A 57032-nucleotide genomic window follows, 5' to 3' on the forward strand; every position below is an offset into this window, starting at 1 on the left:
CCAACCAGATCAACAACGTGCTGGTCTTCCCGGGTGTCTTCCGCGGCCTTCTGGACGCGCAGTCCCGCACCGTCGACACCGGCATGATGCTCGCCGCCGCCAGGGCCCTCGCCGACGTCGTCACCGAGGACGAACTCAACGCGAACTACATCATCCCCAGCGTCTTCAACGAGAAGGTCGCGGGGACGGTCGCGGGCGCGGTGCGCGAGGCCGCGAAAGCCGCCGGCGCGGCTGTGACGGGCACCACGACCGTCTGATGACGGCGCGTCGCGGGCCTTCGGGCCCGCGACCTGCCCCTAAGGTGTCGGGCAGAAATCAGGCCGCAGAAATGCGGCTGTATCCGAGGCTGTGCCGCTTTCCGTGTGACTCTCCAGGGTGCCGGATTGGCTTTCCCGCCACTGGTGGGGGCAGGATGCGTAACCGGGCGCGAGGGTCTGGCAACGGACCCGGGTCCGGGGACTGTCCGAGGGCCCTGGCAGCATCGGCTTCGATCTCACGCCTCATTGGCAAGAAGAACACGGGAGTACAACATGAACCGCAGTGAGCTGGTGGCCGCGCTGGCCGACCGCGCCGAGGTGACCCGCAAGGACGCCGACGCCGTTCTGGCCGCGCTCGCCGAGACCGTCGGCGAGGTCGTCGCCAAGGGCGACGAGAAGGTCACCATCCCCGGCTTCCTGACCTTCGAGCGCACCCACCGTGCCGCTCGGACCGCTCGCAACCCGCAGACGGGTGAGCCGATCCAGATCGCTGCCGGTTACAGCGTGAAGGTCTCCGCGGGCTCCAAGCTCAAGGAAGCCGCCAAGGGCAAGTAAGCGCCTTTAGCGCTGCGCTCAGCGCTGAGAGGGCGGTCACCCCGGTCGGGGTGACCGCCCTTTGGGCTTTCCAGGGGCCCGTACGGGCCTGGAAGGGGCCGTACGGGCCCCAAGGTCACCGGGATGCACGAAAGCGCCTGTACGGGCCTTGAATGGCTCGTACAGGCGCTTACGCCCCGTCAGAAGAAGGGCCCTCAGGCCGCGGTGCGGCCCGCCGTGCGGCGAGGAAGCCTCAGGCCGCGGTGCCGCCGCCCGGGAGTTCCACGTTCGCGCCGAGGTCCTTCAGCTTCTGCATGCTGTGCTTTCCCGGGGGATAACCCCCGGACCCCCAGCCGGGGGCCGCGTCGTGGTGGCGCGGAAGCCTCAGGCCGCGGTGCCGCCGCCGGGCAGCTCCACGTTCGCGCCCAGGTCCTTGAGCTTCTGCATGAAGTTCTCGTAGCCGCGGTTGATCAGGTCGATGCCGTGGACGCGCGAGGTGCCCTCGGCCGCCAGGGCCGCGATCAGGTACGAGAAGCCGCCGCGGAGGTCCGGGACGACCATGTCGGAGCCCTGGAGCTTCGTCGGGCCGGAGACGACCGCCGAGTGCAGGAAGTTCCGCTGACCGAAGCGGCAGGCGGAACCGCCCAGGCACTCGCGGTACAGCTGGATGTGAGCACCCATCTGGTTCAGCGCCGAGGTGAAGCCGAGGCGCGACTCGTACACCGTCTCGTGGACGATGGACAGGCCCGCCGCCTGCGTCAGCGCCACGACCAGCGGCTGCTGCCAGTCGGTCTGGAAACCGGGGGCGACGTCCGTCTCCAGTGCGATGGCGTTGAGCGAGCCGCCCGGGTGCCAGAAGCGGATGCCCTCGTCGTCGATCTCGAAGGCACCGCCGACCTTGCGGTAGGTGTTGAGGAACGCGACCATAGAGCGCTGCTGCGCGCCGCGCACGTAGATGTTGCCCTTGGTGGCCAGCGCCGCGGACGCCCAGGAGGCCGCCTCCAGGCGGTCGGACAGGGCGCGGTGGTTGTAGCCGCCGAGCTTGTCGACACCGGTGATCCGGATGGTCCGGTCGGTGTCCATGGCGATGATCGCGCCCATCTTCTGCAGCACGCAGATGAGGTCTTCGATCTCCGGCTCCACGGCCGCGTTGGACAGCTCCGTGACGCCCTCCGCCAGGACGGCGGTCAGCAGGACCTGCTCGGTCGCGCCGACCGAGGGGTAGGGCAGGCGGATCTTGCAGCCGCGCAGCCGCTGCGGGGCCTCCAGGTACTGGCCGCCCTCGCGCTTCTCGATGGTCGCGCCGAACTGGCGCAGCACCTCGAAGTGGAAGTCGATCGGCCGGCCGCCGATGTCGCAGCCGCCCAGGCCCGGGATGAAGGCGTGGCCCAGCCGGTGCAGCAGCGGGCCGCACAGCAGGATCGGGATGCGCGAGGAGCCGGCGTGCGCGTCGATGTCCGCGACGTTGGCGCTCTCCACGTACGTGGGGTCGAGGACCAGCTCGCCGGGCTCGTCGCCGGGGCGGACGGTCACGCCGTGCAGCTGCAGCAGTCCGCGCACGACGCGGACGTCGCGGATGTCGGGGACGTTGCGCAGCCGGCTGGGGCCGTGCCCGAGCAGGGCGGCGACCATGGCCTTGGGCACGAGGTTCTTCGCGCCGCGGACACGGATCTCGCCCTCGAGCGGGGTACCGCCGTGGACAAGCAGGACATCGTCAGGGCCGGTCATGGATCTCGCGTTCCTGGAGTTGGGCAGGGGGCAAGAAGAAAGGGTAATGCGACGAGGGGGCCCTCCTGCATGCCTGAGGGGGCTCCGGGCACGTTATGGTTTTGCAACAACACGCTCCGTTAATGGAATGGTCGCTACCGGTTAGCGTGGCGCGCCCGGGCCGCCCCTTTCTTGCCGGAGTGGGCGTCCGCCCCCCGCGCGGGCCCGAAATGCGGGATCATGTGCCCATGTCCGAGGTGTCCTCGCTCACAGGACGACTGCTCGTTGCGACACCGGCGCTCGCTGACCCGAACTTCGACCGCGCGGTGGTGCTGCTGCTCGACCACGACGAGGAGGGTTCCCTCGGAGTGATCCTGAACCGCCCGACCCCCGTCGGGGTGGCGGACATCCTGGAGTCCTGGGCCGCGCTGGCCGGGGAGCCGGGCGTGGTCTTCCAGGGCGGCCCCGTCTCGCTGGACTCGGCGCTGGGGGTGGCCGTCGTGCCGGGGGAGGGGGCGGGCTCCGCCGCCCTCGTCGGCGACGGCCCCCTCGGCTGGCGGCGCGTCCACGGCGCGATCGGCCTCGTCGATCTGGAGGCCCCGCCGGAGCTGCTCGCCGCCGCCCTCGGCTCGCTGCGGATCTTCGCCGGCTATGCCGGCTGGGGCCCGGGCCAGCTGGAGGACGAGCTGGTGGAGGGCGCGTGGTACGTGGTGGAGTCCGAGCCGGGTGACGTCTCCTCGCCCGACCCCTCGCAGCTGTGGCGCGCGGTGCTGCGCCGCCAGCGCAACGAGCTGGCGATGGTGGCCACGTATCCGGACGACCCGAGCCTTAACTGACTCGGCGGTGCGCCCCAGTACCCTTGGAGACCATGAGCACTCTTGAGCCCGAGCGCGGGGCAGGGACCGGCACCCTCGTAGAGCCGACGCCGCAGGTGTCGCACGGCGACGGCGACCACGAGCGCTACGCCCATTACGTCCAGAAGGACAAGATCATGGAGAGCGCGCTCTCCGGTTCCCCGGTCGTCGCCCTGTGCGGCAAGGTCTGGGTCCCGGGGCGCGACCCGAAGAAGTACCCGGTCTGTCCGATGTGCAAGGAGATCTTCGAAGGCATGGGCGCCGGAGGGGACAAGGACGGCAAGGGCGGCAAGGGCGGCGACAAGAAGTAGCCCCCGGCCTCCCCGTTTGCAGGCCGCACACCACTTCCCGGCCCCCGGAGCGCGCTACGGCGCGTCCCGGGGGCCGTGTGCGTTGCACGGAGTGCGGTGCGCGGCGGCGTGCGTTGCACGGGGCGCTTTCGCCGATCACAGAGTGGTAGAGACCTCTTGTCGGGGGCATGGCACGCCCCTAGTCTCCTGCCAGTTGTGCTGAGCGAAACGCCCATTGCGTATGTTGCAACGCCACGCGGGAGGGATCCATCCCCATGACGCTGCCCGGTCGCTTATCCCGTCCCCTGTCCGCTGCGGCGGCCCTGGTGGCCGCCGCCCTGGCCGCCACCGCCCTGACCGCCTGCGCCCCCTCCACCTCCTCCGCGGGCGCCGCCGGGGGCGACGAACGGACGGGGCGCCTGCGCGTCTGGCTCTTCCGGGAGGTCGACAACGGGCCCAAGGAGGCCGTGGTCGGCAAGTCCCTCGCCGCCTTCGCCCGGGAGCACCGCGGCGCCCGCGCCGAGGTCACCTACATCCCCGTCGAGACGCGCGCCCAGCGGATCAAGGCCGCCTTCAACGACCCCCGCAGCGCCCCGGACGTCATCGAGTACGGCAACACCGACACTGCCGGCTACGTCCGGGACGGCGGACTGGCCGACGTCACCGCCGACTTCGCCGCCTGGCCCGAGGCACGGGACACCGACCCCGCCGCCCGCCGCTCCGTCACCGTGGACGGGAAGGTCTACGGCGCCCCGCTGTTCGTCGGCGTGCGCGCCCTCTACTACCGCACGGACGTCTTCCGCGAGCTCGGCCTGCGCCCGCCGCGCACCCAGGACGAGCTCGCGCGGACCGCCCGCCGCATCCACCAGGAGCGGCCGGAGCTCTACGGGCTCGTGGTCGGCGGCTCGTACACGTACGGCGCCCTGCCGTTCCTGTGGGCCAACGGCGGCGCGCTGGCGGAGAAGAAGGGCAGGAAGTACACCGCGGCCGTCGACAGCGAGGCGGCGAAGCGCGGCATCACCGCGTACACCGCCCTCTTCGGCGAGCACAACTGCCCGCCCGCCAAGTGCGCGCAGATGGGCGGCAACGCCACCGTGGAGGCGTTCGCCTCGGGCAAGGCGGCCATGGCCATCGGCGGGGACTTCAGCCACCGGGCCGTCGAGAACGGCAAGGCCAAGGGCAGGTACGCGGTCGTGCCGCTGCCCGGCGCCGAGGAGGGCAGCATCGCCCCCGCGTTCGCGGGCGGGAACAACATCGGTGTCCTCAAGAGCAGTTCCCACCGCACGCTCGCCGTCGAGCTGATGCGCACCCTCACCGGCAAGCGCACCCAGTCCGGCCTCTTCGACGCCATGGGCTTCCTGCCCACCTACACGGACGTGCGCCGCGAGGCGGCCCGCAGACAGCCCTACGCCGAACCCTTCGTGAGGACGCTCGCGGCGGGCGCGGCCTTCGTGCCCGTGACACCCGCGTGGGGCGCCATCGACGCGGGGCAGGTGCTGCCGTCCATGTTCCAGGAGATCGTGAGCGGCCGCAGGAGCGTGGACGCGGCGGCCTCCGCCGCGGCGAAGAAGATGAACAGCGCCTTCAGGGCCGCGGGCTGAGGGCGGCGGGCCGACACGATGCGCACCCGCAGCCGGTGGACCCCCTGGCTCTACCTCGCCCCCGCCCTCGTCCTCCTCGGCGGCCTGCTGCTCTACCCCGTCTACGAGCTCGGGCTCATCTCCTTCCTGGAGTACACCCAGGCCCAGGTCAGCGGCGGCCGCCCGACCTCCTTCCAGGGCCTCGGCAACTACGCCGCGCTCTGGCGCGACGGCCAGTTCCGGGAGGTGCTCGCCGCCACCGTCCTCTTCGCGGCCGCGTGCGTGGCCGCCACCCTCGCCACCGGCTGCGCGCTCGCCGTGCTCCTCACCCGCGTCCGCGCCCTGCCCCGCCTCGCCCTGATGACCGCGGCGCTCGGCGCCTGGGCCACGCCCGCCGTCACCGGCTCGACGGTCTGGCTCTTCCTCTTCGACCCCGACTTCGGGCCTGTGGACAAGTTCCTCACCCGGCTCGGTATGAGCGGTTTCGACGGCTACTCGTGGACGTACGACCGCTACAGCGCCTTCGCGCTCGTCCTCCTCGAAGTCGTCTGGTGCTCGTTCCCCTTCGTCATGGTGACCGTCTACGCCGGCATCCGGGCCATCCCCGAGGAGGTCCTGGAGGCCGCCGCCCTGGACGGTGCCTCGCAGTGGCGCACCTGGCGCGCGGTCACGGCGCCGATGCTGCGGCCGATCCTCGTCGTCGTCACCATCCAGTCGGTCATCTGGGACTTCAAGGTCTTCACCCAGATCTACGTGATGACCAACGGCGGAGGGATCGCCGGGCAGAACCTGACCCTGAACGTCTACGCGTACCAGAAGGCGTTCGCGTCCTCGCAGTACAGCCTCGGCTCGGCCATCGGCGTCGTGATGCTGCTGATCCTGCTGGCCGTCACGCTCGCGTACCTGCGGCTGCTGCGCAGACAAGGGGAGGAGATATGAGCTTCACTCGCGTCCGCAGCCTCACTCGCGGTCAGAGCGTTCGGAGCATTCGCAGCGTCCTCCGCGTCCGCCGCCCGTGGCGCCTCGCCGCCGAGGCCGCCGCCCTGCTGACCGCCGCCGTGGTGGCCTTCCCGCTCTACTGGATGGTCCTGTCCGCGGTGAAACCCGCCGGCGAAGTGCAGTCGGACCGGCCCCGCCCCTGGACGTCCGCGCCCTCCCTGGACGCCTTCCGCCGCGTCTTCGGGCAGCAGGACTTCGCGCGCTACTTCCTCAACAGCCTGCTCGTCGCGGCCACCGTGGTCGTCGTTTCCGCGCTCGTGGCCTTCCTCGCCGCGACCGCCGTCACCCGCTTCCGCTTCCGGTTCCGGACGACCCTGCTCGTGATGTTCCTCGTCGCCCAGATGGTGCCGGTCGAGGCCCTCACCATCCCGCTGTTCTTCCTCCTGCGCGACGCGGGCACGTACGTGCCCGGCATCGGCCTCAACACGCTCGGCTCGCTGATCCTGCCGCACATCGCCTTCTCGCTGCCCTTCGCGATCTGGATGCTGCGCGGGTTCGTCCGGGCGGTGCCGGAGTCGCTGGAGGAGGCCGCGTACCTCGACGGCGCGAGCCGCGCCCGGTTCCTGTGGCGGATCCTCTTCCCGCTCGTCTTCCCGGGGCTCGTCGCGACGAGCGTCTTCTCGTTCATCTCGACGTGGAACGACTTCCTCTTCGCGAAGTCCTTCATCGTCAGCGCCACCGAGAACTCAACCCTCCCGATGGCGCTCCTCGTCTTCTTCAAGGACGAGGGCAACGACTGGGGCGGCATCATGGCGGCGTCCACCGTCATGACCGTGCCGGTGCTCGTTTTCTTCGTACTGGTACAGCGGAGGCTCGTGTCGGGCCTCGGCGGAGCGGTGAAGGACTGACTGACACATGACCGGCTTCGAACCGAGCCTGATCCCCCTGCCCCGCCGTATCGAAGGGATCCCGCCCGCGAAGGGCGTCGGCATCCTCGACGAGTGCACCGCCGTGAACGCCGGTCCCGGCACGGAGGGCGTCGCGCGCTGGCTGCGCGCCACGGTCGGCGCGGCCACCGGCCTGCCCCTGCCCGACGGCGACGGCGACGAGCACCACGACACCATCGTCCTCCGCATCTGCCCGGAGGTGGCGCGCGAGCTCGGGCCCGAGGGATACCGGTTCTGTCATGAGGGTGACGGAATCGCCATCGACGGCGGCAGCGCGGCCGGCGTCTTCCGGGGCGCGCAGACCTTCCGTCAGCTGCTCGGGCCGGAGGCCTTCCGGCGGGCGCCGGTCACCGGGGAGCGCGAGTGGGCCGTGCCCATCACCACCATCGAGGACGCGCCGCGGTTCGCCTGGCGCGGCGTCCTCCTCGACGTCGCCCGCCACTTCCTGCCCAAGGACGGCGTGCTGCGGTACCTGGACCTGCTCGCCGCGCACAAGCTCAACGTCCTGCACCTGCACCTGACGGACGACCAGGGCTGGCGGATCGAGATCCTGCGCCACCCCCGCCTCACGGAGGTGGGTGCGTGGCGGGCCCGCACCAAGCTGGGGCACCGGGCCTCGCCGCTGTGGGACGAGCGGCCGCACGGCGGCTACTACACGCAGGACGACATCCGCGAGATCGTCGCGTACGCCGCCGAGCGCCACATCACCGTCGTCCCCGAGATCGACGTCCCCGGGCACTCGCAGGCCGCCATCGCCGCGTACCCCTGGCTGGGCAACACCGACGTCACCGGCACCGCCGCCCCGGAGGTGTGGGACACGTGGGGCGTCAGCCCGAACGTCCTCGCCCCGTCCGACCGGACCCTCGCCTTCTACGAGGACGTGCTGACGGAGGTCCTGGAGCTCTTCCCGTCCCCCTTCGTGCACATCGGGGGCGACGAGTGCCCCAAGGACCAGTGGCGGGCGTCGCCGGCCGCGCAGGCCCGCATCCGCGAGCTGGGCCTGGCCGGCGAGGACGAGCTGCAGAGCTGGTTCGTCCGGCACTTCGACCGCTGGCTCGCCGAGCGCGGCCGCCGCCTCATCGGCTGGGACGAGATCCTGGAAGGCGGCTTGGCCGAAGGCGCCGCGGTGTCGTCGTGGCGGGGCTACGCGGGCGGGATCGCGGCGGCGCGCGCCGGGCACGACGTCGTCATGTGCCCCGAACAGCACGTGTACCTCGACCACCGGCAGGCGGCCGGTACCGACGAGCCCGTACCCATCGGCTACGTCCGCACCCTGGAGGACGTCTACCGCTTCGACCCCGTGCCGCCGGGGCTCGGCGAGGCCGGGGCCGCCCGCGTCCTGGGCGCCCAGGCCAACCTCTGGAGCGAGGTGACGGAGAACCAGCAGCGCCTCGACTACCAGGCCTTCCCGCGCCTCGCCGCCTTCGCCGAGGCCGTCTGGTCGCACCTGCCCGCCCCCGCCGAGCGCGACTACCCGGCGTTCGAACGCCGTATGACCGCCCATTACGCCCGGCTCGACGCCCTCGGCGTGGACTACCGGCCCCCGGGCGGCCCCAGGCCCTGGCAGCGCCGCCCCGGCGTCCTCGGACGCCCGATCGAGGGCGCGCCCCCGATCGTGTGAGCCACGGCCAAGCTGCGCGCCACGGCGGCGGACGGCTGGCACGGTGGTCCTTCACACACTGCCGTAAGTCGTAAAAAGGCCCCCTGACAATGGCAATCCGTACACAACGGGGACACCCCCGAAAATCGGACCATTCGCATTGCCGGGGACGGATCGGCGGTTCGTGGACCCTCGCGACGGCGGAGTCCGAAGATGTGCCAGAGTTGCCACGTCCGGGCCGTGAGGACGTACCGTACGGCGGGATCGTACGGCGGGATCAGGCCGGACAGCCGGGACCACCGGGGAAGGGGCAGCTGGGTTGACCACGCACGCACCGCAGGCAGCGCACACGGTGACGCTGCCGGGCTCGCTCGACGAGGCCGTGGCGGCGCTGGCCGCCATGCCCGCGGCCGTGCCCGTCGCGGGTGGCACCGATCTGATGGCCGCCGTCAACTCCGGGCTGCTGCGGCCCGCCGGGCTCGTCGGCCTCGGCCGCATCAGCGAGATCCGCGGCTGGCAGTACCAGGACGGCCACGCCCTGCTCGGCGCCGGCCTCACCCACGCCCGGATGGGCCGCCCCGACTTCGCGGCCCTCATCCCGGCGCTCGCGGCCGCGGCGCGCGCCGCCGGCCCGCCCCAGATCCGCAACGCCGGCACCCTCGGGGGCAACATCGCCTCCGCCGCGCCGACCGGCGACGCCCTGCCCGTCCTCGCCGCCCTCGAAGCCTCCCTCATCATCGCCGGCCCCGGCGGCGGCCGCCGCGAGATCCCCGTCGGCCACCTCCTCACCGGCTACGAGATGCTCGGCCCCGGCGAGCTCATCGGCTACGTTCGCGTGCCGTTGCTGCACGCCCCGCAGACCTTCCTCAAGGCCACCGGCCGCACCGGCCCCGGCCGCGCCACCGCGTCCGTGGCCGTCGTCCTCGACCCCGCGCGCCGGGGCGTGCGCTGCGCGGTGGGCGCCGTAGCGCCCATGCCGCTGCGCCCGCTCGACGCCGAGCGCTGGGTCGCCTCCCTCATCGACTGGGACGGCGAGCGCACGCTCGCCCCCGAGGCGTGCACCGCCTTCGGCGAGTACGTCGCCGCGGCGTGCATCCCGGACCCCGCGCCCGCTCTCGACGGCGGGGAGCCGGGCACCCTGCCGCCCGCCGCGCTGCACCTGCGTCGTACGGTGGCGACTCTGGCCCGCCGAGCACTGGGGAGGGCACTCGCGTGAGTGACGAACAGCGACAGGCCCACGCCGCCGGCCCGGCCGGCTGGCAGCCGATCCCGCGCGGCGGGGAGTACGACGAGGGCACCACGTTCCTGCAACTTCCGCCGGAGCTCCTCGCCCACCCGGGCGCGGCCATGTCCGGCACGGGCGCCTGGGACCCGCTGGCCGCGGCCGGTTCGGGCGGGTACGTCCCGCCGTCCGCGGACTCCTGGCAGCAGGCTCCGGCGGCCGCGGGGGCGCACGGGCAGTGGGGGGTGCCGCAAGCGTCGGCAGCGCCTCAGCCCGAGGCCCACGGCGCCGATCCGCAGGCCACGGCGGAGTGGCCGATGCCGGGCGACGGCTCGGTGGGCGCGTCCGGTTCGACCGGCCAGTGGTCGGTACCGGCTGCGGGCGACGACCCCGTTGACGAGTCCGGTGAGTACGTGGTGCAGGGGGGCGCGGCGGCGCAGGACCCTGCGGGCGCGGCTCCGGCTCCTGCCCCCGCTCCGTGGTCCGCGCAGCCCGTCGACGATTCCTGGCGCCAGTCCCTGGCCGCGGCCACGCCTGCCGCCGGTACGCCCATTGCGGGCGACACCGGCCAGTGGTCGGTTCCGGTGGTGTCCGAGGGCGCGGTGGACGCATCCGACGCGTCCGGTGAGTACGCGCTGGGCGGCTTTACGAGCCCGGTCGGCCCGGTTGCCTCCGCCGCATCGGACGCCTCCGCGGCCTCGGGCGCCTCCGTCGCCGGGCATTCCGCTTCCGCCGAGCCGCCGGCCGTGGACGTGACGGGCGCGTTCACCGTGCCGCAGTACGTCACGGATGTCACCGGTACGGGCGATAATCCGGGCGGCGTGGAGACGGTCGCCGCCGCGGAGGAGCCGGAGCGGGCGGTGCAGTCTGCACAGCTTGCACAGCCGGAGGGCTCCGCAGGTGAGCCGGAGCAGCAGCCGGAGCCTCAACAGTCCGACCATCAGCAGCCCGAGCATCAGCAGCACGCCCAGCCCGTACCGCCGCAGCAGCCGATGCACGCGGAGTCGTTCGGCCACGCGGAGCAGGCCGAGAGGACCGGGGGGAACGGGCTCGGCGAGCAGCCCGGCCTGCCGACCCTGTCACAGGAGCCGGAGCAGCCGGGGGAGCAGTCGGCGGAGCGGCCCGCCCAGCCGGAGCAGCACGCCCAGCCCACGCAGGCCGAGCCGTTCGTACCGCAGCAGAGCGGGCCGGAGGCGGCCGATGCCGCAGCCGCAGCCGTGGCCGCGGGCGATTCCGTAGCTGATGCCGTGGCCGATTCCGTAGCCGGTTCCGTAGCCCCGGCGGCAGCCGGCGGGCTCGTCCACGAGGACCCGGCGCCGACCGCGTACGCCCCCCTCGGCCACGACCCGCTCGGTGCGGATCCCCTCGGTGCGGACCCCCTCGGGATCGGCGCCCCCCACACCGAGCACCCCTGCGCCTCGTACGTCCTGCGCGTCAACGGCACCGACCGGCCCGTCACCGACGCCTGGATCGGGGAGTCGCTGCTGTACGTGCTGCGCGAGCGTCTCGGCCTGGCCGGGGCCAAGGACGGCTGCTCGCAGGGCGAGTGCGGGGCCTGCTCCGTGCAGGTCGACGGGCGGCTCGTCGCGTCCTGCCTCGTCCCGGCGGCCACGACCGCCGGCTCCGAGGTCCGTACGGTCGAGGGCCTGGCCGTCGGCGGACGGCCGTCCGACGTACAGCGGGCGCTCGCCGAGTGCGGCGCCGTGCAGTGCGGCTTCTGCGTGCCGGGCATGGCGATGACCATGCACGACCTGCTGGAGGGCAACCACGCCCCGACCGAGCTGGAGACCCGCCAGGCCATCTGCGGCAACCTCTGCCGCTGCTCGGGCTACCGGGGCGTGCTCGACGCGGTCCGCCAGGTCGTCGGCGAGCGCGAAGCCGCCGCGGCGCATGAGCAGGAGCTCCAGCAGGGGACGCAGCCGGAGTTCCAGCCGGAGTTCCAGCCAGGGCTCCAGGACGCGCAGCAGCAGTACGAGCAGCAGCAGTACGAGCAGTACGAGGCCGGGCAGCCGGATGCGGACCAGGCCCGTATCCCGCACCAGGCGGGCCCGCACGGCGGGGGCAGCGGAAGGGCGACGGCATGACGGGAAGCGGCGGAATGGACGGCATGACGGGAACGACCGGCATGACCGATGGCGGCGCCACAGCCATCACCGTTCCCACGCTCGCCCCGCCCGGCGGCCACGCCGAACCGACGCACGGCATCGGCGCCTCCCTCCCCCCGGCCGACGCGGAGGCCAAGACCCAGGGCATCTACCCGTACGCGGCCGACCTGTGGGCGGAAGGCCTGCTGTGGGCCGCGCTCCTGCGCTCCCCGCACCCGCATGCCCGCATCCTGTCGATCGACACCTCCGAGGCCGCCCGGATGCCGGGCGTCCGCGCCGTCGTCACGCACGCGGACGTGCCGGGCGACGCCGCCCACGGCCGTAAGGTCGCCGACCGGCCGGTGTTCGCGTCCGAGCTCGTGCGCCACCACGGCGAGCCGATCGCCGCCGTCGCGGCCGACCACCCCGACACGGCCCGGCTGGCCGCGGCGGCCATCGCTGTCGAGTACGAGGTGCTGGAGCCGGTCACCGACCCCGAGCAGGCCTTCTCCGCCGAGCCGCTGCACCCCGACGGCAATCTGATCCGCCACATCCCGCTGCGCTTCGGCGACCCGGAGGCGGTCGGCGAAGTGATCGTCGAGGGCCTGTACCGCATCGGCCGCCAGGACCCCGCGCCCATCGGCGCCGAGGCCGGCCTGGCCGTGCCCCGCCCCGACGGCGGCGTCGAGATCTACACCGCGTCGACGGACCCGCACGCCGACCGCGACCTCGCCGCGGCCTGCTTCGGCCTGGCGCCCGAGCGCGTCAAGATCGTCGTCACCGGCGTGCCCGGCGCGACGGGCGACCGCGAGGACCCCGGCATGCAGCTGCCGCTCGGCCTGCTTGCCCTGCGCACCGGCCGGCCCGTCAAGCTCGTCGCCACCCGCGAGGAGTCCTTCCTCGGCCACCCGCACCGCCACCCCACCCTGCTGCGCTACCGCCACCACGCGGACGCCGACGGCAAGCTGGTGAAGGTCGAGGCGCAGATCCTGCTGGACGCCGGCGCCTACGCCGACTCCTCCTCCGACGCGCTGGCCGCCGCCGTGGCCTTCGCCTGCGGCCCGTACGTCGTCCCGCACGCCTTCGTCGAAGGCTGGGCCGTCCGTACGAACAACCCGCCGTCCGGCCACGTGCGCGGCGAGGGCGCCATGCAGGTGTGCGCCGCGTACGAGGGCCAGATGGACAAGCTCGCGGCGCGCCTGGGCCTCGACCCGGCCGAGCTGCGCCTGCGCAACGTGATGGCCACGGGCGACCTGCTGCCCACCGGCCAGACCGTCACCTGCCCCGCGCCCGTCGCCGAACTCCTGCGCGCCGTCCGCGACTACCCGCTGCCCGCCCTCCCCTCCGACGACCCCGAGGAGGAGTGGGTGCTGCCCGGCGGCCCCGACGGCGCGGGCGAGGCCGGCGCGGTGCGGCGCGGCGTCGGCTACGGCCTGGGCATGGTGCACATGCTCGGCGCGGAGGGCGCGGACGAGGTCTCGACGGCGACGGTCAAGGTGACCGGCCCGACGGCCACGGTCATCTGCGCCGCCGTGGAGACGGGGCAGGGCTTCTCTACCCTGGCCCGCCAGATCGTCCAGGAGGTCCTCGGCCTGGACGAGGTCTACGTCGCCCCCGTCGACACCGACCAGCCCCCCTCCGGCCCCGGCGCGCACAGCCGCCACACGTGGGTCTCGGGCGGCGCGGTCGAGCGGGCGGCGCGGATGGTCCGCACGCAGCTGTTGCAGCCGCTGGCCGCACAGTTCGGCATGTCCGCGGAGCTCCTGACGATCACCGACGGCAAGATCACGTCGTACGACGGCGTCCTCAGCACGACGGTCGCCGAAGCCCTGGACGGCAAGGAACTCTGGGCCACGGCCCAGTGCCGCCCCCACCCCACGGAGCCGCTGGACGAGTCGGGCCAGGGGGACGCGTTCGTGGGCATCGCTTTCTGCGCGGTGCGCGCGGTGGTGGACGTGGACGTAGAACTGGGCTCCGTCCGTGTCGTCGAAATGGCGGTCGCCCAGGACGTGGGCCGAGTCCTCAACCCCGCCCAGGCGAGGGCCCGCATCGAAGCGGGAGTGACCCAGGGCGTGGGCGCGGCCCTGACGGAGAACCTCCGCACGGCGGCGGGCCTCGTCCGCCGCCCGGACTTCACGGGCTACGCCCTGCCCACGTCGATGGACACCCCGGACGTCCACATCGTGAAGCTGGTGGAGGAACGGGACGTCGTGGCCCCGTTCGGCGCCAAGGCGATCAGCGCGGTCCCGGTGGTGACGTCCCCGGCGGCGGTGGCGGCAGCGGTACGCGCGGCAACGGGCCGCCCGGTCAACCGCCTCCCGATCCGCCCGCAGGCGGCGGTTGCCGCTTCCGTCAACTCCTGAGTACCCGTACTTATGTGAGTGTCACTGCACGGCAGTAGTGTGTAGCGTGAAGTTACATGTGACGGCCGGTGGTTGACCGGGGGCCGGCGGGTGGGGAAGGCAGTGAAGAGGCGCACGTGACTGAGGACGCATCGCCCAAGGGGGGCTTCGCAGCCGAACTGGCCTCGCTGAGGAAGTTCAAGGGCCGGGTGGACGAGCTGCTGCGGACGCTGGACGAATCCGACGGGGCACCGAGCAAGGTCGCCGACACGGGCTTGACGCAAGCCCACTTGGGCGAGCACTTCAACGCCGCCGAGGCGCTCTACGGGGTCTACCACTCCGTCCACACGGACCTGGTGACCCTGTCCAAGCTGCTCAACGACCAGATCGGCGCACTCGGCGACGCCATGCTGGAAGCCCACGGAGGCTACGCCGGCACGGACGCGGAGGAGCGGGAGAAGCTCTGGGCGATCCACGAGCGGATGCAGCGCCAGTACGACCCGAAACTCGACCCGGACGCGGAGGCGGCCCAGCCGCACACGTCGAGAACGGGGCCCCGCACGGAACTGCGCGCCGACGGCGGCAACAACGGATCAGGCAGGCCCACCCACTTCTAGACGAGGGAAGGAAGCACAGCACTCATGACCGACCACGCCCTGCCCAGAAGTGACAAGGACCCGCGGCTCCTGCCGATGTGCACGCCTGTCCAGAACTTCTACGCCATCCCGCACGAGAAGCTCCAGGCCATGGTCGAGCACGCGGACCAGCACAAGGTCTTCGCGGTCGCCCTCACCCTCAACGGCGCGGCCCAGGCCATCAAGAAGCTCGGCGACGACCTCAAAAAGCACATGGAGGGCGTCGTCTGGTCGGGCCCGGCCGGCGAAGCCTTTCGCAAGTGGGGAAACTCCATGGCCAATGAGACGCTCCGGCTCAGTGATTACGCCAAGGAGGTCGACAAGTGGATGAACTTCGCGTCCACCGACCTGGGCAGCGCACGGCGTATGCCGAAGTACTCTCCGCAGGACAAGGCCACGGTCGACGCTTGGCTGAAGAACCACCCGCTGGCACTGGGCAAGGTCCCCATGCCCGGCCTGGAGCCTCTCGGCGGCAACAACCTGGTGAGCGGCGGCCCGACGCAGAAAGAGGCGTACGACGCCCAGAAGCGGCTCGACGACAACCATAAGGCAGCAGCTGGGCTGATGAAGGCGCTGTCGGAGTCGTACGACCAGTCGGCGACGCAGATCTTGCGGGCGGGCAGGCCTAATTTCCGGCCTATGCCGGATCAGATGATGCCGTCAGCCCGGGAGCCTGAACGGGACGGCCTTGAGCACGTCGGCTTGGCCGGTGATGTTTCCGGCGCGCAATCGTCTGGTGGAGCTGCTGGAGTCTCGTCAGTCGGCTATTCAGGTCGTGAGGCGCTTGCACGGAGTTCCGAGGGCGTGTCGACACCGTCTCAACCTGTGGAACGGATTAGTAGGCGTCCGGACCTTGACCTCTCCGGCGGTGTTGAGGCACCACATCGCGTGCCGGTACCGCAGCCCGACCGACCTCCGGTCACTCCGCCGGACGCCGGGAAACCTGAGATCCCCGTGCCGCATGTCCCTGTGCCCAGTTGGCCGAGGCCTGAGCGACGCCCTGATGCAGGTCGCCGCCCAGGAGGGCCGATTCCTGATCGGGGCGGACGGCCCACACCTAGGATTCCGACCCCTGGGACCGGCCCCGGTACCAGCCGCCGTCCGGACATCCAGCTGCCGAACGTGCCGCGCGACGGCATCGTCGGCGGTCGCCCCACGCCGCGCGGACCATCTGCGCCGACGCAGAACCCCGGACGGGTTCCGGTATTCGGTACGGAGCCCTCCCCGCGGCAGGGCCAGACCCGACCGCCCATGGTCCCCGGTACGGGCTTTGGTGGAATGCCGGGTCCTGTGACTGGCAGCCCAGGAGCCGGGAGGACCAGGGCGACGGAGCCCGGCGGAGTCGTCGGAGGGCGCCCCGGGGGCGGCGGCGCAGCCTTCACACCAGGTGGCTCGGGTCTGGTGCGTGGCGTGGGCACAGGGGAGAACCGCAACAACGCCTCTGGAAGGCCGGGGGTAACGGGCGGCTTCATGCCTGCGGCAGGTCTGGGTGGTGCCTCTCCGGAGCGGCGGTCTGGCGGTCGCCGCCCTGACTACCTTGTCGAGGACGAGGAGACCTGGAACCAGGATGGTAAGCGTGTTGTGCCGCCAGTGATCGAGTAGAGGAAACCTACATGCGCAGTGCTCGTGCTGTTGCTTCTCTTTTGGTCGGCCTGACTATGGTCGGGGTTGCGGTCTTGCCAGCTCACGCCGACACCATCCGCTCCAGGCAATGGCATCTGGACGCCATGCACGCGGAAGAGATGTGGGAGACGGGTACCGGTGCTGGCGTCACAGTCGCAGTGATCGACACCGGAGTCGATGCGAGTCTGCCCGACCTAGAGGGACAGGTCCTCGAAGGGAAAAACTTCTCGGGCGAGCCGGGTGATGCTCATACGGATCCCAACGGCCACGGCACAGGGATGGCCGCCCTGATCGCTGGAACAGGGAAGCGAGGCAGTGATACGGGAGCCTACGGCCTTGCTCCCGGGGCGAAGATTCTCCCTGTTCGTGTCGGAGGGAAGTACTTCAAGGACGGCTCCGAGAGCATGGTCGCCGCACTCCGGTATGCGGCGGAATCAGACGCCAAGATCATCAATATTTCTCAGGGCGGCCCGGGATGGAGCGAGGAAGAGGGGAAGGCCATCGCCTATGCCTTGAGCAAGGGAAAAATGATCTTTGCATCAGTCGGAAACACCGGCGACAAGGGAAACTCGGTGGAGTATCCATCCTCCGCTCCCGGTGTCATCGGTGTGGCTGCACTCGACCAGGAGGGCGCTCCCGCCAAGTGGTCGCAGCACGGGCCCCAAGTCGACCTCGCTGCCCCGGGGGTGGATATGGTCGCAGCCTGCCCAGGCGGCACCGGTATATGTCGGAGCAGGGGCACAAGTGATGCTTCCGCCCTCGCCTCCGCCTCCGCCGCCCTAATCTGGTCCGTCCACCCCAACTGGACCGCCAACCAGGTCACCCGCGTCCTCATCAACACCGCAGGGGGGCCTGACACCGGGGAGAAGCGCAACGACTACGTCGGCTACGGCGCCGTCCGTCCCCGTATCGCCCTCAAGGACCCGGGCGACCCGGGCCCGGCCGACGTGAACCCTCTCCCGGGGCCAGCAGCTTCGCAGGCGCCGAAGAGCGACGACGGCACGGACAGCGCTGACAGGCTCTCGAAGCCCTCAGGCGCCGAAGCCTCGGCGAACAACGGTGGCGCCGCTACCAAATGGATCGCCCTCGGCGCCGGAGCAGCCGTCCTCGTGGGCGCCGCCATTACCACCCCGATTCTCCTCTCCCGCCGCCGCAAGGCCGGCCAGGGCGCCACGCCCCTCTGAATGTGTCGGAGGAAGGCGGTGCATGGGGATACCCCGAGTATGGAAAGTTCTTCAGAACGGTTCGTTTCACCATCACCACCGAGCGCAAGCTCGATGGTGCCCGGGTAGTAAACGCCACTGATCGGGATCTACCTGTCAAGCTCCTGACCGCTTTCGCCGAGGACGCGGTCAGGAGGCACGGCGAGGGCTGATCAGTGTCGTGGCTGGGCGCCTGGCGGTAGCCGACGTCCCTGCCGTTGTCTGTGTCCTACAGGCTGGTTCGCCTAGCGCACTCTGCGCCAGGTCCACCCCGAACTGAGGACCACTTTCTCCAGGGCCTTCTTCACATCGCGCGTATCCAGCGTCGTGACTCGGCGCCGACGGCCGTCGGGCCCCCTCTCGCGTGTCCATTCCACAGTGAATGTCCCCCCGGGGCGGTACCCGTGTTGCATAGATGGCCCACCCCCGGCGGAAGACCACTGTTCCTGGACAGCCTGCACCTCATGCCCTGACGGGTCCAGATACATCCGGAGCCTAAGTCTCCGCTCCTCCTGCCGATCGGAGTTGTCGAAACTGCTCGTCCGGAACCACCACTCCGCCACCACGTCGGCGTGCTCAGCAGGACCGGCGTTGCGTATGAGAAAAGGAACGCGTAGACCGTTGATTGCGAGCATTGCGTCCCGGACCTCCAAGGCGGAAAGCGGCACGACATCACTGTCGGGGTACTTGGTGCCGAGCAATTTGTCCCATAGGCGGCCCATCGCTAGATCTCCACCCTGGCGCTGGGGCGCACTGTGCGCACGAAGTCCTGGAAGTCCGCAAGGACGGTGTCATGCTGGGCCGTGGTGGTGGTCAGGGTCAGCCGGACTGCTGCCTGTTGGCGAGGGTCCGCGACATCCACTACGGACAGGTAGACCTGGGACTGGACGAGGTCGTGGCGTGCACTGCCGACGGCGGCCGCGAAGGACAGCCGTTGAATCAGGGCGGGAGTGTCCGCGGAGCCGACCTCGCGGCGATCGACCAACACCACCGACTCAGCGAAGTGGCGTAGGCGCTTCACCGATTCTTCGGCGATCTCATCCAGCATTTCCGCGTCCGGCCGGTACTCGCCATCGATGGTGATGTTGGCGGTGAAACCGGCGTCCGACTGAGGATGGACCGCGGCGAAGGCCACACCAGTGGCGCCGCCTGTCTCTGGATCGACGGCGAGCCAGCCGTCGGGCAGGCGGAATTCGAGCGGTACCGGCAGTGCTGCGTCCAACTCGGAGCCTCCTTTCATGGGGGAGCGCATCAGAACCAGCTGCTCACAGTGTTCTTGACGGAGCCGGCGGCATCACCTATCGCATCGGCCGCATGGATGGCGGCCTTGCCGAACTTGTGCGGATCGACGGTGATCTCGGCTCCCAGAGCACCGCCGAGGGGCGCGGCGACACCTGCCTTGGCACCGATCTTCCACTTGCCGGTCTTCTCGTCCTTCTCGTAGCCGAACTTGCCCTCCGCTCCGCCGCCGGCCCACCCCTCGGCCGTTCCGCCGATGCCAATGCCGGCGAACTCGAAGCCGCCGGCTACGCCACCCTTCGCTCCGGCGAATGCCTTCGCGCCCACGCCGACCTCTTTCTTGGTCGCTTTGGCGCTGACTCCGGCCTCTTCGCCGACGAATCCCTCAGCCCGTCCATAGAGAGGGATATGCCCGCTGTCTTCGCGTACTTCGACCATGCCTCGCCCACCCCAGGACGCCTCGGCGCTGGCGCTGGCACCCTTCTGGCTGAAGCCGTAGTTCGCTGTGGTCCTCGCTCCCGCGTAGGCGTCGGCGGTCACCGACACATCCGCTGGCCCGTCGGTCAGCGATCTCTTCGCGGTGACATGCCCCACGTCGCCGTATGCCTTGAGCCTGCCCTCCTTGCCGTACGAGGGGCTGCCAGTTGCGGAGGAGCCGACACCGGGGCCGGTGGTCGTGACTTTCCACCCGTCGGGCTTCGTAGTACCGGCCCCCGGTGTTCCGGCCTTCGCCAAGTCGCTCTCGGCGTGCGCGTTGAATCCGCCAAGGCCCGGCGCGCGTCCCAGCGCGCGCCTGACACTCTGGTCGGCCTCGTCCACGGCTCCCACCGCCTTGGCGATGGCGTCGGTCCACTCCTGCGCCTTCTGCTGGGCATCGGCTACGGCCCGGGGGTAGTCCGGATCGTGCTGGAGAGCCTGCTTCTCCTGTGCGGACAGCTTGTCGAAGCCCACGTACGTGGCCTTGCCGGAGCCGTCGACCTTGAAGTCCTTGGCCTTGGCATCGGCGACCAGGTCTTTCACGGTTTTCTGTAGTCGGGAAAGCTCGGTGTGCGCCTGCTTCAAGAGGCTGGCGACGGCCAGTGCCTCCGCCTTGGCTGCGGCATATTCGGAGGCTGTGACCGTGGCACTGTCCTGATGCGCAGCGCGGGCTTGTCCCTGCCAATTGCCGTTGGACAGCGCACGATGGACGTGTGTCTCGTAATTGTCCTTCAGCTCTCCGAAGCGCTCTCCCATTTTCTGCCACAGCCCGGAAGCGTTCAGTAGCGGCGCCAGATCGGCGGTCGTCACGTCTTTGTAGCTCAGCGGCACGGTCGACCCCCGGTCACCACTCGTTTATTCGGCTGTGGAACGGCCCCTGCGGATTGCTCGTCGCATCGAACTGGGCTCCTGTGACGATGTCCTGGCCGCGAAAGAGGGTGTTCGTTCCGCGCAGAGCGTCCAGTTCTCGGTTCAGACGGCTCATCAGCCCGCGCGCCTGTCCCTGCCAGAGGGCCATTGCTTCTGAGAGCCCTTTCTCCGTGGCCCAAGCGGACAGTCCCTTCAAGCCCGTGTCCGGCTTCAGCAGATTCGACCGCAGGACCCCTGGACCAGCGAGGGGCGGCCTCACCTCTCCGCCGCCTTCGCCCATGCGGCCGGCGGCCTGGGTGTCCGGCAGCAGATGCTGCTCCATGTAGCTCGCGGCCATCTTCTTGTCGCTCGCCGAGCTGGCAAGCGTCCCCTGAGCGCCGCCCGCCCCACCGGCAGCCGGTTGGTTCGGCTGCGGTCGCTGCTGTGCAGAGTCTCCGGAACCCATGGGTGACTCACCCCCCTCTGTGCATGTGCGTCTACCTGTTCGGCGCCGAATGGCGCAACGCAAGTGCCTGGCGTGTACCTTACAGAGCTCAGCGATCCTGCCGTTCGGCCTGTTTCGCAAGTGCGAGCACGGTCACGACCACGGCTCCAGCCAAGCAGAGCCCCGCGTAACCCAGGCGCCGGCTCCGAGCAACCGCGCAGTCCGTGTTGTGTGCTGTGACCCCGGCCTTCTCCCGCGGGAAGATGACCGAGCAGAAGGCTCTTGCTCGCCCCCTGGCATGCCAGCAGCACACTAGCGTCCGCGTAGCTGCCGAACCAGGTAAGGGAACCCGTCCAGCCGTTCCTGAGGGTGGCGGTCCCATTGTCATCAGCGATTGGAGATCCTGGCGTGTGCGGGCGCAAGGAGATGACTCCTGCCACAGGAACTGCTTCGGTCTTCTAGCCCACGCGGCTGCGGAACTCGCTCATCGTTATGGTCTTGTCCTTCGGCGGCATCGTGATGGTGAACTTCTCGCCGAATGAGTCGTACGTTGTGGTGCTTGTGCGGCCGTCTCGCGTGGACTTCTGCTGGAGAAGGCGGTATGTGCCTTCGTTTGCTATTTGATAGACGTCCTGTGTCGGTCCGGCCGCGGCGGCCACCGCGAAGGTTTTGACGCCGTTGACTGTGCTGTCCTGCTCAGGTTCAGGCTTGGCCATTTCAGGGATCTTGTAATAGGCATCGCAGGGTTGACCTTGGCTCGTCACGTAGGCGTCGGACAGCGAGGACGGGACCGTGGGATCCGCCCGGCCCGATTGTCGCAGGGCGTCGGCGAGAAGGGTTGCGCTGGTGTACGTCGTGCCGTCCTTGCAGAACACGTCGCTGGTCTTTCCCGTGCGGTCGGACGTGGTCCTCACGTGGAGCCCCTGCTGAGGGACCCACCACATCTCCGTGCTTCCACCACCGAGGGCGGTCGTGGTGCCGGAGGCGTGGAATGACCGGATGCGCATCTGGAAGTTCACGCTACTGATGATCAGCGTGTCCTTGTCGGCGCCGGCTGAGGCTGAGGCTGTGGGGGCGGTCGTCTCCGTCCCGGAGATCGGGCTCGCCGGCGCGGAACTGTCACTGCATGCGGTGAGGAACGTGCTCAAGGCGGTAATCGCTAAGGTCGTTCGGACTACGGCAAGGCGTGGCATCGAAACGCAACTCCAGGTAACGGGCTGTGGTGGTGGGGGAGGACAGGATGGTGTGCGGCTCCCCAGCCTCGCTTCCGGCCCCCTTGAGACGCGCTGCCGACTTGGTCCGCGGTTTGTCCCATGCCGTAGTGACACCGGGCGAGCGTGTGTTCGACGCTAGCAGGACCAGGAGTCCGCTGGCCCTCTCTTAACGATCTCTTGGTTGCCCAGCCCCCTCCGCACCTGCCAAGCATGCCTGGCGCGACGTCAGGTGCGAATGCCTGTACGGAGTGGGCCTGGGGATCAGAGGGCAGTTGGGAAGTTTCCGGCTCTGAGTCCGGTCACGAATGCTGACCATGCATCAATGGCTAGGACGATGATGGGGCCGTGATGGGTCTTGCTGTCTCGGATAGAGATGATATCGCTGAATCTGTCGGCAACCTCAACGCAGTCATTTTCCAGGCCGCTGTAACTGGACTTTCGCCATGTGACGATGTCCGGGCCGGGTATGCCATTCACTGGTATTCCTCCATGTATCTGCGGATGAGTTCCAACGATTCGTGCTCCGTAGCGCAAGTCCGCGCACCATGTCGAATCGCTGGGATAGTTCCACCACGCGCTTGGCAGACTCCACCAACTCGCCGGATCCGAACGATTCGACATAGGCCAGTGTCGAGCCGATGGGGGCGGTGAGGAGTGTCAGGCTGCCTCCGAGCATCCAATACTCGCCTCGTTCGAAAGGCAGTACCTGAATCGTGGCGTCCGGGTTCTCGGCTGCTTTCAGGATCTGGGCGAGTTGGCCGGCCATCGTCACCTTTCCGCCGACCGGCCGTTTGAGTGCCGCTTCATCCATGACTGCCCAATACGGTGGCGGGTCTTCGCGACTGAATACTTGCTTACGGTTCATGCGAGCGGCAACGGCTTCGTCGAAGTGCTCTCTCGGTGCTTTGGGGCGGGATGTCCGTAGGAGCGCGCGTGCGTAGTCTTCGGTCTGTAGGAGTGCGGGGATGGCGCTGCTGGTGAAGACCTGAATGCGTTCGGCCTGGCTCTCCCTGGCGGCAGCCTTGCGGCCGTACTCCTGCGGCGATCCCTCGCGGGCCATCTCCAGAAACTCGACAAGGGTTCCTCCCATGTCGAAATGCTGGTCCAGAGCGGCTATCAGGGCGTCGGACGGGAGCTGCCCGCCGAGTTCAGCCCTGTGGATGTAGCTGTGGCCGTAGCGCGTCGCCTCCGCCAGCTCGCGCAGTGACAGGCCCTCGCGCTTCCTGAGGTGCTGGAGCATGGATCCGAGCACCTGGCGCGGAGTCAGCCGACTGTCGCCCTCTCGCTCCGTCATCGAACAACCGCCCGTCGCTATATGCGAGTTGTGTACATCCTGCCCCTGGCGAGCGTAGTCCCTGTGCTCAATCGCGGTAACCGCTTGATCGCGGACCGCAAGGAGCCTCGCCTCGGCATGTGGTCCGCCGGTCAGAGGACGGGATCTGCCATGTGCAAGACCCCCGCGACCGTGCGACCGGTCCGGGGGCGTGGCCAACGCTGGATTGGAGCGATGACATGCATGACCTTATCGTCCGCTTTCTCGAACGGGTGAGGGCGCTGTTCAAGTTGAGCGGCTTTGGCAAGGCTGCTCGTGCACAGGGGACCGCCGACGTAGCGCGTGAACTGCCCGAGCCGATCACGGATCCCGGGCAAGTGGAGTTGCCATCCCCGCACCCCGCCGATCCCCCGCAGCACTCCGCCTGTGGCGTCTACCTGTGGGCTACCGCGCATGGCATCGATCTGAGGCCTCAGGCGCCTCTGTTCACCTGCACCTGTTCCGCCAAGGAACCGAAGGCCGCCCCAGCGTCCGTGCGGGACGAGCTGCGTGCGAAGGTAGCCGATGTCAATCACCGGAGCAGGCGGGAGCACGGTCTCTCGTAGTCGTTGGTGATGCAGCGCCCCCCTCGCGTGCTTTCGTGGCGCAGGCGGGGCGCTTCAGGTCCAGTCGAGCGGCAGCAGCCAGTGGGCTTCGTCGCGGTAGTCCGTTGGGGCGCAGGTGAAGTCCAGGGTGGTGGCGGTCGGTGGGGCGTTGGTGTGCATCTTTACCGTCACCTTTTGGTGGGGTGCGAGTTCGTCCGGGAACCAGGGGTGGTGGCGGTCCCACTCCGGGCTCATGGGGCCGGTGGGGGTGATGCCGCCCGGCTTGAGCTTCTCGTCGGTCCTGATTCCGTTCCACGCCAAGTCGACGGATTTCCCCTGGTCGTTGACGTACGTCACCGTGAACTCGTAGGTGAGATCGCCTTTTGTCAGGGCGACGTCACCGGGAAGGTTCGGGACGCGCCGGGCCTTGCTCACCGTCACCTTCACGCCGTCGCGGTAGCGCGCCGTTCCGCCGGGGTTCAGTGGTGTCCCGTACTTGCCGCCCGCCGAGACCAGGTCCTCCGGCCTTTCGTCGAGGTGGGACATTGCGTCGAGGAACCAGATCGTCAGGCCCAGGCAGACAGCCGTCACCATGGCGCCCAGCCCGATGCCGATGAGCGCCGGGACGCGTACATCCGCCTTGTCCCGCTTCACCCGCCTCCGGCCGATCGCGCCGCAGACCGTCGCGGCCAGGCCCAGCAGGATGGCCAGCGGAATGCCCCAGAGCGTGCCGGCGGTCAGCACCGCCATCACGGCCAGCCCCAATGCCACCATGCCGATGTCATTGGGCCGCTTCGGCGTGAGGCCGGGCAGGCCGGGGAGGCCAGGGAGGTCCGGCAGCGGCTTCGTCTTCATGAGGTGATCACACCCCGGGGCGCCCCTTCCCCGGGAGCGCGCGCTCACTCAATCCGCCCTGAGTAGTCCTACTCAGAACCCAGAGGCCGTGACCGGAATCGAACCGGCGTAACTCGCTTTGCAGGCGAGTCCCTCAACCACTCGGGCACACGGCCAAGTCGTGCTCCTGGCATTGACACTATGGGTGCCACCCGGGACGTTCAATGGCCGCGCCCGCCCCGCAACGCGACTGCCATTCTCCGTTCACACCGCCCCGCGCGCCTCCGGGTCGTACCCCCTCTTCAGGAACTGCTCCACCACCGGGCGGAACAAGTCCGGCTCGTCCACCCACGGGTAGTGGCCCACGCCGTGCAGTGTGCGGACCGCCGCCGTACGGAAGGACGCCGCGACCAGCTCCCCCGCGCGCATGCCCGCCAGCGCGTCGCGGTCGCCCGTGATGACCAGGACGGGGCAGCCGACCTCCGGGAGGCGGGAGAGGAGGGCGTGGCGGGCCGGGTCGTCGACGCCCTGCCAGAAGCCGGCGCGGGGGACCGGGCCGAGCTGGCCGGGTTCGGTGGCGGCGTGGGCGCGCTGCGGGCCGTCCCAGCGGCCGTAGCCCATGGGGGCCGCGCGGAGCAGGAGGCTGCGGACCTCGTCCATGTCGCCGGCCGTGGGGAGGGTGTGCACGGCCACGTACGCGTCCGTCCACCAGTCCTCCGTCGCGCGGGACTCGAAGATCTCCTCGGCGTCGTCGGGCAGCTCCCCCTGGAGCCGCGAGCCGGGCGTGACGAGCACGAGCCGCGTGAGGCGGTCGCCGTGCTGCGCCGCGTACGCCTGGGCCGTCGCGCACGCCGCGTCGTGGGCGAGCAGCGCGAAGGTCTCCAGGCCCAGGTGCGTGCGCAGGGACTCCAGGTCCTCGGCGAGCGCCGGGAACGCGTACCCCCACGGCTCGGGCGAGGGCGGCGAGGCCCCCGTGCCGCGGCTGTCCGGGACGATCAGGGTGCGGTGGGCGTCCAGGCCGCCCAGGTCACCCAAATACGCGGCGTCCCTGCCCGGGCCGCCCGCCAGGCACACCAGGGGAGGACCCGCGCCCTCCGACCCCTCCAGCACCTGATAGCTCAGTTCCACTCCGTCGTATGACGTGTAATGCGGCATAAGTTCGCCCTATCCCTTCTGTCCGGTCATCCAGAAGCTACCTCTCACCTCTCTCCCCGCTATCCCAAATTCCGCTTATGATTCCGGCGTGTTCGACTCGCGGCACATCAAGACGTTCCACGCGGTGGTCACGGCCGGTTCGTACTCCGCGGCCGCCCGCGTGCTCGGCTACACCCAGCCCGCGATCACCCAGCAGATGAAGGCGCTGGAGCGCTCCGTCGGCACGCCGCTGTTCACCCGCGTCGGCCGCCGCATGCGGCTCACCGAGGCCGGCGAGGCGCTCGCCCGGCACGCCGAGACCATCCTCGACAGCCTCACCGCCGCCCAGCAGCAGATGAGTTCGCTGACCCGCCTGCGCGCCGGACGCGTCAGGGTCTGCGCCTTCCCCAGCGCGAGCGCCACGCTGATACCCGAGGCGCTCGCCCGCCTCGCCGCCGACCACCCGGGCATCCGCGTCGAGCTCCTGGAGGGCGAACCGCCCGACTCGATCCGCCGCCTCGTCCGCGGCGAGTGCGACATCACCCTCGCCTTCACCTACCCCGGCCTGCACGAACAGGTCCCCGAGGAGCTGGTCGAGATACCGCTCATGGAGGACCAGCTCACCGTCCTGATGCCCATAGGGCACCCCCTCGCCCGCCGCCGCGCCGTCAAGCTCGCCGACCTGGACGGGGAGCGCTGGATCGCCGGCTGCCTGCGCTGCCGCACCAACTTCCTCCACGAGTGCGCCGAGGTCGGCTTCGCGCCCGACATCGCCTTCACCACCGACGACAACCTCGTCGTCCAGTCCCTGGTCGCCGAGGGGCTCGGCATCGCGATGATGCCCGGCCTCGTGCTGTCCTTCATGCGCCACGACCGCATCACCGGACGCGCTCTCGACCCGGCCTCGCGCCGCCAGGTCTCCGCGTACGTGCTGCGCGACCACCTCCGGATCCCGGCGACCGCGCTCGTCCTGGACGAGCTCAAAGCCGTCGCCGCCCGGCGCGTCGGCTGCTGAGCCCCAACCGTCGGCGAACCGGCAACCGGCGACTTACAGCCAACCACTTACGGCCAACTCATAAGCCCTCGTTGGGTTCCGGCCAACAGACTGTCGTTGGACCCGTCCTGCCGCCCGCCTCGACCCTGCACTCATGACCACTCCCACCGCAGCCCCGACGACCGCGCGCCTCGCCCAGCTCGTCGACGACGTCCGGGAAGCCGTAGGCCGTGGCCTGCCGCCCGACACGACGGCCTACCTCGTCGGCGAGCGGCTCGCCGCCCACCTCGGCGCCGGCGACCTGCTCACCGCCGAACAGCAGGAGGGCGACCCCGACCGCTACCGGCAGCACATCCTGCACGCCGAGCACGACGGCAGCTTCTCCATCGTCGCCCTCGTGTGGCTGCCCGGCCAGCGGACCGCCATCCACGACCACGTCTCCTGGTGCGTCACCGGCGTCCACGAGGGCACCGAGAGCGAGCGCCGCTACCGCCTCGTGCCCGACGGCACCACCGCCCGCCTCGTCGCCACCGAGGACGTCGTCAACCACCAGGGCGACGTGTGCGGCTTCGCCCCGCCCGGCGACATCCACCGCGTCCGCAACGCCTGTACGGCCAAGGCGATCTCCCTGCACATCTACGGCGCCGATATCTCCCGCCTCGGCTCCAGCGTCCGCCGCGTCTACGACCTCCCGGCCGACGAGTTCTGATGGCGATCGTCACCCCCCGGACGAGCGCATCACCGCAGCCCGCCCCCGCAACCCCCGCCCCCGCACCCCGCCCCGGCCCGCTCCCCGGCCTCGCCACCGCCGCGGCCGGCGTGGCCGTCGCCTGGGTCGTGCACCTGCTCGTCCCCGCCGTCCCCATGCTCACCGCCGCCGTCGTCCTCGGCATCGCCGCGGCCCACGTCCCCGGCGTACGGGCCCGGGTGCGCGGCTCCGCCCGGCCCGGCCTCACCCTGGCCGGCAAGCGGCTGATGCGGATCGGCGTCGTCCTGCTCGGGCTCAAGCTCGGCCTCGACGACGTCCTCGGCCTCGGCTGGGCCACCGTCGCCATGGTCGTCGCCGTCGTGGCGGCCACCTTCGCCGGCACGCTCTGGCTCGGGCGCCGGCTCGGCCTCCGCGGCGACCAGCCGCTCCTCATCGCCACCGGCTACTCGATCTGCGGCGCCTCGGCCATCGGCGCCGTCAGCGAGGTCTCCGGCAGCGACGAGGAGGACGTGGCGACATCGGTCGCCCTCGTCACCCTCTGCGGCACCCTCGCCATCGCCGTCCTGCCGCTCCTGCACCACCCGCTCGGGCTGGACGACGCGCAGTTCGGCCGCTGGGTCGGCGCGGGCGTGCACGACGTCGGCCAGGTCGTGGCCACGGCGCAGACCGCCGGGCCCGCGGCGCTCACCGACGCCGTCCTCGTCAAGCTGATGCGGGTGGCGCTGCTCGCGCCGCTCGTCGCGGCGGTGGCCGTATCCGTACGCAGGCGGCGGCAGCAGACCACCCCTGCGAAGGCCTCCGTGAAGGCCTCGGAGAAGACCTCCGGGAAAGCCTCCGAGAAGCGTCCCCCGCTCATCCCCCTCTTCGTCCTCGGCTTCCTCGCCATGGTCGGCGTCCGCACCACCGGCTGGGTCCCCGCCGCCGGGCTGGACCTCGCCGCGCACGCCCAGGAGCTCCTCCTCGCCGCCGCCCTCTTCGGCCTCGGCAGCGCCGTCCACTTGCCGTCGCTGGTCCGCACCGGCGGGCGGGTCGCCGCGCTCGGCCTGTGCTCGTGGGTCGTGATCGCGGGGGCTTCGTACGGGGGTGTCCTGCTCACCACGTGACGCCTTCGCGTCACGTGGGTCATCCTGTACGTACGGTGACGGTGGTCGCAGATCCCGCCGGGCCCTCGCCGCGGGGGCTGAGCGCCGCTGCGGCGGGGAGGCCTTCGGGACCTGGTACTCGCCCCTCAGCCCCCTCCAGGGCGGCCCTTCTTCCTAAGACAGAAGTCCCGCCCCATCTCCTCCCCGCGGCACGTGCCCGAACGTGATCCCCTCCGTACGCTCAAGCGGTATGACCGCAGCCGAATCCGTGGCCCCGCAGGCCACTGCCGCGAACGACCCGGCCGACGGCATACTCGGCCGCCGCCACCGGGCCCTGACCCTGGGCATCATCTCGGTCGTCTCCCTCATCGCCTTCGAGGCGAGCGCGGTGACGACCGCGATGCCCGTCGCCGCCCGCGCCCTCGACGGCATCGGCCTCTACGCCTTCGCCTTCTCCGCCTTCTTCACCACGAGCCTCTTCGCGATGACGCTGTCGGGGGAGTGGTGCGACCGCTCGGGCCCGCTCGTCCCCCTGTTCACCGGCATCGCCGCCTTCGGCACCGGCCTGGTGATCGCGGGCTCGGCGCAGCGGATGTGGATGTTCGTCGCGGGGCGCGGGGTGCAGGGCATCGGCGGCGGGCTGGTGATCGTCGCGCTGTACGTGGTGGTCGGCCGGGCGTATCCGGAGCGGCTGCGCGCCTCGGTGATGGCCTCCTTCTCCGCCGCCTGGGTGCTGCCGGTGATCGTCGGCCCGCTGGTGGCGGGCACGGTCACCGAGCAGTTCGGCTGGCGGTGGGTGTTCCTGGCCATCCCGGTGCTGGTCCTGCTGCCGCTGGCGGTGATGCTCCCGGCGCTGCGCGCCCTGCCGCCCGGCCCGCCGGCCGGGTCGCCCGACCGGCGCCGCATCCTGCTGGCGCTGGCCGTCGCGGCGGGCGCCGGGCTGTTGCAGTACGCGGGGCAGGACCTCACGCCCTGGGCCCTGCTGCCGGCCGCCGCCGGGCTCGCCCTGCTGGTGCCGTGCGTGCGGCGCCTGCTGCCGCGCGGCACCTTCCGCGCCCGCCGCGGGCTGCCTTCGGTGGTGCTGCTGCGCGGCATCGCGCAGGGCTCCTTCGTGGCCGCGGAGAGCTTCATCCCGCTGATGCTGGTCACCGAGCGCGGCCTGTCCGCGACGCTCGCGGGCTTCTCCCTCACGGGCGGCGGGCTGACCTGGGCGCTCGGTTCGTACACCCAGAGCCGCCGCCGGGCCGAGCCGTACCGCGAGCGGCTGATGTGCCTGGGCATGGGGCTGGTGGCGCTCGCCGTCGCGCTGATGGCGGCGGTGCTGGTGCACGGCGTGCCGGTGTGGGCGGCCGGGGCGTCGTGGGTGCTCGGGGGCTACGGCATGGGTCTGACGATCTCCAGCGGGGCGGTGCTCCTGCTGAAGCTGTCCCGGCCGGGCGAGGAGGGCACGAACGCGGCCTCCCTCCAGACGTCGGACGCGCTCGGCAGCATCCTCCTGGTCGGGCTGGCCGGAGTGCTCTTCGTCTCCTTCGGCGGAGGATCCGCGGGAGGCTCGGTGACCACGGCCACGGCCGGCGCCGCCGCCCCGCCCCACGCCTTCGCCGCGGTCTTCGCGGCCGCGGCGGCGTTCGCGCTGGTGGGCGCGTACGTGGCCACCCGGCTGGGCCCGCGGGAGGCCGCCGGGCGCGGTGTGACCTCGGTCCCACCCGCGGGTGACCCCGGGGCGTAACCCCGGAGCGTGAACCCGGGCCCCGGTAGGCTGACGCGGTTGCCGACCGCCGAACCAGCCGACGGAGACCGTGACTACCACCACCACAAACCACCACCTCTCCCCAGCTTTCCCCGGCCGGGCCCCTTGGGGTACCGCGAACAAGCTGCGCGCCTGGCAGGAGGGTGCGATGGGGAAGTACGTGCAGGAGCAGCCGCGCGACTTCCTCGCCGTCGCCACGCCCGGCGCCGGCAAGACGACCTTCGCGCTCACCCTCGCCTCCTGGCTGCTGCACCACCACGTCGTCCAGCAGGTGACCGTCGTCGCCCCGACCGAGCACCTGAAGAAGCAGTGGGCGGAGGCCGCGGCCCGGATAGGCATCAAGCTCGACCCGGAGTACAGCGCCGGCCCCCTCGGCCGCGAGTACCACGGCGTCGCCGTCACCTACGCCGGCGTGGGCGTGCGCCCGATGCTGCACCGCAACCGCTGCGAGCAGCGCAAGACCCTCGTCATCCTCGACGAGATCCACCACGCCGGTGACTCGAAGTCCTGGGGCGAGGCGTGCATGGAGGCCTTCGAGCCCGCCACCCGCCGGCTCGCCCTGACCGGCACGCCCTTCCGCTCGGACACCAACCCCATCCCGTTCGTGACGTACGAGGAGGGCAACGACGGCATCCGCCGCTCCTCCGCCGACTACACGTACGGATACGGCAACGCCCTCTCCGACGGCGTCGTCCGCCCGGTCATCTTCCTCTCCTACAGCGGCAACATGCGCTGGCGGACCAAGGCGGGCGACGAGATCGCGGCCCGCCTCGGCGAGCCGATGACCAAGGACGCCGTCTCCCAGGCCTGGCGCACCGCGCTCGACCCGCGCGGCGAGTGGATGCCGAACGTGCTGCGGGCGGCCGACCGCCGCCTCACCGAGGTGCGCAAGTCGATCCCCGACGCGGGCGCCCTCGTCATCGCCTCCGACCAGGAGTCCGCCCGCGCCTACGCCAAGCTGATCCGCGAGATCACCGGCGAGGGCGCCACGCTTGTGCTGTCCGACGACAGCGGCGCCTCCCAGCGCATCGACGACTTCTCGCACGGCACCGACCGCTGGATGGTCGCCGTCCGCATGGTGTCCGAGGGCGTCGACGTGCCCCGGCTCGCGGTCGGCGTCTACGCGACGACGATCTCCACGCCGCTGTTCTTCGCCCAGGCCGTCGGCCGCTTCGTGCGCTCGCGGCGCCGCGGCGAGACGGCGTCCGTCTTCCTGCCGACCGTCCCGGACCTGCTGACCTTCGCCAACGAGATGGAGGTCGAGCGCGACCACGTCCTCGACAAGCCGAAGAAGGGCGACGGCGAGGAGGACCCGTACGCGGAGGAGGACAAGCTCCTCGCCGAGGCGGAGCGCCAGCAGGACGAGGACACCGGCACCGACGACCAACTCTCCTTCGAGGCGCTGGAGTCGGACGCGGTCTTCGACCGGGTGCTCTACAACAACGCCGAGTTCGGCATGCAGGCGCACGCGGGCAGCGCGGAGGAGCAGGACTACCTCGGCATCCCCGGCCTGCTGGAGCCCGAGCAGGTGCAGCTGCTGCTCCAGAAGCGGCAGGCCCGCCAGATCGCGCACAGCCGCAAGCGGCCGGACGAGGAGGCGGACCTCCTCGAACTGCCCGCCGAGCGGCGCCCGGTGGTCACCCACAAGGAGCTCCTGGAGCTGCGCAAGCAGCTGAACACGCTGGTCGGCGCCTACGTCCACCAGAGCGGCAAGCCCCACGGCGTCATCCACACCGAACTGCGCCGCGTCTGCGGCGGCCCCCCGAGCGCGGAAGCCACGGCGGGCCAGCTCAACGAGCGCATCCGCAAGGTGCGCGAGTGGGCCACGCGCATGAAGTAGGCGGCGCGCCCTCACCTTCCGGCGGTACGGGGCCGGCGTCCGCATGGCGGGACGCCGGCCCCGATATCCGAAATTCGGTCCTGCGCTGACCGGATCGCGGGCAGACTCTTCCACTGAGCGGACCGGCGGCGCTACGGTTCCGGTCACGCACACGCCCCGTGGCAGCGCCGCCGCGGAGCGCAGCCGGTAAAGAAGAGCTGCAAGAAGCGACAAGCCGCCGGCGGCCTCTCCTCGCGCGCTGCCGGCACGGGACCGGTGGCGCACCCCACCCGACGAGAGCCGCCCCCACATCGGAGGAGGGGCGTCGTGACAGCGGAGACCTCGCAGACGCTCGACCGGGGACTGCGCGTCCTCAAATTGCTCGCCGACACCGACCACGGCCTGACCGTCACCGAGCTGTCCACCCGGCTCGGCGTCAACCGGACCGTCGTCTACCGCCTGCTCGCCACGCTGGAGCAGCACGCACTGGTCCGCCGGGACATCGGCGGCCGCGCCCGGGTGGGCCTCGGGGTGCTGCGGCTCGGCCGCCAGGTGCACCCGCTGGTGCGCGAGGCGGCCCTGCCCGCCCTGCGCTCCCTGGCCGAGGACATCGGGGCCACCGCCCACCTCACGCTCGTCGACGGCACCGAGGCGCTCGCGGTCGCCGTCGTCGAGCCGACGTGGACGGACTACCACGTGGCCTACCGGGCGGGCTTCCGCCACCCCCTGGACCGGGGCGCGGCCGGCCGCGCGATACTCGCCGCCCGCCGCGGCGAGACCGACAGCCCCGGCTACGCCCTCACCCACGGCGAGCTGGAGGCCGGCGCGAGCGGCGCGGCGGCACCGCTGCTCGGCGTGCTGGGGATCGAGGGCAGCGTGGGCGTGGTGATGCTCACGGACACGATCCCCGAGCGCGTGGGGCCGCGCGTGATGGAGGCGGCGAAGGAGGTTGCGGACGCCCTGCGGTGACCTCTGCGCACCGAGCGGGCCCGGGTCCCTTCCGCTGCCCGCCGCGCCTCGCCCGGCGAGGGCGTGTGTCACGGAAGGGACGCGGGTGAACTAGATTCGCTGCATGCCCGCTCCGACCACGCCCGCTCCGGCCACGCCTTCCCCGGCCAAGCCCGCCCGGTCCCGCCGTGCCCGGACCCTCGCCGTCTGTGCCGTGCCCGTCGTCGCCCTGCTCGCCTCCGTGCCCTTCGTGCCGCTGCCGTTCTCGGTGGCGCAGCCCGGCTCCACGGTGGACGTGCTCGGCTCCCACGACGGCAAGCAGGTGATCGCGATCGAGGGCGCCCCGGCGCGGAAGACCACGGGCCAGCTGCGCATGACCACGATCGTGGTGACGGGCCCGCGCGTCGACGTGGACCTGGGCGACGTGATCAGCGGCTGGTCCCGTACGGACCGGGCCGTCATGCCGCACGACGCCGTCTACCCCGTGGGCGACTCCGACGAGGAGGTCGACGCGCACAACCAGCAGGAGATGAAGAAGTCGCAGGACGCGGCCACCGACGCCGCCCGGCGCTACCTGCACCGCTCGCCGGGCGAGCTGAAGGTCGGCCTCAGCCTCGCCGACGTGGGCGGGCCGAGCGCGGGCCTGCTCTTCACCCTCGGCATCATCGACAAGGTCGACGGCGACGGCCGGGGCGGCGAGCTCACGGGCGGGCGCACCATCGCCGGCACGGGCACGATCGACGCCGACGGGACCGTCGGCGAGGTCGGCGGCGTCCCGCTGAAGACGCAGGCGGCCCGGCGCGACGGCGCGACGGTCTTCCTCGTCCCGAAGGCCGAGTGCTCGGCGGCGAAGGCCAACCTGCCCAAGGGGCTCCAGCTGGTCCCGGTGGAGAAGCTCCAGGACGCGGTCAAGTCGCTGCGGGCCCTCGCGTCGGGCGACGAGGACAACGTCCCCACCTGCTGATCCCCGAGGTCCCCGGCCAGCGGATTCGGTCAGCGGCTGATGAAGCCCTCCTTCACCAGCCACTCCTCCGCGACCTCGCGCGGGTCCTTCCCCGCCACGTCCACCTCGGCGTTGAGCTCCCGGGCCACGTCGTTGCCGAGCCGCGCCGTGATGGGGTCCAGCACGTCCCTGATCGCCGGATACCGGCGCAGGGTCGCGCTGTTGATCTCCGGCGCGGCGTTGTAGTTGGGGAAGAAGTGCTGGTCGTCGCGCATGACGACGAGGTGCATGGCCGCGATGCGGCCGTCGGTGGTGAACACCTCGCCGAAGGTGCAGGAGCGGCCGCCGGAGACCTGGGTGTAGATGATGCCGCCGTCCATCTTCTGCACCCGCGAGGCGGGCACGTTCATGTCGTACGCCTTCGCCATGCCCTGCAAGCCGTCGTCGCGCGCCGCGAACTCGGTCTCCACGCACAGGGTCACGGCGCCCGGGTCGTTCCTCGACAGGGCGGCCACGTCCGAGAGCGTGCGGGTGCCGTACTTGCGGGCGGCGGCGCGGCTCATGGCCAGGGCGTAGGTGTTGTCGAGCGCGGCGGGCGCGAGCCAGGTGAGGCCGTTGCGGGCGTCGGCGTCGCGGACGGCCCGCCACTGCCGCTGCGGGTCGGGGATCGGCCGGTCGTGGCCGAGGTAGGTGATCCAGGCGGTGCCCGTGTACTCGTACATGCCGTCCGCGCCGCCGGAGCGGACCGCCTCGCGCGCCCCGACCGAGCCCTGGATGTTGGTGCGGTCCAGCACGCTCGCGCCGGCGGCCTTGAAGGCGAGGCCCATGATCTGGCCGAGCACGATGTTCTCGCTGAAGCTCTTGGAGGTGACGGTCAGGGAGGCGCCCTTGAGCGGCAGGCCCTGCCCGACCGAGCCGGGCCGCACGCTGTCCGCCAGCGGGGAGCCGCTGGTCAGGCCGCAGCCGGCGGCCGGGGGCAGGAGGAGCGCGAGGACGAGGGCGAGGGCCGCCGCAGGCGCCCTCCGCCCGCCGGGGCGCCCGCGGCGGCTCAGGACGCCCCCAGCCCGCGCGGCCGCAGCAGCAGCTCGGCCAGGGACGCCAGCCAGTCCACGAGCAGGGCGAGCGCCACGGTCAGGACCGACCCCAGCACGAGCACCGGCATCCGCTGGTTGGTGATGCCCGACGCGATGAGGTCGCCGAGCCCGCCGCCCCCGCCGAAGTAGGCGAGCGTCGCCGTGCCCACGTTCAGGACGAGGGCCGTCCGCACGCCCGCGAGGATCAGCGGTACGGCCAGGGGCAGTTCGACCCGGCGCAGCACCCCCACGGCCGACATGCCGATGCCGCGCGCGGCCTCCACCAGCGTCGGGTCGATGGCGCGCAGCCCCGCGATCGTGTTGGCCAGCACGGGCAGCACCGCGTAGACGACCATGCCGACGAGCGCGGCCCGCATGCCGATGCCCAGCCAGATCACCAGCAGCGCCAGCAGGCCGATCGCGGGCGTGGCCTGGCCGACGTTCGCGACGGCGATGACGGCGGGCGCGGCGGGGCGCACCCGGCGGCGGGTGAGCAGGATGCCCAGCGGGATGGCGATGACCAGGACGAAGAAGGTGGAGACGACGGTGAGGACGACGTGCTGGCGCAGGCGCAGCCAGACGTTGCCGTCGGCGATGGAGTTGCGGGCGATGGAGTCGAGGTCGGCGCCGCGGAACCACAGCCAGGTCGCCAGCAGCAGGGCCAGCAGGAAGGCGGGCAGGACGGTGAGCTTCTGCCAGGTGACGCGCCGCCGGGGGCGCGGGGCGGGCACGGGGGCGGCACCGTCTTCGGCCTCCTCGGCTTCCGGCGGGCCCAGTTGCTCCGGGGACGGGGACGGGGGCCTCACGCCAGCTCCTCCGGCGCGTCCGTCGTGCCCTCCTGCTCCTCCAGCACTTGCTGGGCGCGCTGCTCCTCCAGCAGGTGCTGGTGCTCGACGGCGTCCAGCCGGTCCTCCTCCAGCAGTTCGTGCACGGAGTTCATCAGCGTCTCCATGTCGACGACGCCCTCGTAGCGGCCGCGCCGCCCGGTGACCGGCACCCGCCCCGCGTTGTCGATGAGGACGGCCTCCAGGGCGTCGCGCAGCGTCGCGTCGCGGGTGACGGTGTCGTGCACGAGGGTGCCGGCGCGTACGAGGGAGCCCTTGGCCCGCATCAGGTCGCCGCGCCGCAGCCACTTGTACGGGCGGTGGTGGCGGTCCAGCAGCAGCACCTCGTTGGTGGTGCCCGCGCGCAGCCGCTCGAAGATCGTCTGGAGGGGGTCGTCGATGGTGGCGGTGGGGAAGTCGACGACGCCCACGTCCCGCACGCGCGTGAGGTTGAGCCGTTTGAGGGCCGCGCCCGCGCCCACGAAGCCGGAGACGAAGTCGTCGGCGGGGTTGGTGAGGATGGCCTCCGGCGTGTCGAACTGGGCGATGTGCGAGCGCTCGCGGAGCACCGCGATCCGGTCGCCGAGCTTGATCGCCTCGTCGAAGTCGTGGGTGACGAAGACGATCGTCTTGTGCAGCTCGTGCTGGAGGCGGATCAGCTCGTCCTGGAGGTGGTCGCGGGTGATCGGGTCGACCGCGCCGAACGGCTCGTCCATCAGCAGCACCGGCGGGTCGGCGGCCAGGGCGCGGGCCACGCCGACGCGCTGCTGCTGCCCGCCGGAGAGCTGGCGCGGATAGCGGCCCTGGAACTCCCCGGGGTCGAGCCCCACCAGGTCCAGCATCTCCTCCACCCGCTCGGCGATCCGCCGCTTGGACCAGCCGGTCATGCGCGGGACGAGCGCGATGTTCTGCGCGACGGTCATGTGGGGGAAGAGCCCGGAGGCCTGGATCGCGTAGCCGATCTTGCGGCGGAGCCGGACCGGGTCGATGCCGGTGACGTCCTCGCCGTCGATGCGGATCCGGCCCGACGTCGGCTCGATCAGCCGGTTGATCATCTTCATGGTGGTGGTCTTGCCGCAGCCGGACGGGCCGACGAAGACCACCAGCTCCCCGGCCTTGATGTCCATGTTCACGCAGTCCACGGCGGGGGCGGGGTTGCCGGGGTAGCGCTTGGTGAGGTTCTCCAGCTGGATGGTGGCGCCCGAGGTCTGGATGGTGGCGCCCGAGGTCCGAACGGTGGCGCCCGAGGTCTCCGCCCGGCCCTCCGGTGGGCGCGGCGCGGCCTCAGCCACGGATCCCGCTCGGGATCGTCAGCCGCCCGAGCAGCACGTACGCCGCGTCGAAGAGCAGGGCGAGCACGATGATCCCGAGCGTCCCGGCGAGCACCTGGTTGAGGGCGTTGGCGCTGCCCAGCGACGAGACGCCGCGGAAGATCTCGTTGCCGAGGCCCGGCCCGGAGGCGTACGCGGCGACCGCCGCGATGCCCATCAGCATCTGGGTGGACACCCGGATCCCGGTGAGGATCGGCGGCCAGGCCAGCGGCAGCTCGACGCGCAGGAGCCGCGCCGCCCGGGACATCCCGATGCCCTTCGCGGCGTCCACGAGCGAGGGGTCCACGCCCCGCAGCCCCACGACCGCGTTGCGGACGATCGGCAGCAGCCCGTAGAGCACGAGCGCCGTGACCGTCGGCGCCACGCCCAGGCCGGTGAGCGGGATCAGCAGGCCGAGCAGGGCCAGCGAGGGGACGGTCAGCAGGGTCGCCGTCGTGGTCACCGCCAGGTTCCCGGCCCACTCGCGGCGGTACGTGAGCACGCCGATCACCACGCCGATGAGCGTGGCGACGACCATGCACTGGAAGACGGCGCTGGCGTGCTGGTAGCTGTCCGCCAGCAGCTGGGCGCGGCGGCCGGCGACGTACTCCCAGAAGCTCACCCGCTCGCCTCCCTCTCGCGCGACAGGGGGCCCGGGGGCCTGGAGGGGAACTCAAGGCCGGGGGCCCTCAGGGCCGGTACGGGGTCTGCGCCGACGCCTGCTGCACCAGCGGGATGATCCGCAGCGGCACGGCGTTCTCCATGACGATCGCCGTGGAGGCCCGCACGATGCCATCAAAACCCACAACGCGGTCGATCACACGCTGGAGGTCGGCGTTCGAGCGCGCGACCAGACGGCACAGCATGTCGCCGCGGCCGGTCGTCGTGTGCAGCTCCAGCACCTCGGGCACGGTCGCGAGGTGCGCCCGGACGTCGCCGCCCTGCCCCTGCTTGATCTCCAGCGTCGCGAAGGCCGTCACCGGATAGCCCAGCGCCGCCGGGTCCACGTCCGGGCCGAAGCCGCGGATGACGCCCTGCGCCTGGAGCCGGTCCAGCCGCGCCTGCACGGTCCCGCGCGCCACGCCCAGCCGGCGCGAGGCCTCCAGGACGCCGATCCGCGGCTCCTCGGCCAGCAGCTCGATCAGCCGCCCGTCCAAACGATCGATCGCCACGCGGTCCTCCCTATGGTCAGCATGTACAGAACGTCCGGTGCTACCGGCCATCTGCTGTGCAGTCTGCCCAGTGAATACGCAAACTATTGCGCACCTTGTGGATCGGCGGGACGCTGCGGCCATGACTCAGACCACGGATCACACCCCGCACACCGCACGGCAGGCAGACCCCTTCCCGGTCAAGGGGATGGACGCGGTCGTCTTCGCCGTCGGCAACGCCAAGCAGGCCGCCCACTACTACTCGACCGCCTTCGGCATGAAGCTCGTCGCCTACCGCGGCCCGGAGAACGGCAACCGCGAGAGCGCCTCCTACGTCCTGGAGTCCGGCGGCGCCCGCTTCGTGCTCACCACGGTCATCAAGGCCACCACCGACCACGGCCGCTTCCTCGCCGAGCACGTCGCCGAGCACGGCGACGGCGTCGTCGACCTCGCCATCGAGGTGCCGGACGCGCGCGCCGCCTACGCCTACGCCGTCGAGCACGGCGCGACCGGCCTGGAGGCCCCGTACGAGCTGACGGACGAGCACGGCACCGTCGTCCTCGCCGCCATCGCCACGTACGGCAAGACCCGCCACACCCTCGTCGACCGGTCCGCGTACACCGGCCCGTACCTGCCCGGCTACGTCGCCGCCAAGCCGCTCGTCGAGCCCGGTGAGCGCCGCTTCCAGGCCATCGACCACTGCGTGGGCAACGTCGAACTCGGCAAGATGAACGAGTGGGTGGCCTTCTACAACAACGTCATGCACTTCACGAACATGAAGGAGTTCGTGGGCGACGACATCGCCACCGAGTACTCCGCCCTCATGTCGAAGGTCGTCGCCGACGGCACCCGCAAGGTGAAGTTCCCGCTCAACGAGCCGGCCATCGCCAAGAAGAAGTCGCAGATCGACGAGTACCTGGAGTTCTACAACGGCCCCGGCGTCCAGCACATCGCCCTCGCCACCAACGACATCGTCGCGACCGTGCGCGCCATGCGGGCGGCGGGCGTGCAGTTCCTCGACACCCCCGACTCGTACTACGACACGCTGGGCGAGTGGGTCGGCGAGACCCGCGTCCCCGTCGACACCCTGCGCGAGCTGAAGATCCTCGCCGACCGCGACGAGGACGGCTACCTGCTCCAGATCTTCACCAAGCCGGTGCAGGACCGGCCCACCGTCTTCTTTGAAATGATCGAGCGGCACGGGTCGATGGGCTTCGGCAAGGGCAACTTCAAGGCGCTCTTCGAGGCCATCGAGCGGGAGCAGGAGAAGCGCGGCAACCTCTAAAAAATCTAAGCCGTCTGGGGGCACCTCCCAGCGGTAGCTGGGGGAGTTTGAGGACCGGGGTCCGGGGCGGAGCCCCGGTTCGGGAAGGGGCGGGGCGGGGAGAGAGATCGTATGGCCGATCTGATCGAGCACCTGCGCGAAGGACTCCCCGCTGAAGCGATCCTCACCGACTCGGACGTCACCCGGAGCTACGCCAACGACATGGCCGGCTTCTGCGCCGCAGGGCAACCCGCCGTCGTCACGCTGCCGCGCACCGTGGAGCAGGTGCAGCACGTCATGCGCACCGCCACCGCCCTGCGGGTCCCCGTCGTCCCGCAGGGCGCCCGCACCGGCCTGTCCGGCGCGGCCAACGCCGCCGACGGCTGCATCGTGCTCTCCCTCGTCAAGATGGACCGCATCCTGGAGATCGACCCCGCCGACCGCGTCGCCGTCGTCGAACCGGGCGTCGTCAACGCCGTCCTCTCCCGCGCCGTCGCCGAACAGGGCCTCTACTACCCGCCCGATCCCTCCAGCTGGGAACAGTGCACCATCGGCGGCAACATCGGCACCGCCTCCGGCGGCCTGTGCTGCGTGAAGTACGGCGTCACCGCCGAGTACGTCCTCGGCCTCGACGTCGTCCTCGCCGACGGCCGGCTGCTGAAGACGGGCCGCCGCACCGCCAAGGGCGTCGCGGGCTACGACCTCACCCGCCTCTTCGTGGGCTCCGAGGGCAGCCTCGGCGTCGTCGTCCGGGCCGTCCTCGCGCTGCGGCCCGCCCCGCCCCGGCAGCTCGCGCTCGCCGCCGAGTTCCCCTCGGTCGCCGCGGCCGGCGAGGCCGTCGGGCGGATCATGGCCCGCGGCAACGCCCCGTCGCTGCTGGAGCTCATGGACGGCACGACGATCCGCGCCGTCAACGCCATGGCGAAGATGGGCCTCCCCGAAAGCACCGAGGCCCTCCTGCTCGCCGCCTTCGACACCCCCGACCCGGCCGCGGACCTCGCCGCCGTCGCCGAGCTGTGCACGGCCGCCGGCGCCGACCAGGTCGTCCCCGCCGAGGACGCAGCCGAGTCCGAGATGCTCCTCCAGGCCCGCCGGCTCTCCCTGACCGCCCTGGAGACCCTCCGGCCCGCCACCATGATCGACGACGTGTGCGTGCCCCGCTCCCGCCTCGCCGCCATGCTGGAGGGCACCGCGGAGATCGCCCGCAAGTACGCGCTCACCATCGGCGTCTGCGCCCACGCCGGCGACGGCAACACCCACCCCGTCGTCTGCTTCGACCCCGCCGACGCCGACGAGTCGCGCCGCGCCCGCGAGTCCTTCGACGCGATCATGGCCCTCGGCCTGGAGCTGGGCGGCACGATCACCGGCGAACACGGCGTCGGCGTCCTGAAGAAGGAGTGGCTGGCGAGGGAGCTGGGCCCCGTGGGCCTGGAGATCCAGCGAGGCATCAAAAAGACCCTCGACCCCCTGAACCTCCTCAATCCGGGCAAAGTGCTGGACGTGTAAGGCACTTGACGCGCCGGTACGGGGCGCCGGCGCGTCACGCCCCCAGGATCTCCCGCAGCGCCGCGTCCAGCTCCAGCCGCTCCCGCTCCGACCCCGGCGCCACCACCAGCAGCGTCCGCTCCAGCCATGCCGCCACCGCCGGCGCCGGGGCCTCCAGCAGCGCGGCGCCGTCCGGCGACGACAGCGCCATGCACACCACGCTGCGCCCGTCCGTCCGCGTCGGCCACACCCGCACGTCCCCGCTGCCGCACGGCCGGAACACCCCCTCCACCAGCAGCTCCCGCGCGAACGTCCAGTACACCGGGGCCTCCGAGGTGACGTGGAAGGCGATGTGCACCGCGTACGGGTCGGCCGTCCGGTAGCTCAGCCGCGACGGCACGGGGATGCTGCGCTCGGGCGACAGCACCAGGTCGATCTCCAGCTCTCTTTCCACCACGGTGGTGTGCATGAAGTGCGCCCTCTCTCGCTCTGCTTCCCTCGGTCCGTGGCCCCTCGCGAACGGGCCCGCACCGACAGAGAGCGCAATGACCCCCACACCATTACGCGACTTCGCCGAACCGGTGCGCCGGTCGCACGTGTGAGTGGTCCCGCCCGCGGGACGGCCGCAGAGTGGAGAGCCGTCTGGTAGACCTGTGTGCAGCGCGCCCGGTTGCCTTTTGTGCATAGAGGTCATGAGGCAGGGGAGCAGCGCGCCCCACGTCGCTCGAGTGCGGCAGACTGCTTGTCGTCGCCCGCCCCACCGAGCACCGACACCGCAGTACGGCCGAGCAGATACGGGACATCGGAGACCATGAGCGCCCCTTCCTCAGGATCCGCCGACAACAGCCCCGTGGAAGGGTTTTATCCGGACCCTTCCATTCCTGGCTATATCCGTTACTGGAGCGGCACCTCCTGGGTGCCCGGCACGAGCCGGCCGGCGCCCGCCGAGGGCGAGCCGATGCCCGCGCCGCCCGCCGGCCTCGCCAAGCCCGCGGCGCCCGCGCTCGCCTCGCCCGTGCCGCCGACGCCGCGCCGCTCCGGGCCCGACCGGCAGCCGCCCGCGCAGCGCCCCGACGAGACGGGGCCCATGTTCCTCGACGAGGAGCCCGCCCCGCGCGAGGCCCGCTCGGAGCCGGCGCCCGCCTGGCGGGCGGAGCCCGCGCGGCAGGAGGGCTTCGGCGGCGAGCAGGACCGGCGCGTCTCCTGGGGCGAGAGCTCCGGCGCCGCGCTGCCCGGGCCCCGCGACCCGCGCGTCGCCTCTCCCGCGGCCGGCGACCCGGCCCGCTCCGAGCCGCGCCGCTCCGAGCCGCGCCGCCCCGAGCCCCGCCGCTCCGAGCCGCAGCGCGCCGAGGAGCCCGCGCCCGCCGGCCGGGCGGAGGGCGGCGTCCCCGCCGTCCGCCCCGGCGGCACGATGCAGCTGCGCACCTCCGGCAAGCCCGTACCGCCGGCCACCTCCCAAGGCCGGCCGGACGCCCGCCCGGAGGAGGCTCAGGCCATGCCGCCCGAGCGCCGGGCCCTGCCCGCCACGGCCCCGGCGGCCGCGCTGCCCGCCCCCGCGCGGTCCGCGTCCGCCGCCCTGCCCGAGGCCCGCCCGCAGGAGCAGCCCCGCCCCCGCACCGCGGAGCAGCCCCGGCCCGGGGCCGGCGGCTGGGCCCAGCAGGTGCAGCAGCTCGCCCAGCAGCAGCCCGCGCCCTCCTCCGAGGTGGCCGCGCCGTGGAAGCCCCCGAAGGACGACCCCTTCCTGCGGGCCGCGCAGGAGCAGGGCCGCCCCGCGTCGCTGGGCCGCCGGCTCGCCGCCCGCCTCATCGACTCCGTCGTGCTGGGCGCCGTCGTCGGCGCCGTGGCCGTGCCGCTGTGGGCCAAGGCCGTCACCCACATCGACGACAAGGTCGCGCAGGCCAAGCAGTCCGGCGAGACCGTCACGGTCTGGCTGCTCGACGGCACCACCGGCACGTATCTGGCCGTCGTGCTGGGCGTCCTGCTCGTCGCCGGCGTGATCCTGGAGGCGCTGCCCACCGCCAAGTGGGGCCGCACCCTGGGCAAGCGCCTGTGCGGCACGCGCGTCCTGGACATCGAGTCGCACGACAGCCCGGGCTTCGGGGCGGCGCTGCGCCGCTGGCTGGTGTACGGGGGGCTCGGCGCGCTGGGGATCGGCGTGATCGGCGTCCTGTGGTGCGTGTTCGACCGGCCGTGGCGGCAGTGCTGGCACGACAAGGCGGGCCGCACGTTCGTGGCGGCGGGCAAGCGCTGACCCGAACGGCACAACGCCGGATGCGGCGCGCGGAACCCTGCGTTCTACTCGGGCCATGAGCACCGAGCCGCCGCCCGAGAACGACCCGTTCCAGAAACGGCCGACGGAGCCGCCGCCGGAGCCACCGCCCTACGGCGGCGGCCCGTACGGCGGCGCTCCGCCCGGTCCGGGCGGCGGCCCCGGCAACCCTTACGGAGACCAGTTCGGCGCCGCCGACCCGCTCGCGGGCATGCCCCCGCTCGCGAACCGGTTCAAGCGGCTCGTCGCCCGCATCATCGACGGGCTGCTCGTGTCGATCCCGGTCACCGCGGTCTTCAAGGCCGCGATGTGGGACTGGGACCCGGCGAACTGGAACGACGGCCGGTCCACGAGCCTCGGCATCATCATCGCCGTCGTCTACTTCCTCTACGAGGGGCTGATGCTCACCAAGCGGGGGCAGACGGTCGGCAAGATGGCGATGAGCATCCGGGTGGCGATGCTGGAGAACGGCGCGATCCCCGAGGGAAGCCCGGGCTGGACGCGCGCCGCGGTGTACAACCTGCCGCAGGTGGTGCCCTGCTGCGGCTTCCTCTTCTGGCTGGTCAACGTGCTCTGGTGTACGTGGGACATGCCGTACCACCAGTGCATTCACGACAAGGCGGCCAAAACGGTGGTGGTCTCAACCGTGCACTGAAGTCTCACTCAGTCTCGGCTCGGCGGGAAGGGGAGCGCGCTCCCGGGGCACCCGGGGCCTGCGGGAGCCGGCGCGCGGCACGGGGAAGGCGACGGCGACGAACAGGCCGAGCGCGAGCGCGGCGACGGCGATGACCGCGATCCCGAACCCCGAACTCGTCTGCGAGAGCAGCAGCATGGCGAGGGTCGAGAAGACGACGGTGGCCGATCCGTAGGTTATCTGTGCGGGGGTCGGACGCGGCATGGCGGGATCCGTCCTCGGAGCAAAGGTGTGGGGTGCGGAGCCGGCTGGTGCATGGGGCGTGCCTGGGGGCGTGCGTAATGCGCGTGCGTAGTGCGTGCGTACAGCAATGGTGTACACCAAAACGACTCTACGGTCCTGTCTGCCCGAGGGGAACTGCCGGTAAGCGTGACCTAACACACGGTGCCGGAGCACAGGGGGCGCACGGGGTCATCCGCCGGTCCAAGAGGTGAGACGCGCGCGCCCGTTGCTGTCCGAAATCCGCAACATAAAGGCCGGATAACGTACTTGCTGTTTCGCTCGTAGTCAAGGTCTGTCTTTTCCGGCTTCACTCCGGTCAAATACCTCCACAGTTGTCACTGGGGAGGACATTCACAAGTGAAGAGCAGCCAACGGAGGCACGCCAGATCCGCCGCCGTGGCCACGGCCGTCGCGCTCGCCGCGACGGCCCTTGTCACGGGGACCACGGCCGGGATCGCGCAGGCGGCCACCACTGCCGGCACGCCGTCGAGCATCGAGCGCCACGACCCGGAGCAGGCCGGGAAGGGCGTCGAGCACGACCTCAAGGGCCCGTACGCGAAGAAGCAGGAGGCGCAGCGCAAGGCCGCCCTCGACAAGGTCATATCCGGCGACGCCCGCGTGGAGCAGCGCGGCGCGTCGAAGGTCGTCCAGCTCGGCAAGGGGAAGTACGTCGAGCTCGGCCGGGAGAAGACCGACCGGATCTTCACGATCCTCGTGGACTTCGGCGACAAGGTCGACGACACCACGATGTACGACCCGGACGGGCCGGACGGGCCCAAGCCGCCGGTGAAGAAGTACGGCGGGCAGGCGGGCCCGGCGCACAACCAGATCAAGCAGCCGGACCGCAAGAACGACAACAGCACGGCCTGGCAGAAGGATTACAACCGGGACCACTTCCAGGACCTGTACTTCTCGCACGACAAGGACAAGGAGTCCCTGGCGAAGTACTACGAGAAGCAGTCCTCGGGCCGCTACTCGGTCGACGGCACGGTCACCGACTGGGTCAGGGTCCCCTGGAACGAGGCCCGTTACGGCTCCAACTACTGCGGCTCCACCAACTGCCCCTCCGCCTGGGACCTGGTGCGCGACGGCGTCAACCAGTGGGTGAAGGACCAGAAGGCGGCCGGCCGCAGCGACGCCGACATCAAGGCGCAGCTGGCCACCTACGACCAGTGGGACCGCAACGACTACAACGGCAACGGCAACTTCAACGAGCCCGACGGCTACATCGACCACTTCCAGATCGTGCACGCCGGCGAGGACGAGTCCGCCGGCGGCGGCGCGCAGAAGACCGACGCCATCTGGGCCCACCGCTGGTACGCCTACGGTTCGGACGCCGGCAAGACCGGCCCCGGCAACAACAAGGCCGGCGGCACGCAGATCGGTGACACCGGCATCTGGGTCGGCGACTACACGATGCAGCCCGAGAACGGCGGCCTCGGCGTCTTCGCCCACGAGTACGGCCATGACCTGGGCCTGCCCGACGAGTACGACACCACCGGCACCGGTGAGTCCTCCGTCGCCTACTGGTCGCTGATGTCCTCCGGCTCCTGGCTGGGCCGCGGCAAGGACACCATCGGCGACCTGCCCGGCGACATGAGCGCCTGGGACAAGCTCCAGCTCGGCTGGCTCAACTACGACAAGGCGAAGGCGGCGACGAAGTCGACGCACAAGCTGGGCGTGGCCGAGTACAACACCAAGGACAAGCAGGCGGTCGTCGTCGACCTGCCCGCCAAGGCGGTCAAGACCGACGTCGTCAAGCCCGCCGAGGGCAGCAAGCAGTGGTGGGGCGGTCAGGCCGACGACCTGAAGAACACCCTCTCCCGCCCGGTCGACCTCACCGGCAAGTCCAAGGCGAGCCTGGACTTCTCGGGCTGGTGGGACATCGAGGCCAACTACGACTACGCCTACGTCGAGGTCTCGACCGACGGCGGTAAGAACTGGACCCCGGTCGACGGCACGGCCGACGGCAAGTCCATCCCGCGCGACGGCGGCGACAAGCCCGCGCTGACCGGCCAGTCCGGCGCGTACAAGAAGCTCGCGTACCCGCTCGACGCGTACGCCGGCAAGAAGATCGACCTGCGCTTCCGCTACTCCACGGACGGCGGCACCACCGGTAAGGGCTTCACCGCCGACGCCATCAGCCTCACCGCCGACGGCGCCACCCTCTTCACCGACGGGGCCGAGGGCGACGACAACGGCTGGACGGCGAAGGGCTTCTCGCGCATCGGCGAGTCCTTCACCAAGGAGTACGCGCAGTACTACATCGCCGAGAACCGCCAGTACGTCTCGTACGACACGACCCTCAAGACCGGCCCGTACAACTTCGGCTGGAAGAAGAACCGTCCGGGCTGGGTCGAGCACTACCCGTACCAGAACGGCCTGCTGATCTGGAAGTGGGACACCTCGCAGGCCGACAACAACGTCGGCGTGCACCCCGGTACCGGCCGCATCCTGCCGATCGACGCGCACCCGCAGATCGAGAAGTGGGCCGACGGCACGGTCATGCGCAACCGCTTCCAGGCGTACGACTCGCCGTTCAGCTGGTTCCCGAGCGACGGCTACACCGTCCACCAGGACGGCGTCGCGGCCCGTGTGAAGGCGAAGCTCGGCGCGCCGGTCTTCGACGACCGCAAGGGCACGTACTGGAGCAAGGACAACCCGACCGGCGGTGTGCAGGTTACTGACACCAACACCCGGATCAAGATCCTGTGGCAGGCGCCGAGCGGCTCCACGATGACCGTCCAGGTGAGCCCGTCGGGCAAGTAAACCCCGCACGATCTGCGTCTTAGCAGGTCAGAGCCGTATCGGCCGTCGCCCTCTAGCGGGCGGCGGCCGATCGCGTTTAGATGACTGGCGTGACCCTGTTATTGACACCCCGGCCCGGGGAGAGGTGACGCGGGCATGGCAGGCGGTGGTTTCTGCAAGCTGCCGGGCGGCAGCGTGGTGGTGGCCCTGTACCTTCCCGGGCCGCCCGGCGGGGGCGCGTCGCCCGGGGCCCGGGTGCGGGTGCTGGTGCACGCCGCGAACCGGGCGCGCGCGCTCACGCGCCTGCGGAACCTGGGCCTGCGGGCCGTCTATCTGCGCGGCAATACGGAACCCCCGACGCCGGACGAGATAACGGCGGTCCTCCACCACCCGGACGGCCTGGTCTGGCGAGCGACCCCGGACGACGACACGGAGTCGTGGCACGGCATAAGGACCCTGCTCCGCAGGGCGCCGGCGGCGTAGGCGTTTGCCTGCGGTGCCGGGCCGGGCCCGGCCGTCACGTCACCCCGTCGCAACCACCGGCTTGCCGGAGAGCTCGACGCCCGCGTCCCGGAGCTCCCCGAGCGCCCTCTCCGTCGTGTGCGGAGCGACCCCCGCCGTGAGGTCGAGCAGCACCAGGGTCGAAAAACCTTCCCGCACCGCGTCCAGCGCGGTGGCGCGGACGCAGTGGTCCGTCGCGATCCCGACGACGTCGACCTCCGTCACCCCCCGCTCCCGCAGCCAGTCCGCCAGGGACACCCCGTTCTCGTCGGTGCCCTCGAACCCGCTGTACGCGGCCGCGTACGCCCCCTTGTCGAAGACGGCGTCTATCGCCCCGGAGGCGATGACCGGGGCGAAGTTCGGGTGGAACCCGGACCCCTCCGTGCCGGCGACGCAGTGCGGCGGCCACGTCGTCTCGTAGTCCGGGTCGGCGGAGAAGTGCGCGCCGGGGTCTATGTGGTGGTCGCGCGTGGCGACGATGTGCCGGTACCCGGCGGTGGCCTCGCCGACGAGGTCGGTGATGGCCGCGGCCACGTCCGCCCCGCCCGCGACCGCGAGGCTGCCGCCCTCGCAGAAGTCGTTCTGCACGTCGACGATGATGAGTGCACGCTGCATAGTGCGGATCCTTTGTGGAAGGGCCCTCGGCCGACAGTGCGGATCACGACTGTACGGATGTGCGGATCTGTACGGATCGCCTCTCTGTGACCGAGGGTAGTGACTTCCGTTGCGCAATGGGAGAGGGACCCGGAGCGGGGCGGGCCCGCTCCGGCGCGCGGGGCCGCGCGCGGAGCGTCAGAGGTACTCGGTGGGGAGTACCGGCTCACCGCGCGAGAGCTGGGTCGCGGAGAGCGGGAGCCCCGCCCGGGCCGCGGCGTGCCGGTCCCGGACGGCGTCCAGGGCCTCGCGGGCGACGACCTCGCCGCCGCGGACGAGCTCCACGATCAGCTGGTGGTCCGCGAGCTCCGCCGGGACCGGCCCGGTGCCGACGACCTCGGCCTCGGCCACCCCGTCCGCGTCCGGCCGGCGCGCGGCCCACTTGCGGCCGCCGATGGAGGTCTTGCCGCCCATGGACTTCTTGGCGACGGGCCGCAGCGGGGCGTCCGGGCCGGGCCCGTCCGCGCGGGCCACGAGCTTGTAGACCATCGAGCAGGTGGGGTGCCCGCTGCCGGTGACCAGCTGGGTGCCGACCCCGTACGCGTCGACGGGGGCCGCGGCGAGCGAGGCGATGGCGTACTCGTCGAGGTCGCTGGTGACGACGATCCTCGTCTTGCCGGCGCCCAGGTCGTCCAGCTGCTGCCGCACCCGGTGGGCGAGCAGCAGCAGGTCGCCGGAGTCGATGCGGACGGCGCCGAGCTCCGGGCCCGCGATCTCCACGGCCGTCCTGACCGCCTCGGCGACGTCGTAGGTGTCGACGAGCAGGGTCGTGTTCCCGCCGAGCGAGTCGACCTGGGCGGTGAAGGCGTCGCGCTCGCTGTCGTGCAGCAGCGTGAAGGCGTGCGCACTGGTGCCGACGGTCGGGATGCTGTAGCGGAAACCGGCCGCGAGGTCGGAGGTGGAGGCGAAGCCGCCCACGTACGCGGCGCGGGCGGCGGCGACGGCCGCGAGCTCGTGGGTGCGCCGGGCGCCCATTTCGATCAGCGGGCGCCCGCCGGCGGCGACGGCCATCCGGGAGGCCGCGGCGGCGACGGCCGAGTCGTGGTTGAGGATCGACAGGATCACGGTCTCCAGCAGCACCGCCTCGGCGAAGGTGCCCTCGACGCGCAGGATGGGGGAGCCCGGGAAGTAGACCTCTCCCTCGGGGTAGCCCCAGATGTCGCCGCGGAAGCGGTAGTCCGCGAGCCAGGCGAGGGTCGGCTCGTCCACGATCTTCCGGCTCGCGAGGAAGTCCAGGACGCCGCTGTCGAAGCGGAAGTTCTCCACGGCGTCCAGGACGCGGCCGGTGCCCGCGACGACGCCGTAGCGGCGCCCCTCGGGCAGCCGGCGGGTGAAGACCTCGAAGACCGAGCGGCGGTCGGCGGTGCCGGAGCGCAGCGCGGCTTGCAGCATCGTGAGTTCGTACCGGTCGGTGAAGAGGGCCGTCGACGGAACGTCCACCGGCAGCCTCAAGTCCGCAGCGTTCATGGACACAGATGCTACCCCCAATACTCGTCACTCTGACGATTTCTATGCCGTGACCCCGGGCACCCGGCCGACGCGCGGCCCTGGCGGCACCCCCTTTGTGCATCGCAGGCCCCCGGGTGGCAGCATGGGAAGGGTGAGTGTTGCACCGGTCGAGATCGAACGCCCCGAGTCGAGCGAAGCCCCGTACGCGGTGGCCGAGCCCGACGTCCCCTGGGTCACGCTGGTCCACAACGACCCCATCAACCTCATGAGTTATGTGACGTATGTCTTCCAGGCGTACTTCGGCTACTCCAAGGACAAGGCCCACAAGCTGATGCTCGACGTCCACCACAAGGGGCGCGCCACCGTCTCCAGCGGCAGCCGCGAGGAGATGGAGCGCGACGTGCAGGCGATGCACGGCTACGGGCTGTGGGCGACGCTGTCGCAGGACCGTTGATGGCCGGCCACTTCGAGCCGCTGTCCGGCGGCGGGGCCGCCGCGGCCCTGGACGAGGTCGAGGTCTCCATCCTGCGCAGCCTGACCGTCCAGCTCCTGGAGCTGATCGGCCCGGGCGACGCCGCGGGCACCGACGGCGCCGATCCGCTCGCGCGCCTCTTCGCCGAGGGCCCCAGCGAGCCGCCGTCCGACCCGGCGCTCGCCCGGCTCTTCCCCGACGCCTACGGCGACCCGGACGCCGCGCAGGACCCGCAGGAGCGTGCGTACGCCGCGGAATTCCGCCGCTACACCGAGAACGACCTGCGCGACCGCAAGCGCGAGGACGCCCTCGCGGTGGTCCGCTCGCTCGACGCCCTCGTGATGGCCGGAGACCCCGGGGACGGCGTCGCCGTCCTGCGCCTCACGCCCGAGGACTGCCGCCGCTGGCTGGGCACGCTCAACGACCTCCGGCTGACCATCGGGGCGCGGCTGGAAATCACCCATGAGGACGACGGCGAGGCGCTCCTCCGGCTGCCGGACGACGATCCGCGCAAGCCGATGGTGATGGCCCATCTGTGGCTCGGCGGACTACAGGAAACGCTGGTAGATGCACTGATGGGATGATCGATCAAAAGCATCCGGACGTCCGCTCAGGGAACAATCAAGTCCGGATAACGATCGGATCACCGTAACGGTGCCTATTACCCCTGCTTTCCCTTATTGTCCGCATTTCTTTGTGGTGTGCGTCACGAACGCATGATCGTTCTTCGGACGATCTACCGGCCACTCGTGATACATCTTGCCGACCTGCCTCCGTGACGCCACCCATGTTCACGGCGGGAGCGCTGAGCCGGCCGACCGTCGGCATTCGCAGGACTCCATCCGGGGGGATCGGAACCCGATCCGGAGCAACCGGATCGGTATGGAGAAAGGCGCACCACCATGACCTCTGAGCAGGTCGCGGCCCGTACCGCGAACGCAGTCGCGGAACCGGGTCACAAGGGAAGCGGCAAGGCAGCTTCCGAGGGTTACGAGCGGGGACTCGGTAACCGCCAGATTCAGATGATCGCCATTGGTGGCGCCATCGGCACCGGCCTCTTCCTCGGCGCGGGGAAGGCCATTTCCAAGGCCGGGCCCAGCCTGATCCTGGCTTATGCCATAGCCGGTCTGGTCATCTTCTTCATCATGCGAGCGCTCGGTGAGCTGCTCATGTACCGCCCGGTGTCGGGCTCCTTCTCGGACTACGCCCGGGAGTTCCTCGGCCCCTTCTGGGGCTATGTGACCGGATGGACGTACTGGCTCTTCTGGGTCGTCACCGGAATCGTCGAGGTGACCGCCGCGGCCTCCTATGTGCAGTACTGGAACCATTCCATTCCGCAATGGGTCTCCGCGCTGGTCTTCACCGTCATCCTCTACTTCGCCAACCTGATCTCCGTGAAGCTCTTCGGTGAGCTGGAGTTCTGGTTCTCCATGGTCAAGGTCACCGCCATCATCGGCATGATCCTGATCGGTGTCGGCGTGCTGACCATCGGCTTCTCCGACGCCGGTGACACCGCCACCGTCACCAACCTCTGGAACGACGGCGGCTTCTTCCCGCACGGCATCGGCAACACCCTGATGACCCTGCAGATCGTGATGTTCGCCTTCCTCGCCGTCGAGCTCGTCGGCGTCACCGCGGGCGAGGCCAAGGACCCGGAGAAGACGCTCCCCAAGGCGATCAACACCGTGCCGTGGCGCATCGCGGTCTTCTACATCGGCGCGCTGATCATCATCCTGGCCGTCGTCCCGTGGGGCGAGTTCATGCCGGGCGTGAGCCCGTTCGTGGCCGCCTTCCAGAAGATCGGCCTGCCGGCCGGTGCGGGCATCGTCAACTTCGTCGTCCTCACGGCGGCGCTGTCGTCCTGCAACTCGGGCATGTACTCCACCGGCCGCATGCTGCGCGACCTGTCGCTCAACGGCCAGGGCCCGAAGTTCTTCGGCGAGCTGACTAAGCGCGGCCTGCCGCTGCGCGGCACCACCTTCTCCGCCGCGCTGATGCTCGTCGGCGTCTGGATCAACTACCAGTGGCCGGGCAAGGCGTTCGACTACGTCGTCTCCTTCGCGACCATCTCCGGCATGTGGGCGTGGATCGTGATCCTCGTCGCCCAGCTGCGCTACCGCCGCAAGGCGAACCGCGGCGAGCTCCCGCAGTCCGCGTTCCGTGCCCCCGGCGCCCCGTGGACCAGCCTCTTCGCGCTCGCCTTCATCTTCATGGTGATCGTGATGATGGGCATCGACGCGGACGCGCGGGTCTCGCTGTACTGCGCCCCGGTCTGGGCCGCGATCATGTGGGTGTCCTACCGCGTCCTCAAGGCCCGCAACCCGCAGGCCTTCGAGCGCAAGGACTACACGCAGGCCGTCGAGGTCGACCAGGCCGCGTAGGCCCGGCCGCGGGCCGCGCCGGCCGTCCGGCATCCGGGCCCGCCCGTACCACTCCTCGGTACGGGCGGGCCCTTCGCCTTGTCCGCGTGCCTATCCTGGGCCGCATGCTGACCATCACGCAGGACCTGTACGACCGGATCGTCGCGCACGCCCGCGCGGACCACCCCGACGAGGCCTGCGGCGTGGTCGCCGGACCGGCCGGCAGCGACCGCCCCGAGCGGTTCGTCCCCATGCTCAACGCCGCCCGGTCTCCCACGTTCTACGAGTTCGACTCCACGGACCTGCTGAAGCTCTACCGCGAGATGGACGACCGCGACGAGGAGCCCGTCGTCATCTACCACTCGCACACCGCCACCGAGGCCTACCCGTCCCGCACGGACCTCACGTACGCAGGCGAGCCCGGCGCCCACTACGTGCTGGTGTCCACGGCCGACACCGACGGCGAGGGGCCGTTCCAGTTCCGCTCGTTCCGCATAGTGGACGGCCAGGTGACCGAAGAGGACGTCACCGTAGTGCCTGCCTACTGAGCAGCGACCCACCGGCGGGCCGCCACTGTCCGCATGCCGGTACGAACCTCCGGCGGCCGCACACGGAATCGATACGATCGCCCCAGGTGTCCCACCCGTACGCCGACAGGAGCCCGCATCATGGCCATCGAGGTCCGCATTCCGACCATCCTCCGCACCTACACCGACCAGAAGAAGGCCGTCGAAGGCAGCGGAGCCACCATCGACGAACTCTTCAAGGACCTCGACGCCCGGCACGCGGGCATCCGCGAGCGCCTGGTCGACGAGTCCGGCGAGCTGCGCCGCTTCGTGAACGTCTACCTCAACGACGAGGACGTCCGCTTCCTCGGCGGCATCGCCACCGAGCTCACCGACGGCGACAGCGTCACCATCCTCCCGGCCGTCGCCGGCGGAATGAGCTGAGCGGCCCGCGCATGCGCTACGACAGCCACCTGGCCTCGGTCGGCAACACCCCGCTGGTGCGGCTGCCCAGGCTCTCCCCGTCCGGGTCGGTCCGGATCTGGGCCAAGCTGGAGGACCGCAACCCCACCGGCTCGGTCAAGGACCGCCCCGCCCTGCACATGATCGAGCAGGCGGAGCGGGCCGGGCGGCTGACCCCGGGCTGCACCATCCTGGAGCCCACCTCCGGCAACACCGGCATCTCGCTCGCCATGGCCGCCCGCCTCAAGGGCTACCGCATCGTGTGCGTCATGCCCGAGAACACCAGCGAGGAACGGCGGCAGCTGCTCGCCATGTGGGGCGCGGAGATCATCTCCTCGCCCGCGGCGGGCGGCTCCAACACCGCCGTCCGCGTCGCCAAGGAGCTCGCCGCCGAGCACACCGACTGGGTGATGCTCTACCAGTACGGCAACCCCGACAACGCCGGCGCGCACTACGCCACCACCGGCCCGGAGATCCTCGCCGACCTCCCCGAGATCACCCACTTCGTCGCCGGGCTCGGCACCACCGGCACCCTCATGGGCGCCGGCCGCTACCTGCGCGAGCACAAGCCCGGCGTGAGCATCGTCGCCGCCGAACCGCGCTACGACGACCTCGTCTACGGCCTGCGCAACCTCGACGAGGGCTTCGTCCCCGAGCTCTACGACCCCTCCGTCCTCACCACCCGCTTCTCGGTCGGCTCGGAGGACGCGGTGCGCCGCACCCGCGAGCTGCTCAGCGAGGAGGGCATCTTCGCGGGCGTCTCCACCGGCGCCGTCCTGCACGCCGCCCTGGGCGTGGCCCGCAAGGCCGAACGGGCGGGGGAGAGCGCCGACATCGCGTTCATCGTGGCGGACGGCGGCTGGAAATACCTCTCGACGGGCATCTACACGGCCCCCACGACGGAAGCGGCCGTGGAGGCGCTCCAGGGCCAGCTCTGGGCGTAGCACCGCCCGCGGGCCTCGTCGTACGCCGTCATCCGCCGCCGCACGCCGTCGCACGCACCGGTTCCGGGGGGTCGCGGGAGCCCCCCCCGGAACCGCCTGACGGGCGCGCGCCCAGAAGGGTCCGTACCGGTGACTTCAGCCACAACCCCACCTCACGGAGGAGCGGGCGTCCCCTTCGCGCCTTACGCTCGACGGACCGCATGGCCCCCCGTCACGAGTCAACGGAGGTTCAGGCCCGCATGAAGCTCACCGTCGTCGGATGCTCGGGGTCGTTCCCGTCCACGGAATCGGCCTGTTCGAGCTACCTCGTCGAGGCCGACGGCTTCCGGCTGCTCCTCGACATGGGCAACGGAGCCCTCGGCGAGCTGCAGCGCCACGTCGGTCTCTACGACCTCGACGCCATCCTGCTCTCGCACCTGCACCCCGACCACTGCATCGACATGTGCGGCTATTTCGTGGCCCGCTACTACCGGCACGAGGGCGGCCGGGCCGAGGCCATCCCCGTCTACGGCCCGCGCGACACCGAGCACCGGCTGGCCACCGCGTACGGGGACGTGCCCGACGAGTCCTGCATGAGCGAGGTGTTCGACTTCCGCACCCTCGCCCCGGGCACCTTCTCCGTGGGCCCGCTGACCATCCGTACGGACCGGGTGCGCCACCCCGTGGAGGCCTTCGCCTTCCGCGTCGAGCACGACGGCAGCGCCCTCGTCTACTCCGGCGACACGGGCCCCTGCGAGGAGCTGCACGAGCTGGCCGCCGGCGCCGACCTGCTGCTCTGCGAGGCGTCGTTCACGCACGGCAAGGAGGACATCCCGGACCTCCACCTCAACGGCCGCGAGGCCGGGGAGCACGCCGCGCGGGCCGGCGCGGGCCGGCTGGTCCTCACCCACATCCCGCCGTGGACGGACCCGCTGACCAACCTCCGCGACGCGCGCGCCGTCTACGACGGGCCGGTCGAACTCGCCAGGGCCGGCGCGGTATACGAGTTCTAAGCCTTTCCCGGCCCTGCATTCCCAGGCCGGAAAGCGAAATGCCCCCGGAATCCCATGGATTCCGGGGGCATTTCCCTATTGCTTTTGAGGTCAGGCCTTCAATTCGGCCGACTCTTCCTCGGATTCGCGGCCGGGGGTCTTGAGGTCGAACTTCAGGATGGCGAAGCGGAAGACCACATAGTAGATCGCGGCGAAGCACAGGCCCACGAGGACCAGCAGCCACGGCTTCGAGGCGATGCCCAGGTTCAGCAGGAAGTCGATGACGCCGGCCGAGAAGCCGAAGCCGTCCTTCATGCCGAGCGCCCAGGTCAGGGCCATCGAGACACCGGTCAGCACCGCGTGGATCGCGTAGAGCACCGGCGCGACGAACATGAACGTGAACTCGATCGGCTCGGTCACGCCCGTGACGAAGGCGGTGGCCGCGAGGGAGAACATCATGCCGCCGACGACCTTGCGGTTCTCGGGGCGGGCGCAGTGCACGATCGCGAGGCAGGCGGCCGGCAGCGCGAACATCATGATCGGGAAGAAGCCGGTCATGAACTGGCCGGCGTTCGGGTCACCGGCCAGGAAGCGGGCGATGTCGCCGTTGACGGTGCCCTTGGGGCCGTCGTACGAGCCGGCCTGGAACCACGGGAAGGAGTTCAGCAGGTGGTGCATGCCGACCGGGATCAGACCGCGGTTGGCGACGCCGAAGATGCCCGCGCCGACCGCGCCCGAGCCGACCAGCCACTCACCGAAGTTGTGCAGACCCGTGCCGAGCACCGGCCAGATGTAGCCGAAGACGACGCCGATGAGCAGACCCGCGAAGGAGGAGAGGATCGGCACCAGGCGGCGGCCGCCGAAGAAGCCCGCCCAGTCCGGCAGCTTGGTGCGGTAGAAGCGCTGGTATATGAGCGCCACCACGAGGCCCATCACGACGCCGCCGAGGACCTTGGCGTCGACGGCCTGCTCCACCATGGCGACCTTGTGGTCGACCACGGCCTCCTTCTTCGGGAGGCTGCCGTCGGTGAAGGTGCCGAGCACCTTGGAGAAGACCAGGTAACCGGCCACGGCGGCCAGGGCCGTGGAGCCGTCCGACTTCTTGGCGAAGCCGATCGCGACACCCACGGCGAACAGCAGCGCCATGTTGTCGAGGATCGCGCCGCCGCCCGCGGACATGAACTCGGCGATCTTGTTGAGGAACGCCGGGAGCGACTCCTTGCCCAGCATGTCGCCCTGGCCCAGGCGGACCATCAGCGCCGCGGCGGGGAGCACCGCGACGGGCAGCATCAGGCTGCGGCCGATGCGCTGGGCGACCGCCATGGCACCGGCGCCGAACTTCTTCTTCTCCGCCGGCGCCGAGGCCTTCTTCTTCGCGGGCGCCGAGGCCTTCTTCTCCGCGGGCTTCTCCGCGTCCTTCTTCTCCGGCGAAGCGGCGTCGTCAGGCGCCGCCTTTGCCGCCTTGGCGCTCTTACTCATCGGATTCCTCCAGGTGAGGCGGGCGCTCGGGGGAAGGGGGGTGGCCCGCTTTTGGTCTACACCACTGAGTGGTTTAGACCATGT

General features: G+C 70.9%; 53 protein-coding genes and 1 tRNA gene. 34 read left to right on the top strand and 20 right to left on the bottom strand.

What is annotated here, in order from left to right:
• Both D7231_RS30240 and D7231_RS30250 read left to right on the top strand, forming a co-directional pair.
• Positions 1–257, top strand: a 257-nt coding sequence (locus D7231_RS30240; protein WP_277875661.1) for a malic enzyme-like NAD(P)-binding protein, incomplete at its 5' end; no start/stop codon positions are given.
• A gap of 273 nt (positions 258–530) precedes the next feature.
• The gene (locus tag D7231_RS30250) at positions 531–812 is read left to right on the top strand and encodes an HU family DNA-binding protein (protein ID WP_004951951.1); all 282 of its coding nucleotides are present in this window, start codon (positions 531–533) and stop codon (positions 810–812) included.
• Positions 813–1175: 363 nt separating this feature from the next.
• Here D7231_RS30250 and murA read toward each other — a convergent pair whose 3' ends face one another.
• Entirely contained in the window at positions 1176–2519 is a 1344-nt protein-coding gene (gene murA, locus D7231_RS30255) for a UDP-N-acetylglucosamine 1-carboxyvinyltransferase (RefSeq protein ID WP_120758806.1), read from the bottom strand.
• A gap of 227 nt (positions 2520–2746) precedes the next feature.
• Here murA and D7231_RS30260 point away from each other — a divergent pair, with 227 nt between their 5' ends.
• The 12 genes from D7231_RS30260 to mycP all read left to right on the top strand — a co-directional run bounded on the left by D7231_RS30260 (position 2747) and on the right by mycP (position 17798).
• Complete coding sequence (locus D7231_RS30260; protein ID WP_120758807.1) at positions 2747–3334, top strand: YqgE/AlgH family protein; 588 nt, start codon at positions 2747–2749, stop codon at positions 3332–3334.
• A 32-nt stretch (positions 3335–3366) separates the two neighbouring features.
• Positions 3367–3663: a DUF3039 domain-containing protein gene (locus tag D7231_RS30265; protein ID WP_120758808.1), complete on the top strand. Its 297-nt coding sequence runs from the start codon at positions 3367–3369 to the stop codon at positions 3661–3663.
• A 254-nt stretch (positions 3664–3917) separates the two neighbouring features.
• Entirely contained in the window at positions 3918–5243 is a 1326-nt protein-coding gene (locus D7231_RS30270) for an extracellular solute-binding protein (RefSeq protein WP_120758809.1), read from the top strand.
• Between the two features lie 18 nt (positions 5244–5261).
• Entirely contained in the window at positions 5262–6161 is a 900-nt protein-coding gene (locus tag D7231_RS30275) for a carbohydrate ABC transporter permease (RefSeq protein ID WP_120758810.1), read from the top strand.
• Complete coding sequence (locus D7231_RS30280) at positions 6158–7069, top strand: carbohydrate ABC transporter permease (protein ID WP_120758811.1); 912 nt, start codon at positions 6158–6160, stop codon at positions 7067–7069. The genes D7231_RS30275 and D7231_RS30280 overlap by 4 nt, the downstream gene beginning before the upstream one ends.
• Positions 7070–7076: 7 nt before the next feature.
• Positions 7077–8729, top strand: a complete 1653-nt coding sequence (locus D7231_RS30285) for a beta-N-acetylhexosaminidase (RefSeq protein WP_120758812.1) — start codon at positions 7077–7079, stop codon at positions 8727–8729.
• Between the two features lie 298 nt (positions 8730–9027).
• Entirely contained in the window at positions 9028–9924 is an 897-nt protein-coding gene (locus D7231_RS30290; RefSeq protein ID WP_120758813.1) for an FAD binding domain-containing protein, read from the top strand.
• The gene (locus D7231_RS37865; protein ID WP_241999998.1) at positions 9921–12014 is read left to right on the top strand and encodes a 2Fe-2S iron-sulfur cluster-binding protein; all 2094 of its coding nucleotides are present in this window, start codon (positions 9921–9923) and stop codon (positions 12012–12014) included. The genes D7231_RS30290 and D7231_RS37865 overlap by 4 nt, the downstream gene beginning before the upstream one ends.
• Before the next feature lie 41 nt (positions 12015–12055).
• Entirely contained in the window at positions 12056–14377 is a 2322-nt protein-coding gene (locus tag D7231_RS30300) for a xanthine dehydrogenase family protein molybdopterin-binding subunit (protein ID WP_120758874.1), read from the top strand.
• 116 nt (positions 14378–14493) lie between these two features.
• Positions 14494–14973 carry a hypothetical protein gene (locus D7231_RS30305; protein WP_120758814.1) on the top strand — a complete coding sequence of 160 codons (480 nt, stop codon included), beginning with the start codon at positions 14494–14496 and terminating at the stop codon, positions 14971–14973.
• Between the two features lie 24 nt (positions 14974–14997).
• Positions 14998–16593 carry a hypothetical protein gene (locus D7231_RS36280; RefSeq protein WP_147449816.1) on the top strand — a complete coding sequence of 532 codons (1596 nt, stop codon included), beginning with the start codon at positions 14998–15000 and terminating at the stop codon, positions 16591–16593.
• 11 nt (positions 16594–16604) lie between these two features.
• Positions 16605–17798, top strand: a complete 1194-nt coding sequence (gene mycP / locus D7231_RS30315; protein ID WP_120758816.1) for a type VII secretion-associated serine protease mycosin — start codon at positions 16605–16607, stop codon at positions 17796–17798.
• A gap of 742 nt (positions 17799–18540) precedes the next feature.
• Here the strand turns inward: mycP and D7231_RS30325 are convergent.
• The 9 genes from D7231_RS30325 to D7231_RS30370 all read right to left on the bottom strand — a co-directional run bounded on the left by D7231_RS30325 (position 18541) and on the right by D7231_RS30370 (position 25886).
• Positions 18541–19038 carry a hypothetical protein gene (locus tag D7231_RS30325; protein ID WP_120758818.1) on the bottom strand — a complete coding sequence of 166 codons (498 nt, stop codon included), beginning with the start codon at positions 19036–19038 and terminating at the stop codon, positions 18541–18543.
• Positions 19039–19067: 29 nt separating this feature from the next.
• Complete coding sequence (locus D7231_RS30330; protein ID WP_120758819.1) at positions 19068–20363, bottom strand: hypothetical protein; 1296 nt, start codon at positions 20361–20363, stop codon at positions 19068–19070.
• Positions 20364–20376: 13 nt separating this feature from the next.
• Positions 20377–20847: a hypothetical protein gene (locus tag D7231_RS30335; protein ID WP_120758820.1), complete on the bottom strand. Its 471-nt coding sequence runs from the start codon at positions 20845–20847 to the stop codon at positions 20377–20379.
• Between the two features lie 437 nt (positions 20848–21284).
• Positions 21285–21974: a hypothetical protein gene (locus D7231_RS30340; RefSeq protein WP_147449817.1), complete on the bottom strand. Its 690-nt coding sequence runs from the start codon at positions 21972–21974 to the stop codon at positions 21285–21287.
• Positions 21975–22301: 327 nt separating this feature from the next.
• On the bottom strand, positions 22302–22517 hold the full coding sequence (locus D7231_RS30345) for a DUF397 domain-containing protein (RefSeq protein ID WP_199739491.1): 216 nt from the start codon (positions 22515–22517) through the stop codon (positions 22302–22304).
• On the bottom strand, positions 22450–23280 hold the full coding sequence (locus tag D7231_RS30350; protein ID WP_241999999.1) for a helix-turn-helix domain-containing protein: 831 nt from the start codon (positions 23278–23280) through the stop codon (positions 22450–22452). Before D7231_RS30350 ends, D7231_RS30345 begins: the two co-directional genes overlap by 68 nt.
• 692 nt (positions 23281–23972) lie before the next feature.
• A complete protein-coding gene (locus D7231_RS30360; protein ID WP_120758823.1) occupies positions 23973–24752 on the bottom strand; it encodes a DUF4190 domain-containing protein in 780 nt (259 codons plus the stop codon).
• An 83-nt stretch (positions 24753–24835) separates the two neighbouring features.
• A tRNA-Cys gene (locus D7231_RS30365) sits at positions 24836–24907 on the bottom strand.
• 88 nt (positions 24908–24995) lie between these two features.
• Positions 24996–25886 carry an alpha/beta fold hydrolase gene (locus D7231_RS30370; protein ID WP_120758824.1) on the bottom strand — a complete coding sequence of 297 codons (891 nt, stop codon included), beginning with the start codon at positions 25884–25886 and terminating at the stop codon, positions 24996–24998.
• Between the two features lie 88 nt (positions 25887–25974).
• On the opposite strand from D7231_RS30370, the gene D7231_RS30375 reads away from it, so the two are divergent.
• The 7 genes from D7231_RS30375 to D7231_RS30405 all read left to right on the top strand — a co-directional run bounded on the left by D7231_RS30375 (position 25975) and on the right by D7231_RS30405 (position 34131).
• Positions 25975–26880 carry a LysR family transcriptional regulator gene (locus D7231_RS30375; protein WP_120758825.1) on the top strand — a complete coding sequence of 302 codons (906 nt, stop codon included), beginning with the start codon at positions 25975–25977 and terminating at the stop codon, positions 26878–26880.
• A 133-nt stretch (positions 26881–27013) separates the two neighbouring features.
• On the top strand, positions 27014–27568 hold the full coding sequence (locus D7231_RS30380; protein WP_120758826.1) for a cysteine dioxygenase family protein: 555 nt from the start codon (positions 27014–27016) through the stop codon (positions 27566–27568).
• Complete coding sequence (locus D7231_RS30385) at positions 27568–28671, top strand: YeiH family protein (RefSeq protein WP_120758827.1); 1104 nt, start codon at positions 27568–27570, stop codon at positions 28669–28671. The genes D7231_RS30380 and D7231_RS30385 overlap by 1 nt, the downstream gene beginning before the upstream one ends.
• A gap of 229 nt (positions 28672–28900) precedes the next feature.
• Positions 28901–30379, top strand: coding sequence for an MFS transporter (locus D7231_RS30390; RefSeq protein WP_120758828.1), 1479 nt, complete (start codon positions 28901–28903; stop codon positions 30377–30379).
• A gap of 70 nt (positions 30380–30449) precedes the next feature.
• Positions 30450–32240: a DEAD/DEAH box helicase gene (locus tag D7231_RS30395; protein WP_120758829.1), complete on the top strand. Its 1791-nt coding sequence runs from the start codon at positions 30450–30452 to the stop codon at positions 32238–32240.
• 306 nt (positions 32241–32546) lie between these two features.
• Positions 32547–33188, top strand: coding sequence for an IclR family transcriptional regulator (locus D7231_RS30400; RefSeq protein ID WP_120758830.1), 642 nt, complete (start codon positions 32547–32549; stop codon positions 33186–33188).
• 103 nt (positions 33189–33291) lie between these two features.
• On the top strand, positions 33292–34131 hold the full coding sequence (locus tag D7231_RS30405; RefSeq protein ID WP_120758831.1) for a S16 family serine protease: 840 nt from the start codon (positions 33292–33294) through the stop codon (positions 34129–34131).
• Positions 34132–34160: 29 nt separating this feature from the next.
• Here the strand turns inward: D7231_RS30405 and D7231_RS30410 are convergent, their stop codons facing one another.
• The 5 genes from D7231_RS30410 to D7231_RS30430 all read right to left on the bottom strand — a co-directional run bounded on the left by D7231_RS30410 (position 34161) and on the right by D7231_RS30430 (position 38489).
• The gene (locus tag D7231_RS30410; protein WP_120758876.1) at positions 34161–35162 is read right to left on the bottom strand and encodes a glycine betaine ABC transporter substrate-binding protein; all 1002 of its coding nucleotides are present in this window, start codon (positions 35160–35162) and stop codon (positions 34161–34163) included.
• Complete coding sequence (locus D7231_RS30415) at positions 35159–35989, bottom strand: ABC transporter permease (RefSeq protein ID WP_120758832.1); 831 nt, start codon at positions 35987–35989, stop codon at positions 35159–35161. Before D7231_RS30415 ends, D7231_RS30410 begins: the two co-directional genes overlap by 4 nt.
• Positions 35986–37299, bottom strand: coding sequence for a betaine/proline/choline family ABC transporter ATP-binding protein (locus D7231_RS30420; protein ID WP_194960119.1), 1314 nt, complete (start codon positions 37297–37299; stop codon positions 35986–35988). The genes D7231_RS30415 and D7231_RS30420 overlap by 4 nt, the downstream gene beginning before the upstream one ends.
• Positions 37292–37939, bottom strand: a complete 648-nt coding sequence (locus tag D7231_RS30425; RefSeq protein WP_120758833.1) for an ABC transporter permease — start codon at positions 37937–37939, stop codon at positions 37292–37294. Before D7231_RS30425 ends, D7231_RS30420 begins: the two co-directional genes overlap by 8 nt.
• Positions 37940–38006: 67 nt before the next feature.
• Positions 38007–38489: an Lrp/AsnC family transcriptional regulator gene (locus D7231_RS30430; RefSeq protein ID WP_120758834.1), complete on the bottom strand. Its 483-nt coding sequence runs from the start codon at positions 38487–38489 to the stop codon at positions 38007–38009.
• 121 nt (positions 38490–38610) lie between these two features.
• On the opposite strand from D7231_RS30430, the gene hppD reads away from it, so the two are divergent.
• A complete protein-coding gene (gene hppD / locus D7231_RS30435; protein WP_120758835.1) occupies positions 38611–39753 on the top strand; it encodes a 4-hydroxyphenylpyruvate dioxygenase in 1143 nt (380 codons plus the stop codon).
• Positions 39754–39864: 111 nt separating this feature from the next.
• Positions 39865–41238 (top strand): FAD-binding oxidoreductase, encoded by a 1374-nt coding sequence (locus tag D7231_RS30440; RefSeq protein ID WP_120758836.1) that lies wholly within the window; start codon positions 39865–39867, stop codon positions 41236–41238.
• A gap of 34 nt (positions 41239–41272) precedes the next feature.
• On the opposite strand, the gene D7231_RS30445 is transcribed toward D7231_RS30440, so the two are convergent.
• Positions 41273–41686 carry an SsgA family sporulation/cell division regulator gene (locus D7231_RS30445; RefSeq protein WP_120758837.1) on the bottom strand — a complete coding sequence of 138 codons (414 nt, stop codon included), beginning with the start codon at positions 41684–41686 and terminating at the stop codon, positions 41273–41275.
• A gap of 342 nt (positions 41687–42028) precedes the next feature.
• On the opposite strand from D7231_RS30445, the gene D7231_RS30450 reads away from it, so the two are divergent.
• Positions 42029–43468: an RDD family protein gene (locus D7231_RS30450; protein WP_120758838.1), complete on the top strand. Its 1440-nt coding sequence runs from the start codon at positions 42029–42031 to the stop codon at positions 43466–43468.
• A 55-nt stretch (positions 43469–43523) separates the two neighbouring features.
• Positions 43524–44141 carry an RDD family protein gene (locus D7231_RS30455; RefSeq protein ID WP_120758839.1) on the top strand — a complete coding sequence of 206 codons (618 nt, stop codon included), beginning with the start codon at positions 43524–43526 and terminating at the stop codon, positions 44139–44141.
• On the opposite strand, the gene D7231_RS30460 is transcribed toward D7231_RS30455, so the two are convergent.
• Positions 44127–44384 (bottom strand): hypothetical protein, encoded by a 258-nt coding sequence (locus D7231_RS30460; protein WP_120758840.1) that lies wholly within the window; start codon positions 44382–44384, stop codon positions 44127–44129. The genes D7231_RS30455 and D7231_RS30460 overlap by 15 nt on opposite strands.
• Before the next feature lie 375 nt (positions 44385–44759).
• Here D7231_RS30460 and D7231_RS30465 point away from each other — a divergent pair, with 375 nt between their 5' ends.
• Entirely contained in the window at positions 44760–47171 is a 2412-nt protein-coding gene (locus tag D7231_RS30465) for an immune inhibitor A domain-containing protein (RefSeq protein WP_120758841.1), read from the top strand.
• Positions 47172–47306: 135 nt separating this feature from the next.
• Positions 47307–47633: a hypothetical protein gene (locus D7231_RS30470; protein ID WP_120758842.1), complete on the top strand. Its 327-nt coding sequence runs from the start codon at positions 47307–47309 to the stop codon at positions 47631–47633.
• Between the two features lie 39 nt (positions 47634–47672).
• Here D7231_RS30470 and D7231_RS30475 read toward each other — a convergent pair whose 3' ends face one another.
• Entirely contained in the window at positions 47673–48266 is a 594-nt protein-coding gene (locus D7231_RS30475) for an isochorismatase family protein (RefSeq protein ID WP_120758843.1), read from the bottom strand.
• A gap of 177 nt (positions 48267–48443) precedes the next feature.
• Positions 48444–49772, bottom strand: a complete 1329-nt coding sequence (locus D7231_RS30480; RefSeq protein WP_120758844.1) for a nicotinate phosphoribosyltransferase — start codon at positions 49770–49772, stop codon at positions 48444–48446.
• Positions 49773–49896: 124 nt separating this feature from the next.
• Here D7231_RS30480 and clpS point away from each other — a divergent pair, with 124 nt between their 5' ends.
• From clpS to D7231_RS30515, 7 genes are all read left to right on the top strand, one after another.
• Positions 49897–50208 carry an ATP-dependent Clp protease adapter ClpS gene (clpS, locus tag D7231_RS30485; protein WP_120758845.1) on the top strand — a complete coding sequence of 104 codons (312 nt, stop codon included), beginning with the start codon at positions 49897–49899 and terminating at the stop codon, positions 50206–50208.
• Positions 50208–50810, top strand: a complete 603-nt coding sequence (locus D7231_RS30490; RefSeq protein WP_120758846.1) for a DUF2017 domain-containing protein — start codon at positions 50208–50210, stop codon at positions 50808–50810. The genes clpS and D7231_RS30490 overlap by 1 nt, the downstream gene beginning before the upstream one ends.
• A gap of 318 nt (positions 50811–51128) precedes the next feature.
• On the top strand, positions 51129–52607 hold the full coding sequence (locus tag D7231_RS30495; RefSeq protein WP_120758847.1) for an amino acid permease: 1479 nt from the start codon (positions 51129–51131) through the stop codon (positions 52605–52607).
• A 104-nt stretch (positions 52608–52711) separates the two neighbouring features.
• Positions 52712–53134 (top strand): M67 family metallopeptidase, encoded by a 423-nt coding sequence (locus D7231_RS30500; RefSeq protein WP_120758848.1) that lies wholly within the window; start codon positions 52712–52714, stop codon positions 53132–53134.
• A gap of 120 nt (positions 53135–53254) precedes the next feature.
• On the top strand, positions 53255–53536 hold the full coding sequence (locus tag D7231_RS30505) for a MoaD/ThiS family protein (RefSeq protein WP_120758849.1): 282 nt from the start codon (positions 53255–53257) through the stop codon (positions 53534–53536).
• A gap of 11 nt (positions 53537–53547) precedes the next feature.
• Positions 53548–54498 (top strand): PLP-dependent cysteine synthase family protein, encoded by a 951-nt coding sequence (locus D7231_RS30510; RefSeq protein WP_120758850.1) that lies wholly within the window; start codon positions 53548–53550, stop codon positions 54496–54498.
• 239 nt (positions 54499–54737) lie between these two features.
• Positions 54738–55490: an MBL fold metallo-hydrolase gene (locus D7231_RS30515; protein ID WP_120758851.1), complete on the top strand. Its 753-nt coding sequence runs from the start codon at positions 54738–54740 to the stop codon at positions 55488–55490.
• A 90-nt stretch (positions 55491–55580) separates the two neighbouring features.
• Here the strand turns inward: D7231_RS30515 and D7231_RS30520 are convergent, their stop codons facing one another.
• Positions 55581–56792, bottom strand: a complete 1212-nt coding sequence (locus D7231_RS30520) for a PTS transporter subunit EIIC (RefSeq protein WP_120758878.1) — start codon at positions 56790–56792, stop codon at positions 55581–55583.
• Positions 56793–57032: the final 240 nt, after the last annotated feature.

This window comes from Streptomyces klenkii (assembly GCF_003626645.1).
GTDB lineage: Bacteria > Actinomycetota > Actinomycetes > Streptomycetales > Streptomycetaceae > Streptomyces > Streptomyces klenkii.

Coding starts and splice junctions, on each gene's coding strand:
- D7231_RS30250 (WP_004951951.1), top strand. CDS start 531: ATGAACCGCAGTGAGCTGGTGGCCGCGCTGGCCGACCGCGCCGAGGTG.
- murA (WP_120758806.1), bottom strand. CDS start 2,519: ATGACCGGCCCTGACGATGTCCTGCTTGTCCACGGCGGTACCCCGCTC.
- D7231_RS30260 (WP_120758807.1), top strand. CDS start 2,747: ATGTCCGAGGTGTCCTCGCTCACAGGACGACTGCTCGTTGCGACACCG.
- D7231_RS30265 (WP_120758808.1), top strand. CDS start 3,367: ATGAGCACTCTTGAGCCCGAGCGCGGGGCAGGGACCGGCACCCTCGTA.
- D7231_RS30270 (WP_120758809.1), top strand. CDS start 3,918: ATGACGCTGCCCGGTCGCTTATCCCGTCCCCTGTCCGCTGCGGCGGCC.
- D7231_RS30275 (WP_120758810.1), top strand. CDS start 5,262: ATGCGCACCCGCAGCCGGTGGACCCCCTGGCTCTACCTCGCCCCCGCC.
- D7231_RS30280 (WP_120758811.1), top strand. CDS start 6,158: ATGAGCTTCACTCGCGTCCGCAGCCTCACTCGCGGTCAGAGCGTTCGG.
- D7231_RS30285 (WP_120758812.1), top strand. CDS start 7,077: ATGACCGGCTTCGAACCGAGCCTGATCCCCCTGCCCCGCCGTATCGAA.
- D7231_RS30300 (WP_120758874.1), top strand. CDS start 12,056: ATGACCGATGGCGGCGCCACAGCCATCACCGTTCCCACGCTCGCCCCG.
- D7231_RS36280 (WP_147449816.1), top strand. CDS start 14,998: ATGACCGACCACGCCCTGCCCAGAAGTGACAAGGACCCGCGGCTCCTG.
- mycP (WP_120758816.1), top strand. CDS start 16,605: ATGCGCAGTGCTCGTGCTGTTGCTTCTCTTTTGGTCGGCCTGACTATG.
- D7231_RS30335 (WP_120758820.1), bottom strand. CDS start 20,847: ATGGGTTCCGGAGACTCTGCACAGCAGCGACCGCAGCCGAACCAACCG.
- D7231_RS30350 (WP_241999999.1), bottom strand. CDS start 23,280: ATGCTCCAGCACCTCAGGAAGCGCGAGGGCCTGTCACTGCGCGAGCTG.
- D7231_RS30360 (WP_120758823.1), bottom strand. CDS start 24,752: ATGAAGACGAAGCCGCTGCCGGACCTCCCTGGCCTCCCCGGCCTGCCC.
- D7231_RS30370 (WP_120758824.1), bottom strand. CDS start 25,886: ATGCCGCATTACACGTCATACGACGGAGTGGAACTGAGCTATCAGGTG.
- D7231_RS30380 (WP_120758826.1), top strand. CDS start 27,014: ATGACCACTCCCACCGCAGCCCCGACGACCGCGCGCCTCGCCCAGCTC.
- D7231_RS30385 (WP_120758827.1), top strand. CDS start 27,568: ATGGCGATCGTCACCCCCCGGACGAGCGCATCACCGCAGCCCGCCCCC.
- D7231_RS30390 (WP_120758828.1), top strand. CDS start 28,901: ATGACCGCAGCCGAATCCGTGGCCCCGCAGGCCACTGCCGCGAACGAC.
- D7231_RS30405 (WP_120758831.1), top strand. CDS start 33,292: ATGCCCGCTCCGACCACGCCCGCTCCGGCCACGCCTTCCCCGGCCAAG.
- hppD (WP_120758835.1), top strand. CDS start 38,611: ATGACTCAGACCACGGATCACACCCCGCACACCGCACGGCAGGCAGAC.
- D7231_RS30440 (WP_120758836.1), top strand. CDS start 39,865: ATGGCCGATCTGATCGAGCACCTGCGCGAAGGACTCCCCGCTGAAGCG.
- D7231_RS30445 (WP_120758837.1), bottom strand. CDS start 41,686: ATGCACACCACCGTGGTGGAAAGAGAGCTGGAGATCGACCTGGTGCTG.
- D7231_RS30450 (WP_120758838.1), top strand. CDS start 42,029: ATGAGCGCCCCTTCCTCAGGATCCGCCGACAACAGCCCCGTGGAAGGG.
- D7231_RS30455 (WP_120758839.1), top strand. CDS start 43,524: ATGAGCACCGAGCCGCCGCCCGAGAACGACCCGTTCCAGAAACGGCCG.
- D7231_RS30460 (WP_120758840.1), bottom strand. CDS start 44,384: ATGCCGCGTCCGACCCCCGCACAGATAACCTACGGATCGGCCACCGTC.
- D7231_RS30470 (WP_120758842.1), top strand. CDS start 47,307: ATGGCAGGCGGTGGTTTCTGCAAGCTGCCGGGCGGCAGCGTGGTGGTG.
- D7231_RS30475 (WP_120758843.1), bottom strand. CDS start 48,266: ATGCAGCGTGCACTCATCATCGTCGACGTGCAGAACGACTTCTGCGAG.
- D7231_RS30480 (WP_120758844.1), bottom strand. CDS start 49,772: ATGAACGCTGCGGACTTGAGGCTGCCGGTGGACGTTCCGTCGACGGCC.
- clpS (WP_120758845.1), top strand. CDS start 49,897: ATGGGAAGGGTGAGTGTTGCACCGGTCGAGATCGAACGCCCCGAGTCG.
- D7231_RS30490 (WP_120758846.1), top strand. CDS start 50,208: ATGGCCGGCCACTTCGAGCCGCTGTCCGGCGGCGGGGCCGCCGCGGCC.
- D7231_RS30495 (WP_120758847.1), top strand. CDS start 51,129: ATGACCTCTGAGCAGGTCGCGGCCCGTACCGCGAACGCAGTCGCGGAA.
- D7231_RS30500 (WP_120758848.1), top strand. CDS start 52,712: ATGCTGACCATCACGCAGGACCTGTACGACCGGATCGTCGCGCACGCC.
- D7231_RS30505 (WP_120758849.1), top strand. CDS start 53,255: ATGGCCATCGAGGTCCGCATTCCGACCATCCTCCGCACCTACACCGAC.
- D7231_RS30510 (WP_120758850.1), top strand. CDS start 53,548: ATGCGCTACGACAGCCACCTGGCCTCGGTCGGCAACACCCCGCTGGTG.
- D7231_RS30515 (WP_120758851.1), top strand. CDS start 54,738: ATGAAGCTCACCGTCGTCGGATGCTCGGGGTCGTTCCCGTCCACGGAA.
- D7231_RS30520 (WP_120758878.1), bottom strand. CDS start 56,792: ATGGCGGTCGCCCAGCGCATCGGCCGCAGCCTGATGCTGCCCGTCGCG.